General features: G+C 39.4%; 42 protein-coding genes, 1 other RNA gene, 1 pseudogene and 1 riboswitch. Of the genes and pseudogenes, 13 read left to right on the top strand and 31 right to left on the bottom strand.

Features of this window, described 5'->3' with window-relative positions:
- On the top strand, window positions 1–80 hold an 80-nt coding region (locus H5R64_RS08715; RefSeq protein WP_182582472.1), incomplete at its 5' end, for an IS3 family transposase.
- A 152-nt stretch (window positions 81–232) separates the two neighbouring features.
- Here the strand turns inward: H5R64_RS08715 and H5R64_RS06105 are convergent.
- The 3 genes from H5R64_RS06105 to H5R64_RS06095 are packed head-to-tail and all read right to left on the bottom strand — an operon-like array spanning window position 233 to window position 3,393.
- The gene (locus H5R64_RS06105) at window positions 233–1,183 is read right to left on the bottom strand and encodes a YdcF family protein (protein WP_182581189.1); all 951 of its coding nucleotides are present in this window, start codon (window positions 1,181–1,183) and stop codon (window positions 233–235) included.
- The gene (locus H5R64_RS06100) at window positions 1,180–2,949 is read right to left on the bottom strand and encodes an ABC1 kinase family protein (protein WP_182583047.1); all 1,770 of its coding nucleotides are present in this window, start codon (window positions 2,947–2,949) and stop codon (window positions 1,180–1,182) included. Before H5R64_RS06100 ends, H5R64_RS06105 begins: the two co-directional genes overlap by 4 nt.
- A 6-nt stretch (window positions 2,950–2,955) precedes the next feature.
- Window positions 2,956–3,393: a CopY/TcrY family copper transport repressor gene (locus H5R64_RS06095; protein WP_182581187.1), complete on the bottom strand. Its 438-nt coding sequence runs from the start codon at window positions 3,391–3,393 to the stop codon at window positions 2,956–2,958.
- Window positions 3,394–3,541: 148 nt separating this feature from the next.
- Here H5R64_RS06095 and H5R64_RS06090 point away from each other — a divergent pair, with 148 nt between their 5' ends.
- Window positions 3,542–4,906, top strand: a complete 1,365-nt coding sequence (locus H5R64_RS06090) for a DHA2 family efflux MFS transporter permease subunit (protein ID WP_182581186.1) — start codon at window positions 3,542–3,544, stop codon at window positions 4,904–4,906.
- Between the two features lie 80 nt (window positions 4,907–4,986).
- On the opposite strand, the gene H5R64_RS08630 is transcribed toward H5R64_RS06090, so the two are convergent.
- The 4 genes from H5R64_RS08630 to H5R64_RS06070 all read right to left on the bottom strand — a co-directional run bounded on the left by H5R64_RS08630 (window position 4,987) and on the right by H5R64_RS06070 (window position 9,945).
- Window positions 4,987–5,283, bottom strand: coding sequence for an AzlC family ABC transporter permease (locus H5R64_RS08630; protein ID WP_231797924.1), 297 nt, complete (start codon window positions 5,281–5,283; stop codon window positions 4,987–4,989).
- 430 nt (window positions 5,284–5,713) lie between these two features.
- On the bottom strand, window positions 5,714–6,826 hold the full coding sequence (locus H5R64_RS06080; protein WP_182581185.1) for a restriction endonuclease subunit S: 1,113 nt from the start codon (window positions 6,824–6,826) through the stop codon (window positions 5,714–5,716).
- Window positions 6,826–8,886: an HsdM family class I SAM-dependent methyltransferase gene (locus H5R64_RS06075; protein ID WP_182583045.1), complete on the bottom strand. Its 2,061-nt coding sequence runs from the start codon at window positions 8,884–8,886 to the stop codon at window positions 6,826–6,828. The genes H5R64_RS06080 and H5R64_RS06075 overlap by 1 nt, the downstream gene beginning before the upstream one ends.
- Before the next feature lie 519 nt (window positions 8,887–9,405).
- Window positions 9,406–9,945 (bottom strand): GNAT family N-acetyltransferase, encoded by a 540-nt coding sequence (locus tag H5R64_RS06070; RefSeq protein WP_182581183.1) that lies wholly within the window; start codon window positions 9,943–9,945, stop codon window positions 9,406–9,408.
- A gap of 172 nt (window positions 9,946–10,117) precedes the next feature.
- On the opposite strand from H5R64_RS06070, the gene H5R64_RS06065 reads away from it, so the two are divergent.
- Together H5R64_RS06065 and H5R64_RS06060 are read left to right on the top strand one after the other, a co-directional pair.
- Complete coding sequence (locus tag H5R64_RS06065) at window positions 10,118–10,759, top strand: endonuclease III domain-containing protein (RefSeq protein ID WP_182581182.1); 642 nt, start codon at window positions 10,118–10,120, stop codon at window positions 10,757–10,759.
- A gap of 68 nt (window positions 10,760–10,827) precedes the next feature.
- Window positions 10,828–11,484: an HD domain-containing protein gene (locus H5R64_RS06060; RefSeq protein ID WP_182581181.1), complete on the top strand. Its 657-nt coding sequence runs from the start codon at window positions 10,828–10,830 to the stop codon at window positions 11,482–11,484.
- A gap of 152 nt (window positions 11,485–11,636) precedes the next feature.
- Here the strand turns inward: H5R64_RS06060 and H5R64_RS06055 are convergent, their stop codons facing one another.
- Together H5R64_RS06055 and H5R64_RS06050 are read right to left on the bottom strand one after the other, a co-directional pair.
- Window positions 11,637–12,275: a hypothetical protein gene (locus tag H5R64_RS06055; protein ID WP_182581180.1), complete on the bottom strand. Its 639-nt coding sequence runs from the start codon at window positions 12,273–12,275 to the stop codon at window positions 11,637–11,639.
- A complete protein-coding gene (locus H5R64_RS06050; protein ID WP_182581179.1) occupies window positions 12,272–13,150 on the bottom strand; it encodes a DegV family protein in 879 nt (292 codons plus the stop codon). The genes H5R64_RS06055 and H5R64_RS06050 overlap by 4 nt, the downstream gene beginning before the upstream one ends.
- A 205-nt stretch (window positions 13,151–13,355) precedes the next feature.
- Between H5R64_RS06050 and H5R64_RS06045 the strand changes: the two genes are divergently transcribed.
- Entirely contained in the window at window positions 13,356–15,044 is a 1,689-nt protein-coding gene (locus H5R64_RS06045) for an NFACT RNA binding domain-containing protein (protein ID WP_182581178.1), read from the top strand.
- A gap of 295 nt (window positions 15,045–15,339) precedes the next feature.
- Here H5R64_RS06045 and H5R64_RS08665 read toward each other — a convergent pair whose 3' ends face one another.
- The 8 genes from H5R64_RS08665 to H5R64_RS06005 form a co-directional block, all read right to left on the bottom strand.
- The gene (locus H5R64_RS08665) at window positions 15,340–17,385 is read right to left on the bottom strand and encodes a mucin-binding protein (RefSeq protein ID WP_182583043.1); all 2,046 of its coding nucleotides are present in this window, start codon (window positions 17,383–17,385) and stop codon (window positions 15,340–15,342) included.
- 64 nt (window positions 17,386–17,449) lie between these two features.
- Window positions 17,450–17,851 carry a KxYKxGKxW signal peptide domain-containing protein gene (locus tag H5R64_RS08620; protein WP_231797925.1) on the bottom strand — a complete coding sequence of 134 codons (402 nt, stop codon included), beginning with the start codon at window positions 17,849–17,851 and terminating at the stop codon, window positions 17,450–17,452.
- A gap of 547 nt (window positions 17,852–18,398) precedes the next feature.
- Window positions 18,399–20,591: a mucin-binding protein gene (locus H5R64_RS06030; protein ID WP_182581176.1), complete on the bottom strand. Its 2,193-nt coding sequence runs from the start codon at window positions 20,589–20,591 to the stop codon at window positions 18,399–18,401.
- 657 nt (window positions 20,592–21,248) lie between these two features.
- Window positions 21,249–23,738: an ATP-binding protein gene (locus H5R64_RS06025; protein WP_182581175.1), complete on the bottom strand. Its 2,490-nt coding sequence runs from the start codon at window positions 23,736–23,738 to the stop codon at window positions 21,249–21,251.
- A complete protein-coding gene (locus tag H5R64_RS06020; RefSeq protein WP_182581174.1) occupies window positions 23,738–24,820 on the bottom strand; it encodes a carbamoyl phosphate synthase small subunit in 1,083 nt (360 codons plus the stop codon). The genes H5R64_RS06025 and H5R64_RS06020 overlap by 1 nt, the downstream gene beginning before the upstream one ends.
- Before the next feature lie 126 nt (window positions 24,821–24,946).
- Complete coding sequence (locus H5R64_RS06015) at window positions 24,947–25,828, bottom strand: RluA family pseudouridine synthase (RefSeq protein ID WP_220476760.1); 882 nt, start codon at window positions 25,826–25,828, stop codon at window positions 24,947–24,949.
- 32 nt (window positions 25,829–25,860) lie between these two features.
- Window positions 25,861–26,313, bottom strand: coding sequence for a signal peptidase II (gene lspA / locus H5R64_RS06010; RefSeq protein WP_182581172.1), 453 nt, complete (start codon window positions 26,311–26,313; stop codon window positions 25,861–25,863).
- 2 nt (window positions 26,314–26,315) lie between these two features.
- Window positions 26,316–26,708 carry an EbsA family protein gene (locus H5R64_RS06005; protein ID WP_182581171.1) on the bottom strand — a complete coding sequence of 131 codons (393 nt, stop codon included), beginning with the start codon at window positions 26,706–26,708 and terminating at the stop codon, window positions 26,316–26,318.
- A gap of 36 nt (window positions 26,709–26,744) precedes the next feature.
- Between H5R64_RS06005 and H5R64_RS06000 the strand changes: the two genes are divergently transcribed.
- Both H5R64_RS06000 and H5R64_RS05995 read left to right on the top strand, forming a co-directional pair.
- Window positions 26,745–27,134: a ribonuclease HI family protein gene (locus H5R64_RS06000; RefSeq protein ID WP_182581170.1), complete on the top strand. Its 390-nt coding sequence runs from the start codon at window positions 26,745–26,747 to the stop codon at window positions 27,132–27,134.
- A 101-nt stretch (window positions 27,135–27,235) separates the two neighbouring features.
- Entirely contained in the window at window positions 27,236–29,770 is a 2,535-nt protein-coding gene (locus H5R64_RS05995) for a M1 family metallopeptidase (RefSeq protein WP_182581169.1), read from the top strand.
- A gap of 71 nt (window positions 29,771–29,841) precedes the next feature.
- Here H5R64_RS05995 and asd read toward each other — a convergent pair whose 3' ends face one another.
- Genes asd through lysA form a run of 7 tightly spaced genes read right to left on the bottom strand, consistent with a single transcriptional unit; the run spans window position 29,842 to window position 37,096 of the window.
- A complete protein-coding gene (gene asd / locus H5R64_RS05990) occupies window positions 29,842–30,942 on the bottom strand; it encodes an aspartate-semialdehyde dehydrogenase (RefSeq protein ID WP_182581168.1) in 1,101 nt (366 codons plus the stop codon).
- Window positions 30,943–30,961: 19 nt separating this feature from the next.
- Complete coding sequence (locus H5R64_RS05985; protein WP_182581167.1) at window positions 30,962–32,146, bottom strand: aminotransferase class I/II-fold pyridoxal phosphate-dependent enzyme; 1,185 nt, start codon at window positions 32,144–32,146, stop codon at window positions 30,962–30,964.
- 10 nt (window positions 32,147–32,156) lie between these two features.
- A complete protein-coding gene (gene dapB, locus H5R64_RS05980; RefSeq protein WP_182583041.1) occupies window positions 32,157–32,936 on the bottom strand; it encodes a 4-hydroxy-tetrahydrodipicolinate reductase in 780 nt (259 codons plus the stop codon).
- A gap of 17 nt (window positions 32,937–32,953) precedes the next feature.
- Window positions 32,954–33,871, bottom strand: coding sequence for a 4-hydroxy-tetrahydrodipicolinate synthase (dapA, locus tag H5R64_RS05975; protein ID WP_182581165.1), 918 nt, complete (start codon window positions 33,869–33,871; stop codon window positions 32,954–32,956).
- Between the two features lie 14 nt (window positions 33,872–33,885).
- A complete protein-coding gene (locus H5R64_RS05970; RefSeq protein WP_182581164.1) occupies window positions 33,886–35,031 on the bottom strand; it encodes an N-acetyldiaminopimelate deacetylase in 1,146 nt (381 codons plus the stop codon).
- An 11-nt stretch (window positions 35,032–35,042) separates the two neighbouring features.
- Entirely contained in the window at window positions 35,043–35,753 is a 711-nt protein-coding gene (gene dapD / locus H5R64_RS05965) for a 2,3,4,5-tetrahydropyridine-2,6-dicarboxylate N-acetyltransferase (protein ID WP_182581163.1), read from the bottom strand.
- A gap of 32 nt (window positions 35,754–35,785) precedes the next feature.
- A complete protein-coding gene (lysA, locus tag H5R64_RS05960; RefSeq protein ID WP_182581162.1) occupies window positions 35,786–37,096 on the bottom strand; it encodes a diaminopimelate decarboxylase in 1,311 nt (436 codons plus the stop codon).
- Between the two features lie 90 nt (window positions 37,097–37,186).
- Window positions 37,187–37,366, bottom strand: a riboswitch (Lysine riboswitch).
- 198 nt (window positions 37,367–37,564) lie between these two features.
- Between lysA and H5R64_RS05950 the strand changes: the two genes are divergently transcribed.
- The 3 genes from H5R64_RS05950 (at window position 37,565) to dapF (ending at window position 41,654) form a co-directional block, all read left to right on the top strand.
- Window positions 37,565–38,872 carry an NCS2 family permease gene (locus H5R64_RS05950; RefSeq protein WP_182581160.1) on the top strand — a complete coding sequence of 436 codons (1,308 nt, stop codon included), beginning with the start codon at window positions 37,565–37,567 and terminating at the stop codon, window positions 38,870–38,872.
- Window positions 38,873–39,287: 415 nt separating this feature from the next.
- Complete coding sequence (locus tag H5R64_RS05945; protein WP_182581159.1) at window positions 39,288–40,652, top strand: aspartate kinase; 1,365 nt, start codon at window positions 39,288–39,290, stop codon at window positions 40,650–40,652.
- A 12-nt stretch (window positions 40,653–40,664) separates the two neighbouring features.
- Window positions 40,665–41,654 (top strand): diaminopimelate epimerase, encoded by a 990-nt coding sequence (gene dapF, locus H5R64_RS05940; RefSeq protein ID WP_182581158.1) that lies wholly within the window; start codon window positions 40,665–40,667, stop codon window positions 41,652–41,654.
- A gap of 187 nt (window positions 41,655–41,841) precedes the next feature.
- Here dapF and H5R64_RS05935 read toward each other — a convergent pair whose 3' ends face one another.
- Complete coding sequence (locus H5R64_RS05935; RefSeq protein WP_182581157.1) at window positions 41,842–42,156, bottom strand: hypothetical protein; 315 nt, start codon at window positions 42,154–42,156, stop codon at window positions 41,842–41,844.
- Window positions 42,157–42,190: 34 nt separating this feature from the next.
- Entirely contained in the window at window positions 42,191–43,324 is a 1,134-nt protein-coding gene (locus H5R64_RS05930; protein WP_182581156.1) for a THUMP domain-containing class I SAM-dependent RNA methyltransferase, read from the bottom strand.
- Window positions 43,325–43,532: 208 nt separating this feature from the next.
- Here H5R64_RS05930 and H5R64_RS05925 point away from each other — a divergent pair.
- Window positions 43,533–43,888, top strand: a pseudogene (locus tag H5R64_RS05925) (transposase); the annotation flags it as partial.
- Between the two features lie 496 nt (window positions 43,889–44,384).
- Here H5R64_RS05925 and H5R64_RS05920 read toward each other — a convergent pair.
- The 4 genes from H5R64_RS05920 to H5R64_RS05905 form a co-directional block, all read right to left on the bottom strand.
- On the bottom strand, window positions 44,385–45,203 hold the full coding sequence (locus H5R64_RS05920; RefSeq protein ID WP_182581290.1) for an aldo/keto reductase: 819 nt from the start codon (window positions 45,201–45,203) through the stop codon (window positions 44,385–44,387).
- A gap of 147 nt (window positions 45,204–45,350) precedes the next feature.
- An RNA gene (gene rnpB, locus H5R64_RS05915) (RNase P RNA component class B) lies at window positions 45,351–45,725 on the bottom strand.
- Between the two features lie 14 nt (window positions 45,726–45,739).
- The gene (gene gpsB, locus H5R64_RS05910) at window positions 45,740–46,102 is read right to left on the bottom strand and encodes a cell division regulator GpsB (RefSeq protein WP_182581291.1); all 363 of its coding nucleotides are present in this window, start codon (window positions 46,100–46,102) and stop codon (window positions 45,740–45,742) included.
- Window positions 46,103–46,199: 97 nt separating this feature from the next.
- Complete coding sequence (locus tag H5R64_RS05905) at window positions 46,200–46,781, bottom strand: DUF1273 domain-containing protein (RefSeq protein WP_182581292.1); 582 nt, start codon at window positions 46,779–46,781, stop codon at window positions 46,200–46,202.
- A gap of 299 nt (window positions 46,782–47,080) precedes the next feature.
- Here H5R64_RS05905 and recU point away from each other — a divergent pair, with 299 nt between their 5' ends.
- Together recU and H5R64_RS05895 are read left to right on the top strand one after the other, a co-directional pair.
- Window positions 47,081–47,695 carry a Holliday junction resolvase RecU gene (gene recU, locus H5R64_RS05900; protein ID WP_182581294.1) on the top strand — a complete coding sequence of 205 codons (615 nt, stop codon included), beginning with the start codon at window positions 47,081–47,083 and terminating at the stop codon, window positions 47,693–47,695.
- Window positions 47,696–47,707: 12 nt separating this feature from the next.
- Entirely contained in the window at window positions 47,708–49,960 is a 2,253-nt protein-coding gene (locus H5R64_RS05895) for a PBP1A family penicillin-binding protein (protein WP_182581293.1), read from the top strand.
- Window positions 49,961–50,029: 69 nt separating this feature from the next.
- Here H5R64_RS05895 and H5R64_RS05890 read toward each other — a convergent pair whose 3' ends face one another.
- The gene (locus tag H5R64_RS05890) at window positions 50,030–51,265 is read right to left on the bottom strand and encodes an ISL3 family transposase (protein WP_182582783.1); all 1,236 of its coding nucleotides are present in this window, start codon (window positions 51,263–51,265) and stop codon (window positions 50,030–50,032) included.
- Window positions 51,266–51,312: the final 47 nt, after the last annotated feature.

Raw genomic sequence — 51,312 nt, 5'->3', positions numbered from 1 at the left:
CTTGGTTTAATTACGAGCGAATTTCATTGAATAAGAAAGGATTGACTCCGGTCGAATATCGGAATCAATCCATTAATTAAGATTTAATAAAATGTCTAACTTTTCTATGGCACTTCAATTCGGTAAATCCGAACACTAGAGCCCTCTTTGTACTTCTGGGAGATCTCAGTGACTAGTTTTTTTGCATTAAAGAATGAATTAGCAAGTTAGTTCTGGCTTGCTTCCCTCCTTCTTACCTTAGCCAGACTTCACCAACAATGATCGCGATAATTAATAAGCCAAGCCAAACGCGGTAGTGATCCCGTAAGATCCCTAAGTAGTCCCGAATTACAGTTAAGGATTGTAATTTCCATGGGGTCCTACTAGGACTTAGTGCCCAGTTTAAGCCAAGTTTCTGTAAATAGCTTTTGGTCCGTAATACGTGAAAAGAACTAGTAACCACTACTACCTTTTGGTTCGGCTTAATCCACTTTTGAAGTAACTTTTGACAATTTTGCAGGTTAGCCCACGTATTTTGGGCTTGCTCCTCTAATAATATTTTATTCTGGGGAATGCCATGACTTATCAAGTAATCTGCCATTGCTTGTGCTTCCGATAATTTGGCCCCACGTAAGAGCCCCCCAGAAACGACAATGATTGATTTATTATTTAACCGCCAACAGGAAATCGCTTGCTGTAATCGAGCAGCTAAAACTGGGGGAACTTTTCCGTGACATAAACCAGCTCCAAGGACGATTAAATAATCAGCACTAATTGGCTTTGAAAAGGCTTGAAGAATAATTGTAGTGGCCCAGAAAATTAATAACCCCAGTGTAGTAATGCCATTAACTATTTGTGCAATAAGAATCACCTGGTGACCAAGCCAGGAAAACTGTTCACCAGATTTAAATAACAAGGGTAACCAAAAAATAAGATTAAGGATAATTAAGGCGAACGCTTTGCAATTGTCTATAATCAATCGACTTTCTTTAGAAAAGCGACGAATTAAAACCAGACTAATTAGCTCTAACCATGTCAAGAGACTAGCTGTTCCCAAACTAATTGCCGTTACATTCTCTGGATAACAAATCTGACCACCAATCAACAGTAATAATATTCCGGTCCAGCACAGAGCCCATTCATTCTTTTTAGGTAGCGGCCACCATAAAAGAAGTATGAGCAATGCAAGTGCAAAGATAATCATTTCTTACCGTACTCCTTTTTCCGTTGGCGATATTTTCGGTACCGTTGAAGTAATTCACTAATCGTCATCACTACTATGATGAAAATTGCTAATGAGTAACCTAAAACACCGAGACGATAGATATGGGGGTGATCAGCGCTCCCTTCCACCAATAAAGAAGAACCAACAATAATTGCCGCCAAAATAATTGCAATAATAACCCGGTTAACAATTCGACTAACCCATTTCATTAGTTGTTCCTGCTCAGAATAATGAAAGTTTATTTGTGCATCCCCGCCACTAATGGCATCGAAGAAAGTATTTAACTTTCCAGGCATCTGCGTGATTGCTTTTATGGCACGATAACTACTCCACAAACTATTATCTAACTGGTTTCGAAAATTAAAGTGTTGCTTTAAGTATCGTTGACCGAATGGACGAGCAACTTCAAGCATTGAAATAGATGGATCTAATTTAGCGATGATTGTTTCCAAGATACCGAAAGCCCGAACCAACATTGTTACTTGAGAATTAATTCGTAAATTATTATTTTTGCATAGTTGAACAATTTGGTAGAGCATTTTGGTGAAGTTAATGTCTGCCAACCCAATATTTAGGTATGGCCGTAGGAAACGACCGAGTTCACGATAAAATTTTTGTTCGTCGAGAGGTCCAACCTGTTCACACATTGGAATAATTGATTGACCTATTTCATGAATATCTTGTGAATTGATCGCCAAAACAATTTTAGCGATCCCATCCGCGGTTGATGGAGAAATCCGTCCCATCATTCCAAAATCAATCCAAATAACCCGGTATGGAGGAAGAGCAACCTCTTTTTGATAACTAAAGTTAGTGTTACCGACTTGTTTTTCAAACTTTTTATTTACCGCAAACTGGTCGTCTTGAGATTCAGTTTCCGTTAACTTATGGATTAAAATATTTCCTGGGTGGGGATCCGCTTGAAAGAAATGATCCACAAAGACTTGCTTAAGAAAGTTCTTTACTAAAGCCTGAGCGAGCTCATGACGAGTTCCTTGCTGGGCTTGGGCATGCTCAGGATCTTCTTTATCTAAGGGTTCATTAGCTAAGTACTTGATACTTTTTCCTTGCATGAACTCGTTAACTAAAATTTTAGGTGCACAATATTCAAAATATACTTTAGGAACCCGAATGATTGATTGTCCATTATTAAGGCGGTAAAACTCAATCCCGTTTTTTGCTTCCTGAATTGTATCAATTTCACTCTTTAAGGAGCTACTTAAAGCATTAAAAATCTTAACCGGATCGACCACCGTAATCCCGGTTGGAACGTATTTTAATAATTCAACCGCCCGCTTTAATAGCGCAAGGTCAGTATCTACTAATTTTGTAACGTCAGGATGCTGGATCTTAACTACTACGGGCGTGCCATCTTTTAACTCTGCATGGTGAACCTGCCCAATGGAAGCTGAAGCGAATGCCTTTTTATCAAAGCTTTTAAATACCTCACTAATTTTCTTTCCGGTTTCTGTTTCAAATGTTGTTTTTACACTCGCAAAATCATCAGCTGGGACATTATCCTGTAACTTACGAAAAGCCTTAATATATTCAGGACTAACTAGATCTGACCGGGTGGAAAGGATTTGGCCCATCTTAATAAAGGTTGGCCCAAGTTCTTCCAGTGCTTGGCATACCTCCTCGGGATTCTTTTGGTGATAAAAATTACTGAGGAAATGGTACTCGCGCATAATCCTCATGATCCGACGAAGACGTTTACCCGGAGACACTACTGTTTCTTCAACCATCGGTAATTAACTCCTTTTACAATTTATTTTCATTCCGGGAACACAATTGCATGCAACTACTTCAGGAGCTGTTTCCTTTTTCTTAGCCAACAACGTTTGAAGCTGGTCAATATCATTTTGACTCAGGTTAACACCTTCTATCACATGCTTTAAGGTTGCACCAACATGCATTTCACAAATACTGCTAAAGAGTTGGTCAGCAGCCTCGTTCATGGTAATTTGTTCCTTAATCAAGGGCGTATAGATGAAGCCCCGTCCTTGACGAGTTGTTTTTAAGGACCCTTTCTCAACTAATCGTCGGAGTAAGGTCTTAATAGTCGCTGGTTTCCAATCAACTTTTTGTTGGAGCAATGAAATTACTTGGGTACTGGTTGATTCCCCCAGTGTCCAAATAATTCGCATAACCTGCCATTCTGCTGGTGTAATTTCTGTTTTCTCTTCCATGAACTCACCTCATTTTAAAATCTACACCTGTCAATCAAAGGCGTCAAACAATTTCAGAATTAATTTGAATAATTATTGTGGCACGGATTAAGATCTGCTAAACTACTGCTTTAGTTATCATAAATTTTACAAAAAGGAGTCGATGTTCTTGACTGACCAGCGAATTAGGCGTGCCCTAATTATAATGGTTTTTGGAACTTTTTTTGGGATCCTTTGCTCAACCTTAATGAATATTGCCTTACCAACTTTCATGGCGGTTTTTCATATTAGTGAAGCCCATGTTCAGTGGGTTACGAACGGCTATATGCTAGTAAATGCACTGATGATCCCCGTTAGTTCTTACCTCATTAAAAGATTTTCGTTTAAATGGTTATTTATCTTTTTTACGGGAATCTTTCTTTGCGGAACAATTATTGGTGGATTAGCAAATTCCTTTAACCTTCTGGTAATGTCCCGAATGATTCAAGCGGTTGGGGCTGGAATGATGATGCCATTAGTTAACGTGTTAGCAATTCGTTACGCCCTTCCCGGTAAAAAGGGAAGAATAATGGGGATTATTGGCTTAGCATTTAACTGCGCACCCATTCTAGGGCCCGCGGCATCTGGCTTTATGCTCGATTATCTTTCATGGCGATACCTGTTTATCTTAATCATTCCATTTGCGGTTATTACCTTACTCTTATCGCTATGGATGCTCCCATATATTCCTCATAACGAATTCCCCCAGTTTAATAGTTTCGGTTTTACCCTAATTACAATTGGGTTGTGGGCGCTACTAATGGGGCTTTCTAATGTTTCGAGTTTCCCCCTACTATCATTTAATGTTGGGGGAATGACAATTGTTGGTTTGGTGTTTATTATTCTTTTCTACCTTAACCAGCGAAAGAGTAGTCACCCACTAATTAACCTTGGCGTTTTTGAACATCGTCAATTTCTCTTAGCAACGGTAATTAACATGTTAATTACGGCTACGATGTATGGGAACGCAATCCTAATTCCTCTTCTAGTACAAATTGTTCTTGGTGAAAGTACAGTGATTTCAGCAATTGCTATTCTCCCGGGGGCAATCCTTACTGGACTATTGTCAACTACCAGTGGACGATGCTATGATCGCTACCCAATTCAGTGGCTTGTCGGTGCTGGACTTTTGATTGATATTATTGGGACAACAGGTCAAGCAATGATTGGGGCCCGGAGTTCGGTAATAATCATTACCGTCTTTCAGACCGTTCGGCAGTTTGGGCTAGTTACAATGCTAATTCCTTTGCAAACCCAGGCGCTTTCTCTTTTACCAAACCAAATTGTTCCCGACGCAGTAGCTTGTTTCAATACCCTCCGTCAGATTGCGGCCGCGTTTGGAACTGCCCTCATCGTTTCAGTTGTTGGGATTGTTAACCACCTTGTTCACAGTTCAACCTCTCACTTAGGCATTCAATCCGGATTTGCCTTTTGTTTAGTCCTCCTCTTACTATCACTTGTTTTAAGTAGGAAACTATACCATAAGATAAAATAAACGGTCAGCAACTTCATTATTGAAGGATGTTGACCGTTTTTTATAGAATTAATTAGAAGAATAGTAAAAACAGGCTCATATTACGTTTCCAAAGTTGAACAATTAACCTGGATTTGAAGGAGGCTTCCAAGGAATCCCCTAAGGAAAGCTCCAAGAACCCAATAACCCCAATCAAGAAGAGTGAGCCAAGTATTAACTTTAACCTGACTCATTCCCACTGGAATCTCGGTGTAATGGTTAAGTACAAAGGTTTCGTCCGTCAGGCCAAGGATTAGTAGCCATTTTCGCCAACCGGCGTGACGATATTGCTTCAACATTGGTAAAGCATAAAATGATTGACGGAAGCCCACCACTAAAGTAATTAGGAGGACATTCAACGGATTAAAGTGCTGAACTAGGACATGTTAGCAATCACGAATTCAACTGAGCCACCATAAATTGTTAACGTCATTAGTGTTGGATACCAAAAAGAAAAACCAAGGTTATACATAGTCCGAATGTTACATAACTAAATAATACCGGAATTGATCGCTGTAATGCGAAACGAAATTCTCCCTGCATCATTTTCAAAAGCTACTCCCCCAAACGGTACTGTACCCATTAAATTGTAAGGTACTTCATTCGTTAAACAATCTTAATATCTTCTGAATGTATAATTGACTAACATTAGGAACTACTGGTTCTTATTCTAAATTAGACCGATACATAATCATCCCACTATCTAATTAGTGTTGAATTAAACTAGCATTCCTAATTTCACTTAATTAACATTAATAAATTAATTCACCTGTGGTTGCTAAGACCCTTTTATTTAATTATTTCTTTAGTTTGACCAATAACTTTATCTTTGTAGGTAATAACGTCTTTGATCGTTAATTTTTGCATGGCTTTAATATAGTTTTCCATGAAAGAGTAATCTAAATTACCGTTGGAATCAACAGGAAGAGAAATAATATCATCTTTTAATTTTTTCCAAGTTAACATATTAGAGTATGAGTATTTTGACTTTAAAAACTTTAATGCAGTTACTAAGTAAAGCCCCACTTCTTTATTTTTAATAATTGAATCATTAAAAGAGAAAACATGATTATGAGTAGCTAATTTATATTTGTAATCACGATAATAGGCATTGCCAAAGAAATCAATTGTAATCGTATTTGCATTGAATACTTTGGCAGGTCTACTTGTTTTACCTTTTATCCCCATATTAGTTTCACCGCTATTAATAAAATATTCGCCTAAGTTATCAATATCAGATTGTTGTAAATCAACATCCCCTTTATCAGGTGGACTAAATAATTCTCCAATCTTGAAATTACGGTATATAGGAGACCTATTTACCCCCCCGATTATTTTTTGCTCTTCTTGAGTTAATTTAAAGTCTTTTAAACCAGTGACTTTGAGGTAAGCCTCAAGTTCCTTGATTCGTTCCTCTTCAAGTTCCTTGATTCGTTCCTCCATATACTCAAAATCAAACTGATTAGTATTATCTTTGACAGGTAGTTCAATTTCCATATTTTTAATATTGTTCCAGCCTGCTTTATTTGACCAATCAAAGTTTCCATATAGAACCTTTTTAAGGCAAGCGACTATATAGAGTCCCCGTTCTCTTGTAAGCTCTCCATTTTTTAATCTAATTGCATAAGCATCTTGAAGAACTGAAAATTCTTTATCCTGGAAAAAAGGTATTCCTGTATTTGCACCGTTTGCTGAAATACTTATAACATTTTTGAGAATAGTAGGACATTGTTCTGGTTTAGCATATCTTGAAAGTCCTTGATTTTGAATACCTGCAGTTAACAAAGGAACAGTATAGTCATCCGTAGGGGAATCAGGGAACTGTTTTGCCTTTCCTTTTATTTTTTTAGTAGGAATTTTTTCAAAAATAGAATCCAACTTAAAACTAGAGAATTTAGTCATTATTCTTCTCCCCTCAATACACTACTTACTTTCCAAGCAAGATAGTCAGCAACTACCGCTTTAAAGTCTTCTTCTGTAGGGGTGGTGTCAATCACCTGATGCTGACCAAAAGTCCAATCGTTACCCTCTAGCGTAATAGTATCTTTGATAATTTTGCCATTATCTTCGGTGTAGTAGTTAGTTTTAGGCTTTTTACCTAATAATCTAGCTTCAATTTCTGCATAGCGTTCTTTAGCATGGTCAGTATCTCTTAAGTTAACTTCTTGACTAGATTTTCTACGGTTTTGTCGACTATAACCATCTTCAGACATATCTACAAAGGTTACCAGATCATCTACTTCATGAGGCCGAGCTACCTTAAATAGATAGATTGCGGCTTGTACACTAGCTTTACCTGAAAATACGTCACTAGGTAAGTGAATTGAAGCAAGTAAAGTATTATTTTTTAGAATTTCTTTAGTAAATGGCAGACCTGTACCACTACCAGCGTTTTCTTGAATTAAGATTGCAGCATATCCTTTAGGCATTTGTGATAACGCTTTTTGCACGAAAATAAAACCTTTTCCGTCTGCTGAATAAGGTGGGTTTAATAAGAAAACATTAGCAGGGAATTTAATATCTTTATAGAGTTTAAGTGAATCATCATGTAATAAATTAGTAGATCCATCCCCCATAAGGATCATATTTAATACGGCAAGAATATAAATATTAGGTAGAATTTCCACACCTAGTAATTGATTCTCTTTAATGTTTTTGATTTTATTTTCAAGTTCTTGTTTATCTTGAATACTCTTTTTGGCATCTTTAATCATGGTATCCATAGCAGCAACTAGAAAACCACCACTACCCATAGCTAAGTCCCAAACAAAGGAATCTTTATTAGTACGAGCTAAATGTGCCATGAAGTGAGTGAGATAGCTAGGTGTTAAGACAACGTCATTTGCCTTATCATTATCAATTTTTACCCAATCACTTAGAGAATTTAATATTTTTCCCGTAAAGTCTAAATGTAAGTCACTTTCAAGCAGCGGGATGATATCTTCACTAATTTGTCGGTAAAGACTCTTAATAAGACTTTCTCCATTGGTGGGTTGCCACATATTCTTATTCTTGAATACACCATCACCTAAAAGGGATGCAATAAGGTCAATTTTAGATTGACTAGCATTGCGTGCATGTAGAAAAGCGTTTATGTGATCTAGAACTTTTGTCCCATCATTGATAGTTTCATTATCATTTGACGTTAATTCATCAATGGATAGTTTAGGCATCCCCTTAGTAGTTAAACCAGCCATAATTAGACCAGTAAAGACATATAGTTTTTGGTTAGTTCCAAGAATATTTCTAAAAGACTTATCTTCGTAAAGCTTTTGGTGGATAGCCTTGATTTTAGTTTCTAATTCGGCTTCAGTTGAAGCTCTAAGTTTATTAAGCTCATCTTCAGAAAGAGTCAATTTATCTAAAATATCGTATAACTGTGACAAGTTAGCTTGCTTTAATAGAACCAGTGAATTATCAAGCTCTTTAATGTGTTTAGGCATATAGCGATTACTTTTAGATACATAGTAAGCCTTAACTTCGGGATCAGTAACATTTCCATTTTCATCAACAGATGTACCATTTACTCCAATTATTATTACTTCTTTAAAACTAGTATTTTGTAAGATAGCTAAACCATAATGAAGTGCTCCATTAACAGCATAAGTAGTGATAGCGGAATAGTTTTTATCGCCCTTTTTATGAGGGTTCTTAGCATTTGGCTTAGAATCTGATGTCCATTCAGTTTCTTGTACTATTTTTCCGTCTTTTAAATGTTCTAGTTTTCTCTTCCCGCCTTTAGCTTCAACCATTACCGGTATTCTTCTTGAATAACCATTATCTAAAAGCAATTGAATATCAGGGTAGTTATTACCTTTTCCACCAGATTTGGAAGTAGCTAATTTTAAACCATTACTGATTTCTTCGTTAATTTGTTCAGTTTTCCCGTAGTGTCTTATTTCATAGGTGTCAAACAGTCTTTTGTAATGTTCTTCTACTTTCTCTTCAACACTTTTAACCATTTAAGCCACCACCTTTCGTGATGACAAAAAAATAGTCCACTTTTGTAAAAAAAGCTTGACAAATAAATGCTGACTATTTACATAATTAGCGTGAGTTGAGTTGAGTTGAGTTGAGTTGAGTTGAGTTGAGTTGAGTTGAGTTGAGTTGAGTTGAGTTGAGTTGAGTTGAGTTGAGTTGAGTTGAGTTGAGTTGAGTTGAGTTGAGTTGAGTATTCTCATTTATTCTTCCCTCCAGTTGTCATTTAGGGTAGTTACCAATTTTCCATTAACGATACCATATTTTTCTGGTATATAACTCATTAAATTGCTTCTTAGTACTAAACGTTTCTAAAAGTTGCCTATCATTAAGTTCAATTCAAACTTAACAATTATATCACAATGGTTTAGTAAAATGAGACAATCGAACATGAGTTAAAATTAAAATAAACCTCCATAGTTGAAATTTTTTGTCTAACTATGGAGGTTTATTTTAATTTAATCTTAGATTACTTTTTACTAAGTCGTTTTTAGTATTTTTGATTATTTATCTTCGTCTGTTAGTTGAGTAATCATTTCGTATACGTATGATTCTTCTTCAGGACGGTACACCCCATGAAGCTCACCAACCTTAGTGAAGCCATTCTTGGTAATCAAGTGTTGCATAATCTCATTATTTTCGTGAGTATCAATTCGAAGCGACTGAATGTCCTTCCGGTTATTCTTAATGTAATCAATTACACTTTCAAAAAGTTGTGAAGCATAACCATTACCAGCGTGCTTAGAATGGATGGCAACCCGGTGAATAACTAAATACTTATCGGTATCTAATAACCACTCACCATCTAAAGCATCATAAGAATGGTCTGGGGCATCAATAATTGCTAATGTACCAACAGTTTGGTCATCGTCTGATTGAACAAGGTATGCCCAGCCATGTTGAATATCTTCTTTAATGTGTTCTTCGTTCGGGTAATCACCCTGCCATTGATCGATCCCTCGTTCTGCTAGTTGGTTCCGACCATCACGAAGAATATCCATCACTGTATCCAAATCTTCCATAGTAGCTTTACGTAATTGCATTCGTATTACCTTCCCTTCCGTTAATTGATCATTTACTTTTAACTAATTAACAACCATATAAATTTACCATATTGCTAATGATAAGTGCAAGCTTAGAGTTTATCATAATCTTATCTTACCGCATAATCCAGTTTCGTGTTAGATTAAATATTGTTAGATAAGGAGGGAGCCGATGAAACTTACAATTCGAGAGTTATACGATAAAATGTTACAAAATATGGGGAGTTCTGGTTGGTGGCCTGCCGAATCAAAAGCAAAAATTATTGTTGGCGCTATCATGATTCAAAATACTAATTGGAAAAATGCTGACAAAGCAGTTGCCAACTTTCGCCAACAAACTAATTTTAATCCCGATCAAATCCTTCAGCTATCTACTGAAGAACTTCAAGCAATTGTTCAACCAGCTGGCTTTTATAAGAATAAGAGTCGGGCAATCAAAGCTATTTTTAGTTGGTTATCTAAATATAATTATGACTATTCACGAATTTACCAAACTTTTGGAGTAAGTTTGCGTAACGAATTACTTAGACTTCATGGAGTTGGTGATGAAACAGCTGACGTTCTTCTTACTTATATTTTTGATGTACCAACATTCATCAGTGATAAATATGCACGGGTACTCTTTACCCAGCTAGGAGTATCCGGACTTACCAACTACCAAAGTCTCGCCAAACAAGTGAAATTGTCGAAGAATTTTACTAGTGAAGAAGCTCAGGACTTCCATGGCCTTATTGATGAATTTGGTAAGATTTATTTTCACCCGCTCACAAAATTTCAAGAGAGTTTTCTTGCGGATGATCAACTAATTTTATAATTACGTCTTTTTTTGAAGCATTAATACCTCAGAAGCAAACCCAAAAATTCGAAAGGAGCTCCTATTCGATGAATCAAGAACAACAGTTAATGGCTATTAAGCAGTTTACAATTGAAAAACTTGCCGGGGATCGGACGGGTCACGGGATGAATCACATCAACCGGGTAGTCAAAAACGCTGCTCGAATTGCGAACGGTGAAGGCCATGATCCGTTTTTACCCGAAGTAGCTGCATACCTTCATGACACGGTTGATGAAAAAATTGTTAATAGCGTGGAAGAAGCCCAAGCTGAAGTCCAGTCTTTTCTCCGTCAAATTGGGATGACTGATGATCAAATTCGCATTGTAATGGAAACAATCAAGAATATTTCCTTTGCTCATACCCTAGAAAAGCAACAGATATCCCTTAGTTCAACTGCCCAGATCGTCCGGGACGCCGACTGGTTAGACGCAATCGGTGCAATTGGAATCACTCGGGCGATCTATTATGGAGGCGCCCATGGTGAAGTTATTTACGATCCTAAAATTAAGCCTCGGAAGAAAATGAATAAACAAGAATACCGAAATCTTGATGATGAAACGATCATCACTCACTTTGACGAAAAGCTTCTTGGCTTGAAAGATAAACTCTTTACCCCAACCGCCAAGAAGATTGCAGAACACCGCCAACAAGTAATGCTTGATTTTCTTAATGAGTTCCATCGGGAATGGGATGCAAAATCCTAGGCATTGTATCATTAACGCACTAGTGATCCGAGATTTAACCTCCTCGAGAGTCTAATTGAGTTCCCCAAATGACTATAAATTCATCAATTATTAGCAACAATTAAGGCCGGAAAAAACAAAATGTTTTTCCGACCTCTTTAGTTTACATAATTTTATTTTTGATCATCATGATCTTTTTGCTGATGCTTATTCATATTGATAATCACTGAATCGCTTGAAGAACTATGACGATCATCCTGGTTACCTACTTTTGATAACCATTTTTTATTAATATATAGCATCAAAATACTAATTGGTGGAACCAATAAGGCATAACAAAGTCCCGTTAATAACGACGTTGGTAATGCCAAGCGAGCAATTTCAAACATTCCATTACTGCTTCCTGTCAATCGCCAACCTACAATTAAATAAGCGATTTCCAGTAAGACGAGAATAATTAACCCACTGCCGACACCAATCGTGATCATTTGCTGGTGACGTAGTTCCTGTGATCTTGCTTGTTGCCACCTAACTAGCCACCCGCTAAAAAGGGTTGTCAAAGCGGTAACTACAACGGTGAGCCAATCACTTTGACTAAAAACGAGTAAGATCAACTGCGAAACGATTACCAGTAGTGCTGAATTCAGCATCCCAAATACTGGAATGACAGTGACCGCTAATAAAGCAGTAAGCGGTGCAATAATCGTTCCGCTTGGCAACACACCATGTAAGTCAAGTGGTGATAACAAGCAAATCACCAATAAGACCACAAACCATGTAACAATATGAAATAAACGAATCTTTTTCATCATACTAACGGCTTCTTTTCTGTATCTTGTAACCAGGCAAGTGCCAATGCTCCTTCTCCTAAGTGAACACCAATCACAGGACCAAAGTATGATAATTCAAACTTAATATCAGGATGTTCCTCTTGGAGTTTTTCCATCCATTTCTTCCCTGCTTCTTCATCGTTAGCGTGAACAACAATCGCCCGTACCGGATAATCCAACTTTTCAATCGACTCATTAAAGAGTTGTTCACAACGTGCCTTGGCCTTCTTCATTGACCGAACCTTCTCAAAGGCTTCAATATCATGATTAGGGTTGTCAAATGAAAGGAGTGGCTTAATCCTTAAAATTGAACCAACAAAGGCTGAAGCATTCGAAAGTCGCCCACCACGCACAAGGTTTTGTAAATCATCAACGACAAAAACATCGTGAAATGTGTTTCGCAATTCCGTTAATTTTTTGACAATTTCATCAATATCCATGCCTTGCTTTGCTAACTTAGCAGCTTCTATTGCAAGGTATCCCATTAACTTAACTGTAATTTCTGAATCAAATGGCACGATCTTGATTGTATCCTTCATTTGTTCAGAAAGTTGAGTAATATTGTTGAGAAATCCTGAAATTGTCTTTGCTAGATGAATACTAATTACCACATCATAGCCTTCATCTGCAAGCTTTTGATAAAGTTCCATCATTTCACCAATTGAAGGTTGAGATGTGCTGGGGAAGGTACTGGCAGTCTTTAACTGCTTATAGAACTCCTCAGTAGTGATATCAACACCCTCGCGGTAAGTTTTACCGTTAAGGGTAAACGGAATTGGTACCACATGAATATTATTAGCTGCGATCTCTTCTTGAGTAAGATAGCAGGTACTGTCAGTCACAACAGCTATTTTCATTAATACTACCTCCATTAGGATGTTGCTATTCGATAATTAAAAATAATTGCATAGTAAAGGTATTTTAACAACATCGTAATAGATATAGAATACCACATCAATGTACAGAAACCAACAATCCTGATTATTTGAATTGTCTATTTTACGAAACAAACGGTATAATAGTAACCGCTATGCAAAACTTAAAATGAGGAGGAAATAGATAATGGCATTTGATGGTTTCTTTACCCACGCAATCGTCCATGAACTTAATGCAACTCTTGCAACTGGACGGGTTGCAAAAGTTAATCAACCCTACCCCGCAGAACTAATTATGACCATTCGGGCACACCGTCATAATTATTCCCTGCTTCTTTCTACTAACCCAACATATCCGAGAATGCAAATTACCAAGATTGACTACCAAAACCCTGCCGTTCCCAGTAATTTTGCAATGACAATGCGTAAATACTTAGAGGGAGCAATTCTCGAATCAATTGAGCAAGTTGATAATGACCGGATTATTAAAATGAACTTTAATACCCGCGATGAACTTGGTGATCGGCAGCGGCTTGTTCTGATCACGGAAATAATGGCTCGTCACAGTAATATTTCACTCGTTAATGAAAAAACGGGTAAGATTATCGATACGATAAAACATGTTGGTTCTGACCAAAATCGGGTGCGCCTCCTCCTTCCGGGTGCTACTTTTATCATGCCTCCAAAGCAGGATAAGGTTAATCCATACCTCCCTAACCAAATTTATACAGACTTAATGCGGGAGAATTTAAGTGAAGATGATTTAGCTAAGCGGTTACAACACAGTTATCAAGGTTTAGGGAAACAGTCTGCCCAAGAACTGGCACGAGAATTACAAGCTAGCTCAGACTTGCCTACTACTTATCATACCTTCCTTAAGTATTTTGAGAATCCGGATCCCGTAATTTATGAAGATAATAACGGGAAGCAACAATTTGCGGCTTTCGCACCAAGCAATATTAAGGAAGAGCAAATTACCCATTATCACACCCTTTCTGTAATGCTAGATGCCTTTTATGCTCAAAAAGCTGAACGGGATCGCTCACGAGAATTAGCAGGACAAGTTCTCCGTGTTCTTCATACTGAACTAAAAAAGGATCGGCGCAAGGTTAAGAAGTTAAATCAACAACTAGCAGATGCGGCTAAGGCTGATTATTACCGTATTCGTGGTGAAATTTTAACCACTTATTTAGGAAAACTATCCCATGGGATGACGGAAATTACCTTGCCAAACTTCTATGATGATAATAAGCCATTAAAGATTAATCTTGATCCGGAACTATCCCCTTCAAGAAATGCCCAGAAATACTTTACAAAGTACGACAAGTTAAAGACTTCAGTTAGTTATGTCAAAGAGCAATTAAAGCTAACTAATGATGAAATTAACTATCTTACCAACATCGAAAGTCAAATCGATCTCGCCTCACCAGCGGATATCCAAGAGATTCGCCTAGAGCTTCAGCAGCAAGGCTACCTAAAACTCAAACGACAAAAAAGTAAGAAGCAGCGGAAAGTTCGGGTAAGTAAACCCGAAGAATTTCATACTAGCAACGGAACCACGGTCCTTGTCGGGAAAAACAATCTGCAAAACGACCGCTTGAGTTTCAAGATCGCGAACAAAAATGATATCTGGCTGCACGTTAAGGATATACCTGGTTCTCACGTTATTATTCGTGATAGCAATCCAGATGATCAAACCCTCCTTGAAGCAGCCCAGTTAGCTGCCTATTTCTCGAAGGGACGAGATTCGGATAATGTTCCCGTAGACTACCTTCCCGCAAAGCGACTGCATAAACCAAATGGTGTTAAACCTGGTTTTGTTACGTTTACGGGGCAAAAGACCCTGTATGTGACACCGCATAAGCTCGGGGATTAGAGGCACTTTTTCTTAATAAAAATTATATTAGTGCCCATTTAGTGCAACTAAATTTTGTAAAGGGCTCTACAATCTTAAGCACTGATGAATTTAAATCAGTGCTTTTTTAGTTTAAAAAATAAAAGCTGGCGCCCAGCTTCGTTTAAGAAAAGCCCAGTTTTCAAAGTGTGAGTCGACCGCCTATTATTAGTTAGCAAAATAAACAAGCAGCTCATACCTTTTAAACGGTATGAACTGCTTGACTGAAAGCTATTCAATTTTTTCTGTCAGTACTTTTTGAAGAAAAATAATTAGGTTAATCTTCCTTCTTCTTCCCTAAACCAAACGTCATCGCTACTGAAGCTAATGCTAAACCAATGATGCCAGTATGCGCTTGCTTATTCCCAGTTTGGGGAAGTACGGCTGATTTAGTTGATGTATTGGCCGTAACTCCAATATTGTCATTATGGATAAGTGGCGTTACCTCGTCAGTTTGTTGACGAGCAGTATCTAAATTATCTCCTGAAACTATTGAAGATTTAGTAGGCTGTTCAGGATCAACATAGGTTCCTTCAATGGGTTTAATTAACACTACATTATGCACTTTACCGTCATTCTTACTTGGTATGTCACTAGAAACTAAGACATATCCTTGCTTTTCAAAATTAGGTACTTTACTTACGTAATCTACTTTGCTGTTCAAAGTGCCGTAAACTTCATCGTGAAATAGTGTTGTACCTGTTTCATAATCAATGTAATTGATTGTTGTTACTGCTGCTTGAGGATTAACTGGTGTAACCAATGGTGTTCCAGTAGCTTTACCATTTACCACGATAGTAGCGGTCTTTGAAACTTCTTCATCCTTATTAATTTGATAATGGTAAACAACTTTATAAGTACCTACTGGTAGAGTTGGTACATTTTGCCCTACAGGAACATCCTTGTCAATTTGCTTGCCGCTTGCGTCATATAGGTCATAAGTATAGTCACCAGTAGCCTTAAGATTTTTTCGACCTACTGGGATAACACCATAGTAAGCAGATGAGTACAAGTTGTATAAGTTTACGTTTGCAGAATTAAGGCTATCATTAGAATTCCAGCTATCTCCAGCCATTAAAGTTAAATCTTTAGTATCAAAAATTTGTTGGAGTTGTACGTAAAGTTGGTCATAATCATTCTTATTACCACTAAGAGCGTCGTAATAATATGTTGGCCAAGTGGCTTCTTGATTGTTAATATTACTGATATTAACGGAAAAACCATGATCTTTAAAAGTATCAAATATTTTATCTAATTTAATAGTATAGTAACCATCAGTAAATAAAGTATTACTTGGATCATTATGACCAACATTTAAATATGAGAAGTAATCCTTACCTAATTGCGGAATTTTAATATCATTGATTCGTACGTAATTATACTTACCATCTTTATCAATGAATAGGTACGATGGAATAATCGAAACTTTACCATTAATTTCGTCTTCAATGGCCTTCATTGCCCCATAAGCAGGTAATTCAGAATAATAACTAATTACTTTACCGTTAAGATTGTTATTATCAGATTGAGCAGATAAAGTAATAGCATTCTGACGATTATTAGCTGGTCCAATATCATTTAAGTTTTGCAAGTCAGTTTCAATTTGATCAAGATTACTTAATTTAACAGGAATAGTCACTTTTCCAGTTTGTCCAGATTGAAGTGAGGCATTAACCTTGACTTTAGTTACATGATTCCAATCAGAATCGGTCATTTGACTGGAAGTCTTGAATGTCCCATCAACGTAATAAGTAATATTATTATCGTTGGCATTATCCCAATCTAACTGAATAGCTTTATCATGGTCTAAAACGGTTTGAACTTTGTGATTATCAGTACTATCAACACTAGATAAGTTAAAGACTAAACTTTCATCATGAGGAATAAAACCATTATTAGTAATTTGACCAGAAACGGTTAATTCACCATTATTATCTGCTAAATTAGAAATATTACTATCAGTTAAACCATCAACAGTTAAATCAGTATTAGTGTATTCATTAGCGTCACGGAAGTCTTCAGGGCTTACCTGCATTGAAATGTGTTGACCGAATTGTCTTTCAAAACCACCAACAACTGTTTTTTCAGTGTTAGTTACTTTAAGTGGGATAATAATATTAACAGTTTCATTAGCTTTAAGAGTTCCACTAACTGAGAAGCCACCAATTAATTCGGGATTCTTAGCAATGGCGTCTTTAGTTTCTTGACTATTGTTAAAACCGCTTGAACCATTGCTCCAAGAACTAATAAAAACATTACTATTAGTATAGTTACCACCAAAAGCAACTTCGCCAGAATCTACTTTTACCCTAGATGGATCCACAACTATTTGAACCCCTGTACCACTATAAGCTGGTAAACTATAGACATTATTGGGGTAGTTTGTATTAATTTTTTTGTTCTTGGTCAGTATTGTTAGTTAAACTAAGTACCATGTTTAAATCTTCGGCAACAGGTTCATTGACTTGGACGAGACCAGCGCTTGAAGATGAAGTTTGACCAGTATACTTGTTAGTAGCAGTGATACTGATTGTGCTATGAATTTGACCGATTTGTTCACCGTTACTTTCAGCGCCAGACCCTTTAAGTGCGGGAGCATTTTTCACTGCTTCATTTGAGGGAGTGTTTGGAACTTGAGTTATAGCTTTCTGTTGAGCAACATTCTGTTGGTCTGAATTAGATGTTTTGTTATCAGCTAGTGCAGTGGTAGTAGTCATACCAGCCAATGCTATAACCGTAGCAGTCATCCACAATTTGCCAGATTTATAGAGTTTCTTATGTTCTTTCATTTTTATACTTTTCACACCTTAATTTAAAGATATTTTTTAGAAAATAGTTTTATTGATGATTAATCAAATAATCATCAAAATATACCAAGAGTATTATAGCACTGATTCACATAAATATGTTTAATTTTATAAACACAGTCCCTTATTTTATCTCAAACACGATAGAACTGAACAATGAAATAAGAGTTTTATAATGAGGTTTGTTTAGCTAATCGTAACCGGGCTTACACCTCTTTAATTACTGAGAAAAATGTAAAAAGGTTTCAAAGTTAGTCCACCCCCTGATTGATAGTTGATTACTGTCACACTTAATGAATTACTTACTAAGTTGTCTGTTTGTACCACGCCTACCATTCGTCCGCTCAGGGTTAGTATTACCAGAGCAACTTAAATATTTAATAAAGCACGACTTAGTATCTAACATTGACAATCCAAAGCTAAGCCTTATCTGAAATCTTTTTGAAGATAACTAATCCAATTTTGATGAATACCCTACAAAAAGGCCCTCAGCATTTGAATTAACGAATACTGAGGGTCTTTACTAATATCAATGTTGCTTCTTTTGACTTCCTGCTAAGCCAAACATACTTGCAAGTCCAGCGAAAAGGAATCCGAGAGTAGCTGCCTTTTCGTTTGCAACATTACCCGTTTGTGGTAATTGATGAGCTTGCTCGTTGTTTGTATTGTTAACATGATGAGAGATTTTAGAAGTAAGTGATTGGTCGTTTCCAATGTGACCAGAAACTTGCTTATTGTCCGCTGGAACATTGATATTTTCACCCGATTTACCAGGTTGTTGAGCTGGTTGACTTGGGGTGACTTCTGGCGTTGTTGTGCCTGTTTCTTTCTTAGCCACAAGAACATTAATTGCAGCTGGATCATCTGCGTCAAAGGTTACTTTAGTTGGATATTCACCACTAATTACCCAACCTTCTGGCATATTCTCTTCAATGTTAGTATCCACAGTTTCACCAGTCTTACCAGTGACAGTGTAACTATTGCCGACCTTATTACCTTCTTTATCAACATAGTTAATTACTTGGTCATGACTATTTGCAGTATAAGTAACTACTACAGTTTCATTTCCATCATTTAGATTTACATTCTTAGCAGCAATTTTATTTACACTTGCAGTGTAACCAGCTACTGTTGGAACTACAAATTCATCCCAACTATTCTTATCTGACTTCCAAGCAATCGGTTCATCAACGTAAGTTTGTTCACCATTTTGAGTGTAAGTTACTTTTTGTTGAACTGCTGCAGGATTTTTTGGCAAACCAGTAAAACTAATCGTTCTTGTAATCGTCTTTGAATTGTTTACAAGTTTTGGATTTACCTTAAATAAAACTAAATTACCTACATTATCGTTGTATTTAAATACACCAAATGTATATCCAGCCTGCTGAGTATTAGGGTTAACGGTCCACTCACACTTAAATGATTTTTTAAAGTTTGCGATATTATCAGGAGTTGCTTCTTCACCACTATCTTCAAGATACTTTGTTATAAACGAATCTAAGTTAGTTACATAGTAAGTTGGCGCCTTTACGCTATCCCCAAGGTCCAAATTATTATCTGGATTCAGTAACAAAGTACCATCACCATAGTCAGGTAAGGTTGCTATTTCTTTTAATGGCATACCATTTGGAGTGGTACTTAAAATAATTGGAGCTTGGCCTGGAATAGTTACCTTAATACTTGGATCATTAGTTGGTTCAGGATTTGCATAATTATCTCCATCTTTAGTGTAATCATACTCTGGCGCAACATCCCATTCGATCTTTGTACCTTGTGGTAAAACACCTAAATTCCCAATGTAATTTGCTGGATTTGGAATTTTATTAACATTATCAATACTACTATTACCGTTATGGTCAAAATATGGATCATCAGCAATTACAGGCTTGGGGTCAGTCGATGTCTGATCGTCAGCAGAAATAGGATGAACAAACATGGTTGCTACTTTGTTCTTTGTACCAAAATTGGTGATGTCCCCTGGGAAGTATGAACCTTCATCCATTTCAAAACCGAGAGATTGAAGCATATGAGTAATATCTTCAGAAACAGAATCACTATTTAGAATAGGTTGTTCTTCATCGTCATTCTTTGCCTTAGTTCCTACCCATTCATAGTGCGCTACTAAAGAATTGTCAGTACTATTAATAATATCCAGACTATTTTTTACTTGATTATCTTTAACTTCTTGTTCTGCTTTTCTAACTAAAACCGGTACATTAACACTAACATTCTTTAATGGATATACTTCGTCACCTTGGTCATTAGTTGTAGGATCAGCATCATAATTTGGATAACTTAAATTTGCAATACCAGAAGTATTACCAATCTTTGAAACATCTGGTTTTTGTGTCCAAGTTAAACTAGTACCTTCACCGTCAGCATCAATTTGATCCTGTTCTAATTGATCTGGTGTAAATAATGAGTGAATATCTAAATCAGGCACTTGACCTTGAGTAGTATATACTGGTGCACTATTAAGTGTAGTTTCATTCTGCTTTGTTGAGTCGGCAGTTGACTTATCTGTGTTTGGTTCCGCTTGAGGAGTTACTTCACCATTGTTAGCAGATGGTACAGTATCTGCATTTACTGAAGCATTCAATCCCATGAAAGTAAAACCAACTAACACCGAAGCCACACCAACGGTTAATTTTTTAATAGCAAACCGTTGTTTTTTAGGTTCTTGTTTGCGTGTTAATTCATGTAAATTATTTTTAGACAACATTTAAGTTCCTCCCTAATTAAGTAACCATCACTTGTTTATCAGTTTACAAACTAGTATTATACTCTTTATTTTTAAATTTGTAACCGATAAATTAAGTTTCTCCTCAATTTCACTGTTATACCAGCGGATAATGATTGTAAAATATATAACGTTTGCTTCAACTGCATTCCTCAAAAAAACGTTATCCCATACTATGTTTATCAATTAATAAATACCAGTTAAGCGTCCATTATTTAACTCCTATCATTAATTATTCAAAGCAAAATGAAAGACCAGCTTACCAACTTCTAGCAACCGAATAGGAGGAAATTGGGATTATTTAATTGCCAACCTCTCCCACCTTCATGGACGGTCACTAATCATTTTGAATTTACTAGCAGAGCGAGAACTCGTTTTTCAACGCGAAGAGATAGCCTTTAAAACGAAAAAAAGGTGCTAGCGTCAGCTTTACCGAACACTAGCACCTTTTGATACTGTAATGTCACATTTTTAATTATACAAGGGACTTCTGGCACATCCCCTCTAAGTCGCGATTAAGATCTTAGTGAACAAGAAACTCCAACAGGTTCCTTCCCAAGGTTATCCCAACATTCGATAGCAATAGAATTAGATACCGTAAAAGGCTCTTTATCTACCCCAAAAGTCACTTATGCCTTTCTAGTCCATAAATTGAATTTCTGCACCAATCACCTTCTCTGGACCCGGAGTTTTCTCGTCCTTTATATGAAAAGATTTAAACGGGAAAGATGCGCGATAAACTACAGTTCCTCCAGGCTGCGGGATTTCCACGTTAGCAAGATTAAAGTTTTCATCACTAACAACTTGGCCCAACAATGCTGGTAAGTTAATTCCGAGTGACTTTGAGAGGAAAGCAACCTCGGGAAGACTAACTGACTGAATAGTAAGAGCTTTATATTCCATCCCCTGCTGTTCAAAGACTACCTGGTAAAAGCCAGGATTAGTCTGTTGCTCAATGACTTTCTGTGCTTTATTTTGCAATTGGATTAATTCAGTATGGGAAATCTTAGCTGGCAACCGCAAATTAACCATCGCGTAATCTAAATTAATGGCAGATTGCAAAGCGGCTGTTGAAGCAAGGAACTTAGCAGTATTACCGTCCCAAAGATAATCAAGGGCTAATAATTGATTTGACTTAGGTTTAAGGTTCCCCAGCCGATCATCCGGTAAAGTAATGACCTTACTTTGTAAATCATACTTCTTCAGTGTTTCTAACAGGTTTGTATAACTAGCAGGGATGAAGATTAGCTGTGGTTGGTCAATCTCCACGACTGAAAGAACGTTCTCTGCTGAAGCAGGCTCGATATACCGTTTATCAGCAATTAAAGTATTAAGGGTGACTGAACTCGGGTTACAATTCATGATAATCGTGTGATAATTTTGCCGGTGAAGTTGCATCATCATGGACGCGACAAAAAAATCTCCCGCATTACTCAAACCAAGCCGTAAACCACCAGTCCCTATAAATAAAGCACTTGGCTGGGGTAAAGTTAAGGCTTCATTTTCATCCTCATATGCTGAATAGAAAGTTTGCGTATGTTGATCAAACTCGCCGGCAGATGGCTCAACTTCCTTATACTTTACGGTAAGATTATGATCCTGCATCATCTGATAAACCTGCTTAGGCGTAGTTTTCCAAAGTTTGGCAATTAATTGGTTACTAAGACCGTTATGCTTAGCCTTAACCAGTACTGGTTCTTTTCCCGGGTGTTCTACTAATTCACCAATTAATTCTTTCATCTTCGAGAGTTGATCAAAATAAAAAGGATCAATCTTGGTCATTTCGACTAATTCATAAGCAGTATATCCCCGACGCATCGCTTCCAAAAGAGAAAAAAGCCGACCAACATGAGGATGAACTAACCGATCGATTAACTCATCTTCTGAAAGCTTTTCCTGTGTTTTAAGATGGAAATCTGTTGGTTCATGATAACGGGATTCAATCGCCTTAAAGAGGGCTTCTGCTGGGCTTCTCCCAATCCCAAAGACTGTCCCTACGGATTTCTTTTCTGTTCCTAATAATTGCTTTTGTGATTGTTCAGGATTAAATCCCCAAACTGGTACCCGAGCAGCGATATGATCCATTACGGGCTCAACTAGCGCGGCATGTTTAGTGAAGCCAGGACCAAGGTCAATATTTCGCAGGGTATTACCTAAATAAAGCTGCGCACTAACCATTGCTATCGGGTAGCCTGTCGACTGGGCCACAAAGGAAACCATTCGGTCAAAATACGGGCTACTTTTGATGACATAGAACTGATCACTAACGGGATCCAAGGCAAATTGAATGTGGTTAACTCCAACAATCCGAAGCTTCCGGGTAATGGCAAACGCTACATCACGCATATCTTGAATTTGTCGATCGAGAAGCGTCTGAGCAGGATTAAAGGCAATTGAATCGCCCGCATGGATTCCAATCGGGTCCATGTCTTCGATCATTCCCAGCATCATCATTGTTCCCGACTTATCTCGCTGAACTACCACTTCAATTTCTTTATAGCCAGCCAAACTTTGTTGAACATAAACTTGCCCAGCTCGTGACTGACTTAAGCACTTACTAACAGCAGCTGCAAGTTCGTTCTGGTCGTGGACAATCTGTCGAGTACTGGTGATCTTAGGGAGGACAGAACGGATAATTACGGGATATCCAAGCTTATTAGCTTCTTCCAGAGCATCCGGGTAATTATTCACGGTCGCGATCTTTTTCATTGGGGCATCCATTTGGCGCAACGTTCGTTCAAGCAAGATCGGATTGTTGATTTGACGAACAGTTGCTTCTGGAATCCCCAGAAGTCGAATTTCCTTTTCCCGGAGGATCCCCTTCTCCATCAATTCCTGAGTAAGGAGAAAAGCCTGACGGTTACCCAATGTCGGCAAGATTGCTTGGGGATGATACTTATCAATTAAGGTGATTAAGTGTTCAACCGTCAACGGACCAATTGAAGAATAATCAATTACGGAAGAATCATTTAAACTATAAGAAAAGGGATTGTTATCGGCTAAAATGGTAGTAACTCCTGCACGATGAAGGTAAGTCGCAACCTGATAAGTTGCTGAATCAACTTCATCCCCATGTTGGATGTTATTCGGACCAGCACCAATAATTAAAATTGACTGTTGTTTTTTCACTACCGCCGTTCCTCCTTCCGCTTCATCGTATCGATAAATTCATCAAATAAACCGTCAGTCTCATCTGGACCAGGGGCGCCGTCTGGGAAAAACTGAACGGAAAATGCTGGATGCTGACGATGACGTAAGCCCTGAACACTGCTATCAATCATATCAGTATAGGTAACGAATAACTTTGAACGATCAACCGTGCTCCAATCAACCGTATACCCCTCTGACTGATTAGCATACACAATATGATTGGTAATGATTTCTTTAATGGGGTGGTTCATCCCATGATGCTCTACGCCCAAAGGAATCACCTGTGCCCCGTTGGCTAAGGCAAACAGCTCATGACCTAGACCGATTCCAAACAATGGAACCTGTTCTTGGACTTTGCGGATCATTTCAAGGACTGATGACTTTACATAATGGGGATCTCCCGGTCCACTAGAAAGAACTACCCCATCAGGATCAAGGCGTAAAATTTCATCAGCTGATGCGTTATACGGTAATACAGTTACGTTACATTTTCGCCGACTTAGTTCCCGTAAAATCCCGTTTTTCAACCCAAAGTCAACCACCACAACACTCATCCCCACACCAGGATTGGGGTATGGTTTAGGAGTAGAAACCTGCGCTACCTGCTGGTTGGTTAAAACAGTCGCGTGAAGTTGATCAAACGCGTGATCATCCGGCACCGGAACAATACTCCCCTTAAGCGGTTTACCAGCATCACGAAGTTTGTGGGTAATCGCTCTGGTATCAATATTTGTGATTCCCGGAATATTCATTTGTTTCAAGTATTGATCAAGAGTTAATCGTCGAATATTATCTGTCGCAACGTTCGAGAGTGAACGAACAATTACTCCTTTAATTGTAGGGACAATTGATTCATAAATATTTCGTTGGATCCCGTATCCCCCAATAATTGGCTGAGTAAAAGTTACAATTTGATTATCATAAACCTGATTAGTAATAATCTCCTGATAACCCGTCATGCTTGTATTAAAAACCACTTCACCAAAGGTCACTGCTGGTGAACCAAAGCCATCTCCAGCAAAGGTGGTCCCATCTTCAAAAATTAGGTAGCGTGCTGCCACAGCGTTCACTCCTTTTCACCGCATCTATTTCCCTAACTATTATATAAATGATCAGAAGCGTTTCAAAGCAATATTAATTAAAAAAGCATAGTAATTTAAAGTAAATTACTATGCTTTTACCTTGTACTATGATGGTCGATCGTTTTTTTCTAGGTGATCAATCATTTTTTGAAAATAGTCTGGGAGATCTGACGTAAAACTCATTTGTTCTCCAGTCCGGGGATGCTTGAAGCCCAGCAGACGTGCATGAAGGTACTGACCATTACCTGGAAGGGTCTTTCGCGGACCATATAATGGATCTCCTGCCAAAGGGTGACCAATGTATTTCATGTGAACCCGTATCTGGTGGGTTCGACCAGTTTCTAATTGGCAACTAACAAGCGTGTAGTGAGTAAACCGTTCCAAAACCTTAAAATTGGTCACAGCATGGCGTCCACCTTCAACGACTGCCTGTTTTTTACGATCTTTTTTTGAACGCCCTAAAGGAGCATCAATCGTTCCCCGATCTTCCTTAATCACCCCATGAACAAGGGCGATATATTCCCGCTGGTTTGTTTTTGCCTTCAATTGCGCCGCCAGTGAGCGGTGAGCGCGATCGTTTTTGGCAACCATCAAAAGTCCCGATGTATCCTTATCAATCCGATGAACAATTCCGGGCCGAAACTCACCATTAATTGTTGATAATGGTGAATGATAGAGTAAAGCATTAACTAAGGTATGGTTGGGATGACCAGGGGCGGGGTGAACGACCATCCCCTGAGGCTTATTCACAACAATCACATCCTCATCCTCATAAACAATATCTAAAGGGATGTTCTCAGGCTCCAGATCAATCTTTTGTGGATTTTCAGGCTGAACCACCACTTCATCGCCAACAACTAATTTATACTTCGGTTTAACTGAAGCACCGTTAACCGTGACGTTTCCGTCTTCAATCCACTTGTGTAATTGCGAGCGAGAAACGTCAGTTAGATGATGAGCTAACTCCTTATCGATCCGCCCAGTCATCGATGAATCAATCGTTAAATTTAATCTGTCTGTCACTTTTCCTCATCCTCACGAAGTACAATAATGATTAGTAAAATTACACCAACAGTTAAGCACATATCCGCCACGTTAAATACCGGGAAATTAACCGGTAAGAACTCAAACATATCAACCACATATCCTTGAAGCAGGCGATCTATGAAATTACCAATTGCTCCAGCAAGGATCAAGCTCAAGCATAGTAAAATCTCGTGACGATTGCGGAAACGCCAGAAACAATAACCAACTCCCCCAATAACGACAATGGTTACAATATCAAAGAAAAGCTGCTGTCCCTGAAACATACTCCAAGCAGCACCATAATTATGAAGGTTCGTTAAGTTCATTAATCCGGGAATAAAATGCTGACTATGATTTAACGCAATATTAGTGGTAACCCAAATTTTCAACCACTGATCCAGACAAATCAGCACTAGCACCAATAAAAGGTAGCCAAACACGAACATGCCTATCCCTCCTTCAAGTGATCCAATGCTAATTTAAGTCGCCGAATTGCCTTTGTAGAAAAGGCAAAATTAAAGACTTCTCCATTGACGGTAAATGAAACAGTATGCTTCGTAAATCGTGGCTGACGAATATCAACTAGGGGAATCATCAGGTAATCTTTCTGCAAAATCCGACTAAAGATCATTTTGCTAGGAGTAATTACAACGGTTCGCCGAAAAATCCCTAAAAGCGTTACAATAATAAATAACAAAAAGAGCAACGCTGTTAACCATTGAAAATGGGTAATCTCCAACCAGATAACTAGTCCCGCAATAAAAATTAAAAAAGTCCAACACCAGCTAATAATAGTAGTAGTTAGATTGGGTTGATAAAAATAACGAGTTTCTTCTTCCATAAAAACATTCCTTTCAAAATGAGGTGAATCATTCAAATGATTAAAATCTATACTGATGCTGCCACTAAGGGAAATCCTGGGCCAACCGGACTCGGGATATTAATTATTGATCAGCACCACCAGCAACAATTATCACAAGCACTTGACTCTGCCACCAATCACGAGGGTGAGTTTGCGGCTGCAATCGCTGGTTTTCAATACTTAGTTAAACATTATAATCATAACGAAACAGTTTTATTCTATACCGATAGTCGACTGTTAAGCGACGCGATTGGTAAAAATTATACGAAACATTACCAATCACAATTAATGGCCCTTAATCAATTACTCAGTCAGTTTTCAACTGTTGTTACACAGTGGGTCAGTGAACGAGATAATCATGGTGCGCACAACCTAGCTAATCAAGCTCTGCAAAGGCTTGAGTGAATCGCCCACTATTATAGCAATTTTTCAATTCAGCTAAAAGCTAAGTTAAGGTATAATATCAAAGTATATACTAAAGAAATTAGTAAAGGATTGGTGAATTTATGTCAACAATAAAGCGTCTTTACGAAAAATTTCAGCCTTCTCATTATGAGATTTTCCTTGATATCAATCGGGAAAAGAAGACCATTACTGGGAAGACAACCATTACTGGAAACGCCAGTGAACGGCAAATTAGTGTTAATCAAAAGTTTTTGACTGTTTCATCTGTTAAAGTTGCGGGAAAGGATGTTCCATTCACAGTTGATAATGAAGCAGAAACGATTAACATCACAGTACCAGAAACCGGTGAAAATACATTAACCATTGACTACTCCGCCCCACTTACTGATACCATGATGGGAATTTACCCATCATATTACAAGGTAAACGGCGAAAAGAAACAAATTATCGGTACCCAATTCGAAACAACTTTTGCTCGCCAAGCCTTTCCGTCCGTTGATGAACCTGAAGCAAAAGCTACATTTAGTCTGGCAATTAAATTCGATGAACACCCTGGTGAAACCATCATTGCCAACATGCCTGAAGATCATGTTTCAGATGGTGTTCATTACTTCCAACCAACCGTCCGGATGTCGACCTACCTGGTTGCCTTTGCTTTTGGAGAACTCCAATCTAAGAAGACCACAACCGAAAGCGGTGTTGAAGTCGGTGTCTTTGCAACAAAGGCTCATCAGCCCAAGGAACTCGATTTTGCCTTAGGAATTGCTAAAAAGGCAATTGAATTTTACGAAAAGTTCTACCAAACTCCATACCCACTTCCTCATTCATGGCAATTAGCACTTCCTGACTTTTCTGCCGGTGCAATGGAGAATTGGGGCTTAGTAACTTACCGTGAAGCATACCTCCTGCTTGATCCCGATAACACTTCACTGGACATGAAGCGTCTGGTTGCTACCGTAATCACCCACGAATTAGCTCACCAATGGTTTGGTGATCTGGTCACAATGAAATGGTGGGACGATCTATGGTTAAACGAGAGTTTTGCTAACATGATGGAATACGTGGCGGTCGATGCCATCCACCCAGAATGGAAGATTTGGGAACTCTTTCAAACTTCTGAAGCTCCAATGGCCCTTCAGCGTGATGCTACTGACGGTGTTCAATCTGTGCACGTCCAAGTCAATAACCCCGCTGAAATCGATGCCCTCTTTGATGGAGCTATCGTCTATGCTAAAGGGGCCCGGATGTTAGTAATGGTTCGGGCACTTATCGGGGACGATGCATTACGGAAGGGACTTAAAAACTACTTCGAAGCCCATAAATACCATAACGCTACTGGGGCCGATCTTTGGGATGCTCTGGGAAAAGAGTCACACCTTGACATTGGAACCATTATGAAGTCGTGGCTGGAACAGCCTGGCTATCCAGTTGTTGAAGCTAAAATTGTTGATGGTCAACTACAACTAAGCCAAAAACAATTCTTTATTGGTGATGGTCAAGATGCAGGCCGCTTATGGCAAATTCCACTAAACGCTAACTATGAAGTTGCCCCACAAATCATGAAGGAGCAAACAATAAACCTTGGTGATTACCAAAAATTACGGCAAGAAAATGATAAGCCATTCAGACTTAATGTTGGAAACAATTCTCACTTCATCGTTAAGTATGATCAAACCTTGATGGATGATCTTCTCGACCACCTTGATGAACTCAACGCCATCGACCAGCGCCAATTACTCCAAGATTTTCGTCTCTTAGCTGACGGTCAACAACTATCCTATGCGGAGATTATCCCGCTCTTACCGCAGTTTGCTGATAGTCATTCTGAAATTGTTAATACTGCCCTTTATGCAATCGTGAATAAGCTAAAACAATTTGTTACTCCAGATAGCGATGAAGAAAAAGCTCTCAAACAATTTGTTGATCAACTAAGTACAAAGCAGGTTCAACGTCTTGGTTGGCAACCCCAACCTGCCGAGTCAAATGATGACCAATTGACCCGACCAATCGTCTTAAACGCTGCCCTTTACGCCGAAAATAAGGATGCTATCGAAACTGCTCACGAAATCTTTACTAAGAACGATGCTCAGTTAGAAAAGCTGCCCGCCGACATTCGGCCACTGATACTTCGAAATGAGGTTAAGCACTACGGAAGTAAAGACCTCTTCACAAAATTATTAGAAGATTATCGTGAAACAACTGATGCCAGCTATAAGGGAGATCTCAACGGAGCAATTACCAGCACAACAGATCATTCACTAATTACTGAGTTAATCGCTGAATTTGAAAATGCCGATACTATTAAGCCACAGGATCTTCGTGGCTGGTACCGGAACGTCCTCGCTAATAATGATGGTCAACAAGCTGCCTGGGATTGGATTCGTAACGACTGGGATTGGCTTGAAAAGACCGTTGGTGGTGATATGGAATTTGCAACCTACATCACCGTTACTGCTAATATCTTCCATACGCCTGCTCGGTTAGCAGAATTCAAGCATTTCTTTGAACCAAAGATTAATACCCCTGGATTGACTCGGGAAATCACCATGGATATTAAGGTAATTGAAGGAAAAGTCAACTTGATTCAAGCCGAAAAAGAGGCAGTTGTTAAGGCTCTTAATCAGGTAACTGCTTAAAATTTTAATTCTATAAAAATAAATGCTCTTTAGGCTAGCATTGCACTAGTCTAAAGAGCATTTTTTATTATCTAGTTATTTAGAGATGAAATATAGCCCTTGGCGGTTAACAATTCTGCTAGTTCAATCGCACCACCAGCGGCACCTCGGGCAGTATTATGGGAGAGACCGACAAACTTCCAATCAAAAATCTTGTCTGGGCGAAGACGACCGATTGAAATTCCCATCCCATGTTCAAAGTTGACGTCGTAGCGAACTTGAGGACGATCATCCTCATTCAGATATTGAATAAATTGCCGTGGCGCACTTGGAAGTTTTAATTCTTGGGGAACCCCACTATACTCTTCGAGCGCCTTAATCAACTCTTCCTTACTTGGATTTTGCTTAAAGTTAACAAAGGTTGCCACCGTATGACCGTAAAGAACTGGAACCCGCAAGCATTGACTCGTAATTACTGGTGATTGGGCCTTCACAATTTTTTTCTTCTCTGGATCAAGATGACCAAAGACCTTAAGGGGTTCGTCTTCTGACTTCGCTTCTTCCCCAGGAATATAGGGAATCACATTATTTTGAATTTCTGGAGCCGTTTCAAGAGTCTTACCGGCACCGGAAATTGCTTGGTAAGTACATGCCAATACTTGGGTTGGTTCAAACTTTTGCCAAGCCGCAATCGCTGGTGTGTAGCTTTGAATTGAACAATTTGGCTTAACTGCAACAAAGCCCCGTTGAGTCCCTAGACGTTCCCGTTGTGCCTTAATAATTTCAATATGATCAGGGTTGATTTCTGGCACTACCATTGGCACGTCTGGGGTCCAACGATGAGCACTGTTGTTTGAAACAACTGGAATTTCATGTTTTGCGTACTCATTCTCTAATTTCCGGGTATCGGCCTTATCGAGGTTAATTGCGGAAAAGATAAAGTCGACTTGTGAAGCCACTGTATCAACATCTTCCGCGTCCAAGATCGTCAAGTCCTTCACCCCGTCAGGAATTGGCGTGTCTCCCATCTTCCACCGATCTTTTACTGAATCACCGTATTTTTCTCCAGCACTGTGCTTACTTGCTGCGACAGCCACTACTTCAAACCACGGGTGATTAGTGAGAAGGGTTACATAACGCTGACCGACCATTCCGGTAGCACCGATAACCCCCACTTTTAATTTTTCCTTCATAATCAATGTCATCTTCTCTCTAATTAAACTGTTCCATAAAGGAATTAAGTCGATCAATCACTGTTTTAATATCTTCATCTGAAGCAGCGTATGAAAGACGGATATGTCCTTCACCGCCTGGGCCAAATGCTCGTCCAGGAATTACACCGACCTTTGCTTGATTAGCTAATTCACGGGCAAATTTAAAGTCATCCTTACCAAAGGCTTCCGGAATCTTCGCAAAGATATAGAAAGCACCATCTGGAACAGCGATTTCAAAGCCCATCTTTTTCATCGCACTAGCTAACTGATCCCGACGCTTCTGGTATTGTTGCTTGAACTTATCCGGATCTTCAAGGCCATTTGTCAAAGCTTCTAAAGCAGCTGCTTGGGCAGTATCATTTGGTGCGGTTACCATAAATGAGTGCATCTTTGAAATTTGGTCAATTACATCTTGAGGAGCGGCAACATAACCTAATCGCCAGCCAGTCATTGCATGCGACTTTGATAAACCACTGATCAGAACTGTTTGTTCAGGAAGAAGAGTTGCTAACGATGTAAATGGTTGATCGTAAATTAATTCACTATAAATTTCATCGACAACTGCTAAGAGGTGGTGTTTCTTGATCACCGTTGCTAGTGCAATTAATTCATCATGGGAATAAGACCGACCTGTTGGGTTATTCGGGTAGTTAAGGATAATTGCTTTAACCTTATCTCCTCCCCGCTTTAAGATCTTTTCGAGCCGGTCAGCCGTCAACAAAAAGCCATCATTTGAAGTATCAACCTTCACCGGCGTTGCACCAGTTAAGGAGACACTTGGGAAGTATAGAGAAAAGATCGGTGTGGGGATAATGACTTCGTCGCCCGGATTCAACAGCGCAAAAGTTGTAGCGGTAATCGCTTCGGTTGCTCCAACGGTTACAATCACTTCCGTTTCTGGATCATAGTCAACCGAACGAGTATTGTTTATGTACTCGCTAATTGCTTTCCTGAGGGGTAAAGTTCCCCGACTTGGTGAATAATGAGATTCATTATCCTGAATACTCCGAATGGCAGCCTGTTTAACATGGTCAGGAACATTAAAGTCCGGCTCCCCTAGAGTTAACTTAACAATTCCGGGAATTGCGGAAATTTCATCATCAAATGCGCGAATCTGGGCAGGTGGTAGGGCATCTACCCGTTGATTAACAACAGATACAAGCTGTTGATCTAACTTTGGCATATTCTCCCTCCTATAAGATCTTTTCGAGGCCAACAACTAAGTGATCTAAGTTACCCACTTTTTCTAAGGCAACCTTAACCCCACTCATGAACGATTGACGATCAAAGGAATCTTGGCGGATCGTTAGCGCTTCGCCAGCTCCACCAAAGAGGACTTGTTCATGGGCAATGTAACCGGGCAAACGTACAGAATGAATTTTGATCCCGTGATAGTCGCCACCACGAACGCCAGCTAATGATTCGGTTTCGTCAGGATTACTCTCATGTGATTTACGCACCTGATCAATTAACTTCGCAGTGCTAAGGGCTGTCCCCGAGGGAGCGTCCTTCTTGTCAGCATGGTGCATTTCGATAATCTCCACATCAGGAAAGTACTTGGCCGCTTCCCGCGCAAACTTCATCAACAACACTGCAGACATCCCAAAATTTGGTGCAATTAAACCACCGAGCTGCTTTTGTTGACTAAGTTCAATCAATTCTGTTTCTTGTTTGTCAGTTAAACCGGTTGTCCCCACGACAGGCATCATATCGTTATTTAAAGCGTATTTAACATTATCGTAAACAGCACTTGGAACAGTAAAATCGAGCCAAATATCTGCTACTGAAGGATCAACATCGGTTAAGGAATTGAACACTTGAACATTTTTACCTAAGTGGTATTGTTCACGATCAGCTGACATTAAATGAGGGGCGAGGACAGCTGTTAATTCTATGTTGGCCATTGAATTTACTAAGTCAACCGCCTTTTGACCCATCGCTCCAGTTGCCCCTGCTATTAATACATTTGCCATTATCTATCCCTCCTATTTTATAAACCTAAAGGAAGAGTCTTGTTTTCTAGTGAATCCGCGGGAAGATCCAAGGCCTGTTCAAGTTGCGTTTGCTCTTCCTTATTAAGGGAAAGAATTGGTAGACGGCAGTCACCAACATTAAATCCTTGAGCATTTAAAACAGCCTTAACGGGTGACGGGGATGGGAACATGAAGCAAGCAGCCATCCGAGGAGTAAGCCACCGTTGAAGCTTTCCAGCAAGCTTATAGTCACCTCGATAGAGTGCATCAAACATATGTCGCATTTCGGTAACGTAAATATGTGAAGCAACAGAAATAACCCCGTTAGCACCTAGTACCCGTGAAGTTAAAGCTTGGGCATCTTCACCAGTAAAGACGAGAAAATCATCAGCCTTGTGCTCAATGATATATTCCATTTCGTTTAATGGTGTACATTGCTTAATTCCTGCAATATTTGGGTGTTGAGAAAGTTCAACAACCGTTTTTGGATCCATCTTTGAACCAGTTCGGCCAGGAATATTGTAAATAACAATTGGTAAATTAACGTTATCAGCAACTGTCTTGAAGTACGCCAACATCCCCCGTTGGTTAGGCTTGTTATATGGAGGAACAACGACTAAGGCATAGTCAATACCATTAATTTGCCCAACTTCATTAGTCAAGGCAATTGTTTCTTGGGGATTATTGCTCCCGGTACCAGCAATTACCGGTACCCGACCGTCAACAATTTCACCAAAACGAGTATAAAGAGCAAGTTTTTCATCATGGGTTAATTCTGGTGTTTCACCAGTTGTTCCTCCGATTACAAAACCATTACATCCCCGTTCAATAAGCGAATTAGTCAACTTCTCTAAAGCATTAAAATCGATTTCATTATCGCTATTAAACGGCGTCACGATTGCTGTTAATAAGTCCGCACTTGCTAAAGCTGTCATATTCTTATCCTCCATTATTCTGTCATCCGGTATTCTAAGAAACCTGTAATTGCATCGACACCCTGTTGAATAGCTTCCTCTTTAGGGGTTAACGTTGCTGAATGGAGTTGTGAATCATCATCAACTCCCAGCCAAAACATTGTTCCCGGAAACTTAGCTAATAAGAAACCAAAATCTTCCCCAGTCATTGCTGGTGCAGTTTCTACAAAGTTAACGTTTGGGGCTGATTGCATATACGAAATAAAACGTTTAGTCAATTGGGGATTATTCTCCACTGGCCAATAGCCACCCTGGTTAAGTTCTAGGTGAACATCCATGTTATAACTCCGACCAATTCCTTCACAAATATCCTTTAGCCGTTGATCAATTGTTTCAATCATCTTCTGGGTTAACCCCCGAATGGTTCCCTCAATCCGAGTATGCCCAGCAATTACATTTCTGATTGTTCCCCCGTCAATCTTTCCTAAGGTAATAACACCACTTTGGATGGGATCGATACTTCGGGAAATAACCGTTTGTACCTGACTAATCAACATTGCAGCAGCAACCACTGTATCATTAGCATCTTGTGGGTAGGCAGCATGACCACCCTTACCATTTAAATCAATATTGACTTCAGTTGTTCCTGCAAAGAGAGTTCCCATTCGGCAACCAATTGCTCCGGCTGGTAAATCAGGGTTATCGTGAAGTCCATAAAATTCATCAGGGCGCCAGCGACCATGAAATAAACCAAGTTCGTAGGATTGCTTACCACCACTTTCACTTTCTTCAGCGGGTTGGAAGAAGAAAAGAAGATTATCTTTTGGTTGATGTTCGCTGAAGTAAGAAAGGACACCTAGGGCAACTGTCATGTGGATGTCGTGACCACAGGCATGCATAACACCGGGATGCTTCGAGGAATAAGGCAGCCCCGTCTGTTCTTCAACTGGTAAAGCATCAATGTCAGTCCGATAACCAATCGTCCGTTGAGGATCAAAGCCATGAACGAGGACCATCATTGCAGTTGGTAATTCTTCTGAATTCCGAATTTCAAGAAATTTCTGTTCCATCTTCTTAACCGTTTCAAGCAGAAACTGGTGGGTTTCTGTCTCCTGGAGGGCTAATTCCGGGATTTGATGAAGGTGGCGCCGAATGGCTATTAAATCACTTTCACTTAACATTTCCTCAGCTCCTATAGTTTCCGCAAGTCATCCTCTAAGCCAGTCTTGCTTGCGGTCTTTTTATCAACTTTTTTTACAAACTTAGCGGGAACGCCAGCAACCATTGTATGTGGTTCAACATCATGAGTCACAATAGCTCCGGCAGCAATAACCGCTCCTTCACCAACATGCACTCCTTCAATAACGACAGCATTAGCACCAATTAACACGTTATCGTCGATGCGTACTGGTTGAGCAGAAGCAGGTTCAACAACCCCAGCCAAAACAGTTCCAGCACCAATATGACAATGCTTGCCGACGATGGCGCGACCACCAAGGATAGCCCCCATATCAATCATGGTGTCGTCGCCAATTTCAGCACCAATGTTGATCGTGGCGCCCATCATTATAACGGCATTGTTACCAATTAATACCTTGTCACGAATAATTGCGCCTGGTTCAATCCGGGCATTAATCCCTTTAAGATCGAGTAATGGTACCGCTGAATTCCGAGAGTCATTTTCAATATGGTAGTCTTCAATTAAAGCTTGGTTTTCCTTAAGGAGTGGTTCGACCATCTTCCAGTCACCAAAGATTACACCGGTATGATCATCAACAAAAGATTGGACTTCTTCGGGGAATGTAATTTGACTTAAATCACCCTTTAAGTAAACCTTAACTGGAGTCTTCTTTGGAGCATTACCAATGTAGTTAATAATTGCTTGTGCATCTAATTCAGCCATTTTTTAACCTCTTTCTTCCTATTTAATATTGGTTATTGTGCATATGACCGATCTAAACTGATTAGATCGTCTAATGATTCGCGTTCAATTACTAGTTGAGCTTGTCCATTTTCGGCGAAAACCACTGCCGGACGAGGATTTCGGTTATAATTTGAAGCCATGGAATAACCATAAGCACCAGTATCTAGCATTGCCAAGACATCCCCCGGCTTGGTATCCGGTAATCCTTGATCCTGAGACAAAATATCACCTGATTCACAATATTTTCCAGCAAGACGAACATGTTCTTTAATCGGGGCTTGCGGGTTACTTGCTAATACAGTTTCATACGCTGCTTGATAAAGGGCCGGACGAATATTATCACCCATTCCCCCATTAACCGTAACGTAGGGCTTCAATCCGGGAACATCTTTGCGTGAACCAACCGTGTAAAGGTTATAACCAGCTGGACCAACAATCGAGCGTCCTGGTTCAATCCAGATTGCTGGCATTGCTAAACCCTTTACACTTGTTTCGCTTTTAATTGCCTTGATAATAGCATCAACAAATTCTTCTGGTCTTAATGGATGATCGGATGATACGTAACGGATCCCGAAACCACCACCAACATTAATTACTTCTGCCTCGTAACCAAATTGATCACGCCAATGGGCTGCTACTTCAACAAGCTTTTTAGCAACCCCCTTAAAGCCGGCAAGTTCAAATATTTGTGAACCGATATGAGCATGAAGGCCACGCATCTTCATCCGCGGGTTAGCTAAGATTTTTTGTAATGCTTCATCAGCTTGACCAGACTGGAGGTCAAAACCAAACTTGCTATCCACTTGACCGGTTTGAATGTACTTATTGGTGTGAGCTGAAATTCCGGGGGTTATCCGTAACATTACGTCAACAGTCGTATTCTTTGATTCTAAGACCGCTGATAAGAGGTCAATTTCATGAAAGTTATCAATCATGATGATCCCGACATGATGGTCGATTGCCATTTCAAGCTCTTCTTTAGACTTATTATTACCATGAAAACTAACCCGTTCCATTGGGAAGCCAGCTTTAATTGCTGTATAGAGCTCACCAGCAGAAACAACATCGACGTGGGCTTGCTCGGCAGCGGCTACTTGATACATTGCAATGGCTGCAAATGCCTTACTTGCGTAACTAACTGCATAGTCAACATTGTTTTCTTCAAATACCTTACGGAAGCTCCGAATCTGATTCCTAATTTGTGAGACATCATAAACTACTAAAGGCGTCCCGTATTCATGAGCTAACTCAATTGAGTCACAGCCACCAATCATTAAATGACCAGCATCAGTTAACTGTTGAGCAGTAATTTGTTGGTTCATAATAATTCCTCCATTACTCATTCGGGGAAAATCAAGGTGATAAAAAAACCACTGTCTGCGCAAAGACAAACAGTGGATGTATTTTATCCGTCTTGTCGATAGCGCACCGTGGGCTGATATTGTCCCACGACAGTCCGCAACTTATTCAGCTACGCCCCAGCTACCTAACCTTGCCAAGTTAGACGCTTCGGCAGCCGCCCTGTTCAATAACCCTCATTGCTTGGCAAGCTGAGATTACCTACTAGTGTTGACTGCGCCTCTTCGATTTATAAATATAATAGGAGTCTTAGATTAGAATGTCAACACAATTATTAATTTTTCTCATATTGATTTAATTTATTCTCACTAAGAATTACATATCTTCTTATATTTAGTCAAATTTCAAGAAAGTCAATCATCAAACTAATTTCTGTGATATTCTAGTAGGAATAAGTTTTTAAATTTACTTTAAGAAGAGGAGAATTAATAGTGTTAGACCGGATCTTTCATTTAAGTGAAGCTCACACCACTGTTAAGAGCGAATTAATCGCTGCTTTAACGACATTTGTGAGCCTGTCATACATTCTATTTGTTAACCCAAATATTTTGCACGCTGCGGGAATTAATAAGGGAGCTGCCTTTACGGTTACCGCGGTTGCTACCGCAATTGGTTGTTTCTTAATGGGGCTAATCGCTAATTACCCGATTGCCTTAGCACCAACCCTTGGGAGTGCTGCTTTCTTTGCCTACAACGTAGTTATTGGGATGCACATTAACTGGCAAACAGCTTTAGCAAGTGTCCTGGTTGCTTCTTTCCTGTTCATTTTAATTACCGTTCTTAAATTGCGGGAGAAAGTTGTTGACGCCATTCCAAAAGACATTAAATATGCTATTTCTGCGGGAATTGGATTATTCATTGCCTTTATTGGGTTGCAAAACGGGAAGCTGATCGTGAATAATTCTTCATCCCTAGTTGGCCTTGGTTCCTTTGGTAATTCGGATGTTTGGCTAACCTTATTTGGCTTAATTTTAACCATTATCTTAATGGCAGCTCGGGTTCCGGGTTCCATCTTTATTGGAATGATCATTACCGCCATCTTCGGAATGTGCATCGGACAAATTCCTTTACCACACGGTATTATCTCTACTGCACCAAGTATGGCCCCAACATTTGGTCATGCGATTTTCCACCTAAAGGACATTAATACTCCTCAATTATTCATGGTGGTTTTGACTTTCTTATTGGTAACTTTCTTTGATACTGCTGGGACACTAATCGGGATGACCCAACAAGCAGGAATGGTCGATAAGAACGGTAAAATCCCTCGGATCGGTAAAGCCTTCTTATCTGACTCCCTTGCCATGGTTGAAGGAGCAATCTGCGGGACGGCCCCACTTGGCACTTCTGTTGAATCAAGTGCCGGAATCGCCATGGGTGGTCGAACTGGATTAACTGCCGTCTTCGTTGGGATCCTATTCTTAATTTCAATGATTTTCAGCCCCTTACTAGCGGTTATTCCCACGACCGTTACTGCACCAGCCCTAATCATCGTGGGGGTTCTCATGGCCAATAACCTGAAGTACATCAACTGGGATCGCTTTGAAATCGCCTTTCCGGCCTTCCTTGTTGTTGTCGGAATGCCATTAACCTACTCCATTTCCGATGGCTTGGCACTTGGAATGATTGCTTATCCAATTACCATGATCGCTTCCAAGCGCTACAAGGACGTTTCACCAATGATGTATGCCCTCTTCGTCATCTTCATCGCGTTCTTCTTGATAACGAATATGAAATAGAGTATGACTCAGCAAAGAACTTGCGAAAGACTAGCAATTTCCTGAGGAACACGTTTCGACCATGACTTAGTAGAACTAGAAAATCCCGGCCGATGATTAGTTACAATCAAGACCGGGATAACTAGGCGGAAGTTACAGTCACGATGGGTGCGTCATGGCTATGTCGCAGGAGCAAGTTACCGAAAAGTATGTTTCGGCTATACTCTAGAAAAGATCAGGTTGTGTGATTCAACCTGGTCTTTTTTTGCTCTCTCATTTCTTCAATACTGTCAATATGCTCGTCAGGAGCTTACTGGCCTTCCGCAAGCTCTTTGCTGGCTCGCACTCGAAAATTGTTCTTGCATATTTATCAATCAATGTTAAAATTCGATTAAAAACTTTGCATGGATTTCTCATGCACAAAGGAGAATTGAAGATGAAGGTTGTTAAGTTTGGGGGCAGCTCCTTAGCTGATGGTCCTAGCTATGAACATGCAATTAAAATTATTACTAGTGATCCAGAACGGCGAGTCGTTGTCACTTCCGCTCCCGGAAAACGGAATTCTAATGATATCAAGGTTACTGATCTCCTAATTAAATATGCAAACGCAATTAGTAAAAACGAAGAACAAGAAGCAATGCTCGTTCGTAAGGAAATCCTGTTACGCTATCAAGCAATTGCCGATTACTTTAATTTACCAAATGACCAGTTACAACCATTAGTAGATCGGCTAGCCAAGTTACCAAATGCTGATTACCCAAATAATAATTACTTAATGGCTGCTTTTAAGGCTCATGGGGAAAGACTAAACGCTGAACTAATGTCTTTGATCCTTAACTATTTAGGTTATCCAGCACGCTTTGCAACACCGGAAGAAGTTGGTTTAAAGGTCGCTGGGACACCAAATAACGCTACTGTGATCCCAGAAACGTACGCACGGTTGGCAAACTTCTCGTTTAGCAATCATGAAATCATTGTTTTTCCCGGTTTTTATGGCATTACTCTTGCTGGCCATATCGCCACTTTCTCTCGGGGAGGATCTGATATTACCGGAGCCATTCTTGCCCGAGGCCTTCATGCGGGAATGTACGAAAACTTTACCGATGTTGATGCGATCTATTCAGCTAATCCGAACGTCGTTGATCATCCCCAACCAATTGCTAAAATGACTTATCGTGAAATGCGTGAACTCTCCTATGCAGGTTTCTCTGTTTTCCACGATGAGGCCTTAATTCCAGCAATTCAGGGAAACATCCCAATTAACGTTAAAAATACAAGCGATCCGGAGAAACCAGGAACTTTAATTGTCCCTGACCACTCCTTCCAACCAACTGATATCATTACCGGGGTTGTTAGCGGCAAGCACTTTGCCGCACTCTACCTGCATAAATACTTACTCAACAAGGAAGCCGGATTTACTTTACGGATTTTACAGATTCTAGCTCGTCACAACGTTTCTTATGAACATATGCCATCCGGGATCGACGATATCACGGTCATTTTTGATAAAAAGGAACTTGATGACGAACTTGTTGATATTATCTGTAATGAAATTCAAGAAGAAATTAACCCTGACCGATTAGAATGGATTGATAATTATGCCATTACAATGGTGGTTGGCGAAGGAATGCGCAATCGAACGGGGGTAATCAACGATATTTTAAATCCGCTGGCTGAAGAACACATTGCTGTTCCAATGATTAACCAGGGAGCATCAAGAATTGCGATCATGATCGGCACTTATAACCAAGATGCGGATGCAGCGGTCCGGGCGATCTATCACCGCTTCTTTGCTAACTAGGGGGAATTAACTATGGTTGAATTATTAAAAGTTCATGGTTCTCAAAATTGCTTCTTTATTTTGGACCAGACAAAGCTTAATCAAGAACTAAATGATGATGAATTAATTGCACTCGCCCAACAAATAACAAATAAAGAAAATGGGCTTCTCGGTGGCGCTGATGGTGTCCTCGTAGTAAATAAGCCTGTTCGTGAAGGAGCAACGGCTCAAATGCGTGTAATAAACGCTGACGGGAGTGAAGCATCCATGTGCGGTAATGGTTTACGAACCGTTGCTCGTTACGTCGCAGAACGTGATGGCATTACCTCATTTAAGGTAGATACAATGAACGCCAGCCTCCAAGTTCGGCAACAGCCCGATCTTGCTTCTGATGTTCCTGCCTTTGCCGTTGAAATCTCACCAGTACGGTTTAACAAGGAAGCCCTTCCTTACAATCATCTTGGTCATGCTCGCCTGCTAGATACTCCAGTCCCTGAATTACTTCCGGGATTCCGTTTTTCTGGAATTGCGGTCCCCAATCCTCACTTGATTTCATTTGTTGATGAAGAAGGGTTTAAGGAACTAGGGTCCCTTGGTAAGTGGCTAAATGGCGATAATCCTTACTTTACGGATGGCGTTAACGTTAATTTTGCCCATATTTTGGGACATAATCAAATCTTCGTAAAGACGTTTGAGCGGGGCGTTGGTTTTACAAATGCCTGTGGAACTGGGATGTCAGCTACTTCTCTCGCCTTTGCTTTAATCCATCCTGATCAAGCGGACTTCGACCAACCAATTACCGTCTTTAATCCTGGTGGAATGGTAAAAACAATCCTCCACCACGAAAACCATCGCTACTGGATTGAATTAATCGGTAACGCAACCTTTACGCATAAAATTGAAGTAAGTGAGGCTGCTTTGCATGATGCAAACGTTACTAACGAAAACGCTACTGTGAATGAAACTGGCGAACAAGCTGCTTACCTGAATTTCGTTCATCAATTAGATAAGCCCAATTTTTAACGAATAAACGAATAATTGTAAATAAATTTAAGGATAAGGGTTTACATTAGTACCCACCAGGACTTATAATGTAATTGTTATAAAGAGTTCTAGGATCCAGTAATTTTTACAGTTCTTAGTAAAGAAGGACATAACTATAATAGTTATGTCCTTCTTTTTTATATTTTATCAATTTTTAATAGAACCATTATGATTCATGACTTTGGCGATACTGTTCACGAGTCATCTGGATATTTTGATGAGAAGCTGGTGATGTAGGAGCTTTAGCTTGAGAAACATTTTCTTTCGCTACACTTGCAGTTTCTTCAAGTTCAGTAGAATCTGTTTGTTCTATTCCACTTACTATCTCGACCGTTTTCTTGGCAGTATTATAGTTTTCTTGGACAACCCTAATCAGCTCTTCATTAGGATGAGGTTGTTTTTTTAGTTCTAATAATTGCTTTAACGAACTAACCATGATTTTCTTTGAAGATATGACAATATCTTGTAAGTTTTTTTCCAAGATTATAAATTCTCCTTTTTAAAAGAAATTTTTACTAACGCTTCTTTTTACCCCAATATTGGAAAAGATCTGTTCTTAATGCACCGTTATATAGTTTCCGTCGCTTTGTTGCGGGAGCACCATAGTATTTTTCAAATTCCATATCGGCAGTTAGAATGTACTTACTCCAAGTAGTCATTGGGCGATAAATTTGGCCCATTTGCCGATAAAGTTCGTGGACAGTTTCCTTATCACTTAAGCGCTCACCATATGGCGGATTAGCAACAATAACACCATTAAGCTTATCAGTGTGCCAGTCCTTAACCGCTAACTGTTTAAAGGTAATATCATGTGTCAAGCCTGCAGCTCGACAGTTTACTTGAGCAATATCAATCATATTCTGGTCAATATCGTAACCATGGATATCCAATTCAACATCGTAATCAGCTTTACTATCGGCCTCATCACGGACTTCATCAGATAAACCATCAGGAACAAGGTTAGTCCATTGCTCACAAACAAAGCTCCGGTTAATTCCTGGGGCAATATTATGACCATACAGGGCTGCCTCGATTGGAATTGTTCCTGAACCACAAACTGGGTCAACAAATGGGTTATCTGGGAACCAGTGCGCTAGCATAACTAATGCAGCAGCCATATTTTCCTTTAAGGGTGCCCCACCTTTTGCTTTTCTGTATCCCCGTTTAAATAGGCTATCACCGGTTGTATCTAGCGTTAAAAGGACATGATCCTTATTAATTGCTACTTCTAGTGGATATAAAGCTCCGGTTTCGGGTAATCTTGTCCGACGATGGTACACATCGCTCAGTTTTCGGACAATTGCCTTTTTGACAATTGCTTGTACAGAAGGAACATTATGTAATTGTGAATGATGACTTTTTCCTTCGACCGGGAATTGAGCATCAACAGGAAGCAAACTTTCCCATGGTAATGCTTCAGTCCGATCAAAAAGTTCTTCAAACGATTTAGCTTCAAATTCGCCAACAATAATCTTTACTCGATCAGCAGTTCGTAACCATAAATTAGTGGTTAGAACGTCCTTCATTGTCCCAGTAAAACGGACCCGACCATTTTCCACCCGGGTTTCATAACCAAGATTTCGTAATTCTTTACCAACCAGTGCTTCAATTCCAGAAGCAGCGGTGGCCAATAGTTGATATTCTTGCAAAGTAAGAACTCTCCCTTTAAGTTAATTCCTATTATTTATTATAAGTAATTCCTAAAAAAAAGGGAACCCAAGTGGTACTCAGATTCCCAATATAAATACATGTACAAGGATTTAATAGAAATTAATGATATTTTCTATTCTATTAATACTAACTCCCTTGCTCTTTTAACTTTTGCTTATATTCAGCCCGTGTCATTCGATGCTTTGGTCTCTGCTTGGTGAGCTTGGTGATATCCGACGTTTTAGAAACAGTAACGCTCTGAACGCCTTTATTGGAATCGATCTTCGTCATTACGAATCAGGAGAATATGTAGCTACTGACCATATTAGTAAACGGGGAAATACTGTCGCCAGGAAAATTTTATTCAAAGCAATCCAAAATATAGCTTCAGCTGCTCACTACCACCCTAACCATATCAATGACTACTACAGTGCAGGAAAAAAGAAAATGGCCAACATGGCACTAAAAAGATTGCCATCGCCGCCATTCACCGTTTACTACGCACAATTTATCATCTCGTCATAAATAATCAATTTTATGATTATACATTAGCTAAAGGATAATCCAAAAGTTGATTCAGATTGCAGGTTCAGTCCACTGTTAAATTATCCCTCAACAATGGGCTTTTTTGTCGTACCTTCAAATAAGCTATTTTTCTGTTATATTTTTAAATTTAAACAAAAAGAAAAGAGAAACTACCAACATAAAAACAAATAATGTCGGTAATTTCTCTTGACTAAGCGTAGAAAAGTACTAATTGGATCCAATAATTACTTTGAATCATTGTTAACTATATTAGACTTGTGACAAAATTTCAACCATTTTTAACAATTTAATCGCAATTTTGTATTAAACAAATCAAACAATTCACATGATAAACTTAAAGTGTCAAATTTACTCATTCAAAATCATTTCAAACTGATAAGTGAAAACTTTGCTTAAAACTCCTTGCTATAACAGTAACTATAATAACGCACTAAATATTCACACAGTCTTTACCTAGTTATACGTTTTAAGCCCACTAATCGTTCTATCAGCCAAAATTCACAAATATTAATCTTAATAATTTTTCTCTTGCATAGTGGCTGGCCAACCATCAATTGATTTTTTAGCATCCAATTCTCGTAGTTTAGCCATTTCTTCACCATTTAATTCAAAATCAAAAATATCAATATTTTCTTCCATATGTTTTGTATTTGTTGTTTTCGGAATTACTACAATTCCACATTGAATTAAGTAGCGTAAGGTGACTTGAGCTGGTGTCTTTTGATACTTACGGCCAATCTCCTCTAGAACAGGAATATCAAGGAACCCTGGATTAGCTTCACCTAATGGCGCATATGATTCATGAACAATGTTATTTTCAGTTAAGTAGTCATGCATCCGTTGTTGTTGCCATAAGATATGGGTTTCAATTTGGTCAACCATTGGCTTAATCGAAGAATTATCAATAATCTCTTGAACTTGTGAAGCGTTAAAGTTACTTAAACCAATTGCTCGAACCTTTCCCTCCTTATAAGCATCCTCAATTGCCCGATAGGTTTCTAAATCATTTCCCATTGGCCAATGGATCAAAACAAGGTCAAAGTAATCTTGGTTAAAGTCAATTAATGACTGATCAAGTCCCTGACGAGTTTCCTTATAACCACTTGTTTGGACCTTCGTGGTAACAAAAACACGTTCCCGTGCTAAGCCACTTTCCTTAATTGCTTCACCAACACCTTCTTCATTACCATAGTATTGAGCAGTATCAATTAACCGGTAACCAAGACGAAGTGCCTTTGCAACATTTAATAATGTACTATTTGCTGTAATTTGGTATGTTCCAAAGCCTAGCATTGGCATTTCGATGCCATTATTCAATTTAACTGTTTTCATGGAATTCATCTCCTTACTCTTATTATATTCTTTTTTGTTTACGGTTTGTTATTTTTAGTTTTAGTTAAAGTAAATATCTACTTATTATATAGCTGAAATTTTAAAAATAAAAAAGCCCGGGCGAACCCGGACTACCTGAATGCAAGAATCTGTAGGCCATGTTTTGTCGTAGTATAACCATCAGGCAAAAGTTATACCGAGGTAATCATCTATCTCAGAGCAAAAAGCTCTCCCCTGGAATTGCTTCAATTTGCTATCCAAAGCTCCCCTACCGTAGTTTGGGTTTACCGCTTGAGGGGTTTACCGCGTTCCACCAATAAAGTTTCCCTTATTGTATCGTCACTGTGGCACTTTTCAGGAATACTCGGACATAGTAAAACCGTAGCCGTTTCTTCCGCCGTTACCGAATAAACCGGTACCCCGCCTTATTTTTTCAGCGAGCACAAACACTACAGGCATCGCAGCCTGTGCGAGCATGGACCTTCCTAACATAACATAAGCTATGCTCAATTACCCAAGACTTGCATATTAAGTTATTAAAGTAAGTGTGAGTCGTTCTCTTGGCTATTAGCCCCCATTTGAGAGCCGAAGACACGCCGTTCCAAGTTAGATAACCGTTTAAGAATATCCATGTTGGTAGCATTAGAAACAGGTTGAGAAGCAGCTCCATTATTCATTGATGAACCAACCTCAACTTGACGGTTAAGCTCATCAACTTTAGCACGAAGCCGTTCGTTCTCACTGTTTAGGCGATCGACTTCTTTGTTAAAGGTGTCGTAATCCTTGATAACATCATCCAAGAAAGAATCAACGTCGGCTTCATCATAGCCCTTTCCGATGTTTCGTTCCTTGAATTGCTTATGCAAAATATCCTGTGGAGTAAATTTAATGTTATCCAATTTGTACACCTCAATTGCTAAACTTCAAAAGTACATTAACTATCATACCTAACTCATTCTCTAAATTCAAGCACTTTAACCTGATATTCCGGAAATCCTAGAATTTATTTTCCTTTTCCGCATCTTGTTGACGTTCTTGCCACTCAACAGCAGCTTCTTGAAGCTCATCAAAGTCAACTAATTGGTAAGAATAATCATTATTTTGCTGGAATTTTTGAATTGCTTGGTAATCGTACTTTCCCTTCCCCTCATGATCCGGATCGTAAATCAACAGTGCTTCATCAGTATGAGTTAACATGAAATGTTGAAAAGCGCGCAATTGTTGGGGTGATTGATATGGGTGATCGCTGACGCTAGCGTTAAAGTCGACAGCCGATTGCAAGTTAGCTAATTTCACCTGGTTGCTTTCATTCCACTGTTGACCAAACTCGGTAAATGGCAACATCATTGAAACTCGCAACTGGGGATAATCTTTCTTCAATTCCAGCGCAACTTCAATTGCCCACTGCTCAGTTCCTAATTGAGGGCCTGTAATCAGCCAAAATTCGTCATTACTTTCTTCTAACCGTTGTTTGAGCTCACGAGTAATCACATCCTTAATGACCCTCACTTTAGGATCATCATCCTTAAAGACATTGAGTTCGTAACTGCGGTAACCTGTAATCCACAGACGTCGCATTTTTATCACCTCATTTTTAATATTAAATAGGTAGAGAAAATTCAAGTATGATTTTAATTTGCAAAACTCGTTTGTCACGACCGCAACCCTTATCTAGGAGTTCTAATGGTTTCACCGTGATCACAATTTCCGGTTAACTATCTCTGACCTGAGTGTGAATCAATCATCATCCGGGATTTTTTAATATTCAATTGCTAATTTATCACGGCTCACATTCCACTTTCATAATTTAACATTTCTGTATCAATCATCGTAACCCAACTCTGGTATAATACTTCTAGTTAGGAGAGTGATCAATGGTGAATATTCACTATCCCAATGGTCAAAAGCCTCGAAAGGAGTATAATCCACATCGGGACTTACCGACCCCCCACCAGTCCATTTACGCAAAGCGGGGAATGTCACTGGAAGATGAAATTAATCATAGTAATCAATATTACTTAGCAAACCACATTGCAGTCATTCATAAGAAACCAACTCCCATTCAGTTGGTGAAAGTCGACTATCCCAAACGAAGTGCAGCAGTAATTAAGGAAGCTTATTTTCGCCGTCCTTCCACAACGGATTACAACGGGGTTTACAAGGGTTACTACATTGACTTTGATGCGAAGGAAACGCGGAACAAACGTTCATTCCCATTAAAGAATTTTCATCCCCACCAAATTAACCACATGCGTGAATGTATCAAACAAGGTGGTATCTGTTTTGCATTTATCAAATTTACAGAATTAGATCTTATCTATCTATTACCAGCTACCATCCTGTTTAACTTCTGGGATCAGCAAGAATCTGGCGGTCGGAAATCCATTCCCCTCGCAACAATCGCAAAGAATGGCTACCAGATTGGGTACCGACTTAATCCCCGTCTCCCCTACTTAGATGCGGTGGATCAGATTATTGCTAATAAAAAGTAAAAGGAGATTATCATGTCGAATAACGATGAACCACGTCGCGAAGATCAATATCGTGACGATGGTGGTTACGATGATGGTCGTAAGCCATTATTAAAGCGCATCCTTCTATGGATTTGCGGGGCAATCGTCCTCTTTTTCATTGCAGGATGTGCGCTATTTTTCTACTACGCTTCAAGCGCCCCTAAGATTAGTCAGCGTGAATTGTCTAGTCAAAATACGACAGTCATTTATGATGCTAATAATAAAATCATTTCGCGACTGGGAGCGCAAAAGCGGGATTATGCTTCAGATTCACAAATTCCGGAAACGTTAAAACACGCCGTTGTTGCTATTGAGGACCGGCGTTTCTATAAGCACCATGGGGTCGACATTCGACGGATCTTCGGTGCTGCGATCAATAACGTTCTTGGCCGTTCAGACGGGATGCAAGGAGGAAGTACCCTTACTCAACAGTTAGTTAAACTTTCTGTCTTTTCAACGGCTCAATCAGACCGTACTTTCAAGCGAAAGGCCCAAGAAGCCTGGTTAGCTCTCAACGTTGAACGTCACTTTAGCAAGAACCAAATCCTCAAGTACTATATTAATAAGGTTTACATGGGGAACGGGGTTTACGGAATGCGGACAGCTGCCCAATACTACTATGGTAAGAATTTGAACCAGTTGGATCTTTCCCAACTAGCCTTACTTGCTGGAATGCCACAATCACCGACTAATTACAACCCTTTGGCAGCTAATACCAAATATGCTACCGCACGGCGAAACGAAGTCTTGAACGCTATGGTTCGTGCTGGTTATATTAGTAAATCAGCCGCACAAAAAGCGGCTAATGAAAGCGTTACTGATGGGTTAGATCCTGACCACGGTGACGTTGAATCAAGTGAAACTAATGTTAAGGAAAAGATCGTTGATCCATACATTAAGGAAGTTCTAGCCCAATTACAGGCAGAAGGGTACAACCCGAATACTGATGGGTTACTTGTTCACACTAACATGGATCTTGGCGCTCAAAAGAAACTCTACGAAGCTGCTAACAATGAAGTTTCCTTCCAAAATGACCAAATGCAGGCTGGGGCTGCTGTCACTGATCCCCATAATGGTCAAGTGATTGCCATGCTTGGTGGCCGGCACTCCAATGTTATCTATGGCCTTAACCGGGCCGTTCAACAAAACCGGAGTTCTGGTTCAACCGCTAAGCCACTAATGGATTACGGTCCAGCAATCGAATATCTCCAATGGCCAACCTTTAAGACCGTTTCTGATACTAAATTCTACTGGCCAGGAACTAACAAGGTCCTCCATGACTTTGATAAGAAGTACAAAGGTAATATGACAATGCGGTCTGCCCTTGTTGAATCACGAAATGTTCCGGCTATTCGGACTTTACAAGAAGTCGGAATCAAACGAGCAACCACCTTCCTTGGCGGTTTAGGAATTTCCCAAAAGGAACCATATACTTTACAAAACGGGATTGCCCTCTACATTTCACCACTGCAAATGTCTGCCGCTTATGCGGCATTCGCTAACGGGGGTACTTACTACCGTCCTTACTACATTAATTCCATTACCACGATGGATGGAAAGACAAAGACTTATTCCCCACATGGTAAACGGGCAATGAGTAAGGCAACTGCATACATGATGACCGATATGTTAAAGGGTGTTTTCACTAACTCGGCTTCAACCGGAACCGCTGCTTACTTAAGCGGTGTCCACCAAGCCGGAAAGACCGGGACCACTGACTTCCCTAATGGTGGTTCTGGTGTGATGGATTCCTGGATGGCTGGTTACACCAAAAACTATTCAATCGGAATCTGGACAGGATTTGATCACCCAATGAACGGTGGGGCAATTTCTAGTCAATACGAACGGACCGCAGTTCTTCTTTACAAGAGCATTATGCAATACCTTGATGAAGAAAACCACGCTTCTAACTGGAAGATGCCTGATACCGTTGAAGCTGTTCGGGTTAACGGCAAACGACAATTGGTTATTAAGGATTCCAAGTGGGCATTGATGTACAGTGCTTGGAATGATGGCGACGATGATAGCGAAACGGTTCATTCTGAATCTAGTTCGAGTTCTGCCACTGGTTCTTCATCAGGCAGTTCTAGCGAATCTCTTTCTGAAAGTCGTTCGATCGAAAGTATTTTAAACGGTGGGTCACATACTGAAAGCAACTCATCATCTGCAACACAAAGCAGTAGCACAAGTACTTCTACATCACCCGCTCCTTCTCCAGCACCTAACGCTGGCAATGGACAATAATTAAGAGGGTATCCGTCAACTGGTATTGATGGATATCGATGCCACTCACAGAAATGTGGGTGGTATTTTTTATGCAAATAGACAATCAATTCTTAAAAAGAAAAAGTTTTGATTGGCAAACCCATAACAGGTTCGTTTAAGAGTTTTAATTTTCCGATTAATTCCTTCTAATGGACCGTTCGAAAATTCATACTTGGTGCTGTTAATTACTGCTTGTTGGTTCTTCCTAAAGGTTCTGATCGTAGTATCCATTTCAGTATTAGTAGTCTGGTAATTTTGTAAAACCGCTTGAAGAAGTTTGGGATCACGCTCCTGAAGGGCTTGAGTAATTGCTTGATATGTTTGGTAAACGACCTTAAAGTCAGTGAATTTACTGGTGATTAAGTCAACAGCGTTTTGTTTCGTCATATATTCATTTATCCCCCGGAGATAAACAGGCTTTTCGGGGTGAAGTTCGGTCTGCTTAAGATGAAATAAGCGCCATTGGTTTTTCATAATCTTATATTCACGACTGTGTTTATCTAAGAACTTAAGAATATTAAGTCGACAGTTATCTAAAGCTCGACCGGCCAATTGGACAATATGAAAACGATCAATAATGATTTGGGCATTCGGAAATAGACGGTAAATAAAGCTCTGGTATTGTGCATTGAGGTCGATAACGACCGATTCTACCCGAGCTCGTTCGGCTTGACTATAACGATTTTCAAAGTAATCAATAATCGATGGTGAAAGCCGATTGTGAAGTTTAACCACTAGTTGGTGACTTTCACTGTCACAACAAATAAATGACATGATGGACTTAGTTGAACGAAACTCATCAAAGCAGAGGTGTTTAGGAAGAACGGCCATCCGATAATGCGGTTTAACGCGTTCGATAGTCGTCCGCCGAACACTGCTGGGCGAGCAATGACAAAGGCGAGCGATTAGCTCGCCATTCATACCTTCATGAACAAATAGCATAATTTGACTTTTGAGTTTTCGAGTAAGGGTCTGATTGGGCTTAGTTAAATCTGTTGTCGCACCGAAGGTTGTTTGGCAATTGGAACAGTAATAACGTTGCTTAGCCAGGATCATTTCATACCGCATGCCATTAAGACTCGCTAAGCGAAGATGAGTTTTGCGAAAGCCATTTTTGACCACAGTTTCAAATCCACAATTTTTACAGCGCGCCACCGGATAAGATAAGGAAGCATGGATTACTTTAAGCTGCTCATTGTTTTTCGAGGTTGTTTCAACATTAAGAACTTTAATGTTTCGGTCTTCAATTCCGAGGAGATTTAGGATAGAATTATTTAGGGACATCTGTATAACCTTCTTTACATGATTTTTGTGGTGAATTGATTGTACAA

Source organism: Limosilactobacillus fastidiosus (assembly GCF_014145505.1).
GTDB classification, from domain to species: domain Bacteria; phylum Bacillota; class Bacilli; order Lactobacillales; family Lactobacillaceae; genus Limosilactobacillus; species Limosilactobacillus fastidiosus.
Note: the sequence above shows the minus strand (reverse complement) of the source record. Positions and strands in the feature narration are given on the sequence as shown.

Coding starts and splice junctions, on each gene's coding strand:
- H5R64_RS06105 (WP_182581189.1), bottom strand. CDS start 1,183: ATGATTATCTTTGCACTTGCATTGCTCATACTTCTTTTATGGTGGCCG.
- H5R64_RS06100 (WP_182583047.1), bottom strand. CDS start 2,949: ATGGTTGAAGAAACAGTAGTGTCTCCGGGTAAACGTCTTCGTCGGATC.
- H5R64_RS06095 (WP_182581187.1), bottom strand. CDS start 3,393: ATGGAAGAGAAAACAGAAATTACACCAGCAGAATGGCAGGTTATGCGA.
- H5R64_RS06080 (WP_182581185.1), bottom strand. CDS start 6,826: ATGACTAAATTCTCTAGTTTTAAGTTGGATTCTATTTTTGAAAAAATT.
- H5R64_RS06075 (WP_182583045.1), bottom strand. CDS start 8,886: ATGGTTAAAAGTGTTGAAGAGAAAGTAGAAGAACATTACAAAAGACTG.
- H5R64_RS06070 (WP_182581183.1), bottom strand. CDS start 9,945: ATGCAATTACGTAAAGCTACTATGGAAGATTTGGATACAGTGATGGAT.
- H5R64_RS06065 (WP_182581182.1), top strand. CDS start 10,118: ATGAAACTTACAATTCGAGAGTTATACGATAAAATGTTACAAAATATG.
- H5R64_RS06060 (WP_182581181.1), top strand. CDS start 10,828: ATGAATCAAGAACAACAGTTAATGGCTATTAAGCAGTTTACAATTGAA.
- H5R64_RS06055 (WP_182581180.1), bottom strand. CDS start 12,275: ATGATGAAAAAGATTCGTTTATTTCATATTGTTACATGGTTTGTGGTC.
- H5R64_RS06050 (WP_182581179.1), bottom strand. CDS start 13,150: ATGAAAATAGCTGTTGTGACTGACAGTACCTGCTATCTTACTCAAGAA.
- H5R64_RS06045 (WP_182581178.1), top strand. CDS start 13,356: ATGGCATTTGATGGTTTCTTTACCCACGCAATCGTCCATGAACTTAAT.
- H5R64_RS08620 (WP_231797925.1), bottom strand. CDS start 17,851: ATGAAAGAACATAAGAAACTCTATAAATCTGGCAAATTGTGGATGACT.
- H5R64_RS06030 (WP_182581176.1), bottom strand. CDS start 20,591: ATGTTGTCTAAAAATAATTTACATGAATTAACACGCAAACAAGAACCT.
- H5R64_RS06015 (WP_220476760.1), bottom strand. CDS start 25,828: ATGACTGGGCGGATCGATAAGGAGTTAGCTCATCATCTAACTGACGTT.
- lspA (WP_182581172.1), bottom strand. CDS start 26,313: ATGTTCGTGTTTGGCTACCTTTTATTGGTGCTAGTGCTGATTTGTCTG.
- H5R64_RS06005 (WP_182581171.1), bottom strand. CDS start 26,708: ATGGAAGAAGAAACTCGTTATTTTTATCAACCCAATCTAACTACTACT.
- H5R64_RS06000 (WP_182581170.1), top strand. CDS start 26,745: ATGATTAAAATCTATACTGATGCTGCCACTAAGGGAAATCCTGGGCCA.
- H5R64_RS05995 (WP_182581169.1), top strand. CDS start 27,236: ATGTCAACAATAAAGCGTCTTTACGAAAAATTTCAGCCTTCTCATTAT.
- asd (WP_182581168.1), bottom strand. CDS start 30,942: ATGAAGGAAAAATTAAAAGTGGGGGTTATCGGTGCTACCGGAATGGTC.
- H5R64_RS05985 (WP_182581167.1), bottom strand. CDS start 32,146: ATGCCAAAGTTAGATCAACAGCTTGTATCTGTTGTTAATCAACGGGTA.
- dapB (WP_182583041.1), bottom strand. CDS start 32,936: ATGGCAAATGTATTAATAGCAGGGGCAACTGGAGCGATGGGTCAAAAG.
- dapA (WP_182581165.1), bottom strand. CDS start 33,871: ATGACAGCTTTAGCAAGTGCGGACTTATTAACAGCAATCGTGACGCCG.
- H5R64_RS05970 (WP_182581164.1), bottom strand. CDS start 35,031: ATGTTAAGTGAAAGTGATTTAATAGCCATTCGGCGCCACCTTCATCAA.
- dapD (WP_182581163.1), bottom strand. CDS start 35,753: ATGGCTGAATTAGATGCACAAGCAATTATTAACTACATTGGTAATGCT.
- lysA (WP_182581162.1), bottom strand. CDS start 37,096: ATGAACCAACAAATTACTGCTCAACAGTTAACTGATGCTGGTCATTTA.
- H5R64_RS05945 (WP_182581159.1), top strand. CDS start 39,288: ATGAAGGTTGTTAAGTTTGGGGGCAGCTCCTTAGCTGATGGTCCTAGC.
- dapF (WP_182581158.1), top strand. CDS start 40,665: ATGGTTGAATTATTAAAAGTTCATGGTTCTCAAAATTGCTTCTTTATT.
- H5R64_RS05920 (WP_182581290.1), bottom strand. CDS start 45,203: ATGAAAACAGTTAAATTGAATAATGGCATCGAAATGCCAATGCTAGGC.
- H5R64_RS05905 (WP_182581292.1), bottom strand. CDS start 46,781: ATGCGACGTCTGTGGATTACAGGTTACCGCAGTTACGAACTCAATGTC.
- H5R64_RS05895 (WP_182581293.1), top strand. CDS start 47,708: ATGTCGAATAACGATGAACCACGTCGCGAAGATCAATATCGTGACGAT.
- H5R64_RS05890 (WP_182582783.1), bottom strand. CDS start 51,265: ATGTCCCTAAATAATTCTATCCTAAATCTCCTCGGAATTGAAGACCGA.